This window comes from Variovorax sp. VaC1 (assembly GCF_043658315.1).
In the GTDB taxonomy this organism is placed as follows: Bacteria; Pseudomonadota; Gammaproteobacteria; order Burkholderiales; family Burkholderiaceae_C; genus Variovorax.
The window spans coordinates 391,471-447,191 of the sequence record NZ_JBIGLT010000003.1; the positions used below are offsets into that span (position 1 = coordinate 391,471).

Here is a 55,721-nt window from a genome sequence, read left to right on the forward strand (position 1 = left end):
CCGAGCAGGTGTTGGGAGCCTTTGGCATCAAGCGTCCCTGAATGTCGTCCGGTTGTGCGAGGGTGGCCGCGCCGCAGCCGGGGGAGGGGGATGCTCAATCATTGCCCGGCTGTCACCGATAGCTGGGACAATAGAGGCATATGAGCGAAGTTGCCTCCCCCGAACGTACGACCCAGTCGACCGCCCCCAAGGTCGGCTTTGTGAGCCTGGGCTGCCCCAAGGCCCTGACCGATTCCGAATTGATCCTGACCCAGCTGAGCGCAGAGGGTTATCAGACCGCAAAGACTTTCGAGGGTGCCGATCTGGTGATCGTCAACACCTGCGGCTTCATCGATGATGCGGTGAAAGAAAGCCTGGACACCATTGGCGAAGCACTGGCCGAGAACGGCCGGGTGATCGTCACCGGCTGCCTGGGTGCCAAGACTGGCGACCAGGGCGGCAATCTGGTGCGCCAGATGCACCCCAGTGTGCTGGCCGTCACGGGTCCGCACGCCACGCAAGAGGTGATGGATGCGGTGCACGCCAACCTGCCCAAGCCGCACGATCCATTCATCGACCTGGTGCCGAATACCTTCGGCATTGCCGGCCTCAAGCTGACGCCGCGCCACTATGCGTACCTGAAGATCAGCGAAGGCTGCAACCATCGCTGCACCTTCTGCATCATTCCTTCGATGCGCGGCGATCTCGTGTCGCGGCCGGTCGGCGACGTGCTTGGCGAGGCCAAGGCGCTGTTCGAAGGCGGTGTGAAAGAGCTGCTGGTGATCAGCCAGGACACCTCGGCGTATGGCGTCGACGTGAAGTACCGCACCGGGTTCTGGGACGGCAAGCCGGTCAAGACCCGCATGCTCGAACTGGTGCGCACGCTCGGCGAGATCGCCGAGCCCTATGGCGCCTGGGTCCGTTTGCACTATGTGTACCCGTATCCGAGCGTCGACGAGATCATCCCGTTGATGGCGAGCGGCCAGGTGCTGCCGTACCTCGACGTGCCGTTGCAGCACAGCCATCCCGATGTGCTCAAGCGCATGAAGCGCCCGGCCAGCGGTGAAAAGAACCTGGAGCGGCTGGCGCGTTGGCGCGAGGTGTGCCCTGAGCTTGTGATTCGCAGCACCTTCATTGCCGGCTTCCCTGGCGAGACGGAGCAGGAGTTCGAGCATCTGCTCGACTTCATCCGCGAAGCGCAGATCGATCGCGCGGGCTGCTTTGCCTACAGCCCGGTCGAAGGTGCAACCGCGAACGACATTCCCGGCATGCTGCCCGAGGCCGAGCGCGAGGCGCGCCGTGCCCGCTTCATGGAGGTGGCGGAAGCCGTGTCGATCGCCAAGCTGCAAAAGCGCATCGGCTCGACGATGCAGGTGCTGGTTGATTCAGCGCCGGGCATGGGCCGCAAGGGTGGGGTGGGGCGCACATATGCAGATGCACCGGAGATCGACGGCACGGTTCGCCTGCTGCCACCGGAGAAGATCAGCAAGACGCTGAAGGTCGGCGAGTTCACTCGTGCGCGCATCGTCGGCGCCGAAGGCCATGACCTGATCGCATTGCCCGTTTGATGTTTCTGATTCAAGCGGACAAGAAAAAAGCCACCGGAGGCCGGTGGCTTGAATCGAATGACCTGGTAAGGGTCTGTTTGAATCTGGTGCCCAGAAGAGGACTCGAACCTCCACGATGTTACTCGCTAGTACCTGAAACTAGTGCGTCTACCAATTCCGCCATCTGGGCCCACATAACTGCAGAAGCAGGTATGTTTTGAATTTCAGGAAAGAAGGAGATCATATCAAAAATAATGTCACTTCCAGCGGCTTGCTGGATGAAATCGAAGGCACTGTTCAAGGACATCGCGACGGCCACGGCTTCGTGCAGCGCGATGACGGCGAGGCGGACATCTACCTGCCGCCGAATGAGATGCGGGCAGTGCTGCACAAGGACCGCGTCAAGGCACGCGTCGTGCGGCAGGACCGCCGCGGTCGTCCCGAAGGGCGCGTGGTCGAGATCGTCGAGCGCCCCGAGCAGCCCATCATCGGTCGCCTGTTGCACGAAGGCGGCATCTGGCTTGTTGCACCCGAAGACAAGCGCTACGGCCAGGACGTCCTGATTCCCAAGGGAGCGACCGGTCCCGCGAAGGTGGGGCAGGTTGTCGTTGTGCAGCTGACCGAACCCCCTGCGCTGTTCGGTCAGCCCGTGGGCCGTGTGAAAGAAGTGCTGGGCGAGATCGACGACCCCGGTATGGAAATCGAGATCGCCGTGCGCAAGTACGGCGTGCCGCATGAGTTTTCCGCGGAATGCCTGGCCGAGGCCAAGGCGCTTCCCGAGAAGGTCCGTCCCGCCGACAAGAAGGGGCGCGTCGACCTGACCGATATCCCGCTCGTCACCATCGACGGCGAAGATGCGCGCGACTTCGACGACGCCGTGTACTGCGAGCCCGCGAAGGTGGGCCGCGGCAAGGGCTGGCGCCTGCTGGTGGCCATCGCCGACGTCAGCGCCTACGTGAAGACCGGTTCGGGCATCGACATCGACGCCTACGACCGCGCCACCAGCGTCTACTTTCCGCGCCGCGTCATTCCGATGCTGCCCGAGAAGCTGTCGAACGGTTTGTGCTCGCTCAACCCCGAAGTCGAGCGCCTGTGCATGGTGTGCGACATGCTCGTCGCGGCCGATGGCGAGGTCTACGCCTACCAGTTCTATCCGGCCGTGATGTTCAGCCATGCGCGCTTCACGTACACCGAAGTGGCCGCGATTCTCGGCAACACGCGCGGGCCCGAAGCTGCCAAGCGCAAGGACCGCGTGAAGGACCTGCTGAACCTCGCCGACGTCTACAAGGCCCTGCTCAAGCAGCGCGGCAAGCGCGGTGCGGTCGACTTCGAAACCACCGAGACGCAGATCATCTGCGACGACGCCGGCCGCATCGAAAAGATCGTGCCGCGCACGCGCAACGAGGCGCACCGCCTGATCGAAGAAGCGATGCTCGCGGCCAACGTCTGCAGCGCCGACTTCATCGCTGAAGGCAAGCACCCGGGCCTGTACCGTGTGCACGAAGGTCCGACGCCCGAGAAGAAAGAAATCCTGCGCGGCTACCTCAAGGCCATGGGCGTGGGCCTGAGCATCACCGACGACCCCAAGCCGGGCGAGTTCCAGGCGATTGCCGAAGCCACGAAGGAGCGGCCCGACGCGCAGCAGATCCACACCATGCTGCTGCGCTCGATGCAGCAGGCGATCTACACGCCGATCAACAGCGGCCACTTCGGCCTGGCCTACGAGGCCTACACGCACTTCACCAGCCCGATTCGGCGCTATCCCGACTTGCTGGTGCACCGCGTGATCAAGGCGATCCTTACCAAGACGCGCTATCAGCTGCCGATGCTGCCGACGCCGGGCGAGGCGCATGCCAAGCTGGCCAAGCGGCTGGCCTCGCGCGTGAAGGCGCCCACGACCAAGCCGCAGAAGGCGACGGTCGCGCCCACCAAGGAAGTGCTGGCCTGGGAAGCAGCGGGCCTGCATTGCAGCGCCAACGAGCGCCGCGCCGACGAAGCCAGCCGCGACGTCGAGGCCTGGCTCAAGTGCAAGTACATGCGCGAGCACCTGGGCGAAGAGTACGGCGGTGTGGTCACCGCGGCCACGACCTTCGGCATCTTCGTCACGCTCGATGCGATGTACGTCGAGGGCCTGGTGCACATCACCGAACTCGGCGGTGAGTATTTCAAGTTCGACGAGATGCGCCAGGAGCTGCGCGGCGAGCGCACCGGCATCCGCTACGCCATCGGAACGCGGGTGCGGGTGCAGGTGAGCCGCGTTGACCTGGATGGTCGCAAGATCGACTTCCGGCTGGTCCGCGAAGGCGAAGACCTGACGACCCGGGCCATGAAGGACAAGGGCGCCGTATCGTCCGGCGTGCCGGTGAAGGCGTCGGCCAAGCGCAGTTCGCGCCACAAGGCCGAGGCAAACAGCGAGCAGCGATCGGACCGCGGCGCGGTCACCGCTGCGGCGGGGCCGCAGTCGGCCATGCAGGCCTTCAAATCGGCAGTCAAGAAGGCCGCCAACAAGATGAAGGGGCGCAAGCCCCGCCGCGGATGACCAGCAGGCATCACCTCACAAACGACAGACAAGCGACAGACACGCAAGAAGGAGACATTGAGCATGAGTGCTGAGAGCAACAAGGGCCGCATCGCCATCGTGACGGGCGCAGGTTCGGGCATTGGCCGCGCGGCGGCATTGGCGCTGCTGGGCGATGGCTGGAGCGTGGCCCTGGCGGGCCGCCGCCTGGAGCCGTTGGAGCAGGTGGCCGAAGAATCGGGCGCCGGCGCGCGAGCCTTCGCCGTGCCTACCGACGTGGCGAATGCCGAATCGGTGCAGGCACTGTTCGCGGCCACGGTGGAGCGCTTCGGCCGCGTCGACCTGTTGTTCAACAACGCCGGCGTGGGCAATCCACCCGGCCCGTTCGAAGACTGGACGCCCGAGCAGTGGAAGGGCGTGGTCGACATCAACCTGAGCGGCATGTTCTTCTGCATCCAGCAGGCGTTCCGCACGATGAAGGCGCAAACACCGATGGGCGGCCGCATCATCAACAACGGCTCCATCTCGGCCACCACGCCGCGGCCGAATTCGGCGGCCTACACGTCGACCAAGCATGCGGTCGAGGGCCTGACCAAGACGGCATCGCTCGACGGCCGCAAGTACGACATTGCCGTGGGGCAGGTCGATGTGGGCAATGCCATGACCGAACTGGCCTCGCGCATGGCCAAGGGCGTGCCGCAGGCCAATGGCGAACTGGCGATCGAGCCGCTGATCGACGTCAAGATCGTGGGGCAATCGGTGCTCTACATGGCGAACCTGCCGCTCGAAGCCAACGTGCTGTTCCACACCATCATGGCGACGAAGATGCCCTTCGTCGGGCGCGGCTAAAAGCCTCAGGCGGGCGTGCGGCGGGCCAGTGTGCCGGCCGTCAGCAGGGGCGCGTCGGCGGGCCATGTGTCGGCGATGTGGCCATGCCGCCAGACGGCTTCTTGTGCCGCCTCGAAGGCCGGCTGGTGGGCTGCCAGTGCGGCGCCGATCATGCCGGCCAGCACGTCGCCGGTGCCGGCCGTGGCGAGCCGGGCATTGCCGGTCAGGTTGATGGCGGCGGGCCCATCGCCCGCGTCGGCAATCACGGTGCCCGAGCCTTTGAGCACGGCCACGATGCCGAAGCGCGAGGCAAGCTTGCGGGCTGCGGCCAGCCTGTCTACCTGGACATCTGCGGCGGTGCAGCCCAGCAGCCGGGCGGCTTCCAGCGGATGCGGCGTGATCACCGTGGGGCGCCCGCGCTTCCCGCGCGATGCCAGTTGCGTTTGCAACGCGCTGTCGGTTGCGATGGCATTGAGGGCGTCGGCATCGAGCACCAGGGTTGCTGCCGTTGCCAGCGCACGCGGCAGCAATTCGCGCACTGCGCTTCCTCCGCCGCAGCCGCAGACGGTGGTCGTGCCGGACAGGTCCAGCGTGCGGGCGTCGCGCAGCATCAATTCGGGCTGCGAGGTGTCGACAGGCACAGCGCTCGGGTCGAGCAGCCCGACGAACACGCGGCCCGCGCCGGCGTGCAGCGCCGCCGAGCCTGCGAGCAACGCGGCGCCCGCCATGCCGGGTGCGCCACCGATCACCACCACGTCGCCGTAGCTGCCCTTGTGCGATGCGTGTGCGCGCGGCTGCGCTCTTGGCGGGCCGGCAAGGCGCGCGGTGGGTTGCTCGGTGAAGGCGTTGCAGCCCAGGTCGTCGAACCAGACGGTGCCGGCCGCGTCGCGCCCTTGTGCCGTGAAGAGACCAGGCTTCAGGGTGAGAAAGGTGAGGCAGGCGCGGATCGGCTGCGCTTCTGCGGCAAGCGATTCGTCTGCGGCTGAAAGAACGCCGGTGTCCGCGTTCAATCCCGATGGCACATCGACACTCAGCACCGATTGCGCCGTGGTCCGCATCTGCCGCAGCCATTCGGCCATCGTGCCTTCGGGCGGTCTGGATGCACCGATGCCGAGCAACGCGTCGATGGCCAGTTCGTACGTGGCGGGAGGCGTGGGTGCAAAGAAAGCGCCTGCATCGCGGGCACGCTGCAGCGAGGCCTTGGCATCCGGTGGCAGTTGGCCTTCATCGCCCGCAAAAGTGACGACAGGAAAGAAGCCCCGGTGCCGCAACTGCGCGGCCGCCTCGAACCCGTCGCCGCCGTTGTTGCCCGGCCCGCAGGCGATCCAGATCGTGCGCGCATGCGGCGCGATGGCCATGGCGAGTCGCGCCACCGCCAAGCCCGCGCGCTGCATCAAGGTATGGGCAGGCAGGGCGGCTGCGGTCGCCTGCTCGATGCGCCGCGTGGCTGCGATGTCGAACAGATCGGCGACGGTGGCGGACGTGATGCGTTGCATCGATCCATTGTGCCGCCGGGGCCGGTGCATGGGCGCTGCCACGCCACCTATCATCGCCCGATGAAATTCAAGGGCCTTGGCTGGCTGCTGCTCCTGCTGCTGGCGTGGTTTGTCTTCTTCGCGGTTGCGACCTTGGCGTGGACGGCCGGCGTGGGTTGGGCGCTTGGCGTGCTGGGTGTCGTTTGGGGCACTTTTCTGCTGGCCGACGTGAAGCAGTGGGTGCCCTTGCGGGATCTGGCCTGGGCCGCAGGCGTCGGGTTCGGCCTCAGTGTCGTGCGCTGGCTCGAGGTGCCGATCGACAGTGTGTCCGGCATGGCGCGCTTGTTTGTACTGGGCGGCTACGCGCTGTGCCTGGCATTCTTTGCACTGATCGCGCCCGCGTTGCTGGGGCTGCTGGCCCAAAGGTTCAGGCCGCCAGCGGAGCCCGAGCCGCCGGCCGGTTTGCCAGTCGAAGCGCCGGCCAGTCCTGAAATGCTGCGCCGGTGGGACCCTAAAGACTGAGCCGCTCGACGCCCAGCCCTTCGAGGTCGACGCCCGGGTCCTGCCCGCCGATCAGGTCGCCAATCACGCGGGCACTGCCGCACGACAACGCCCAGCCGCTCGAGCCGTGGCCGAGGTTGAGCCATACGCCCGGGATGCCACTGGGCCCCAGCACGGGCGGCCCGTCGGGCAGCATCGGCCGTGCGCCTTTCCATTGCTGCACGCCCGATTGCAGCGTGGCCGCACCCGGGAACCAGTCGTGCAGCACCTTGTAGAGCGTCTGCACGGCGGCGGGATTCATCGTGTCGAGCGAGCCGCCGATTTCTGCGCTGCCAGCCACGCGCACACGCTGCCCGAGGCGCGAAATGGCGACCTTGTAGCGTTCGTCCATCACAGCGCTGCGCGGCGCGTTGAGCGGTTCGCGAATGGGGGCGCTGACGGAATGGCCGTAGATCGGCGCCATCGGAATGCGCAAACCCAGCGGCCGCAGCAGCGTGGCCGAAGCAAGGCCGGCGCACACGACGATCGCGTCGAAGCGGATGGCGTCCGAGCCGCTCGCCAGCGACAGCGAGGTGGGGGCTGCGCGGCTCAGCGGTGCGATGTCGCAGTTGAAGTGAAACTGCGCGCCGAGCGCCTCGGCCTCCCACTTCAGAAGCAATGCGAACTGGCGGCAGTTCGCGACTTCGTCTTCCGGCAGGTGGATGGCGCCGGCCAGCGGCGTGTCGGGGTTGAGGGCGGGCTCGATCAGCCGGGCTTCGTCGGCGTCGATTTCCTTGAACACGCTGCCCGCGGCGCGCAATACGTCCAGGCCGGGCTGGATCAGTTTTTTCTCGCGCTTGGAGCGCAGCAGCACCAGGTAGCCGTCGCTGCGCTCGTAGCTGAGTTCGCGCGCTTCGGTCACCTCGTGCAGCCGGGTGCGGCTGTAGAAGGCCAGGCGCTGCATGCGGGCGCGGTTGGCCAGGTAGGTTTCGAGCTTGCAGGCCTTCTGCCAGCGCGATATCCAGCCGATGTCGCGCGTATTCAGGGGCCAGCGCAGCTTGATCGCGCCATGCGAGGAGAGCAGCGAGCGCAATACCTTGCCGCGCATGCCGGGCGCGGCCCATGGCGTGACGTATCCGGGTGCGACCACGCCGGCGTTGGCGAAGCTGGCTTCTTCTGCGGCGGCGCCACGGCGCTCGAACACGGTCACTTCATGGCCGTCGGAAACCAGTTCCCAGGCGGTGGTGACGCCGATGATTCCGGCGCCCACGATCGCGATTTTCATTGAATGTTCTAGATAAAAGAGGCAGCTGACGCCCGCGGAATGGGCGTATGCAGCTATTGATTTTGCAGCGTGCGTTCGGCTTGCAGCGCAATCGCGAGCACGGCGTCGTCGTGCAGCGCGGCATGCCACAGCATCAGGCCGACCGGCAGCTCGCCGGCGGCATGGCAGGGCAGCGAGATGGCGCAGCCGTCGAGCATGTTGATGATCGACGGATTGCGCAGCAGCAGTGCGTTGACGCGGAAAAATTCTTCGTCGCGCTCGGCGCCGGGGGCCACGCTTGCGATGGTGGGGGCGGTGATGGGCACGGTGGGCGACAGCACGGCGTCGAAGGGCGCCAGGGCTTTCTCCATGCGGGCGATCCAGTCGCGACGGGCATGGATCAGGTCGATGTACTCGTGCGCCTTCATGCTGGCGCCGCGCAGGATGCGCTGGGCTACCCGTGGGTCGTAGCCGGCGCCGCTGCGCTCGAGCAGCAGCCGGTGCCAGGCGTGCGATTCGGCGGCCGAGAAGCCGCCGGTGGCATTGATGGACTGCAGGTCGGCCAGCTCGGGCAACTCGATTTCTTCGATGCGGGCGCCTGCGGCGGACAGCGCTTTCAGCGAACGCTCGAATGCGGCGGCCACGGTGGGCTCGATGCCGTCGAAGAAAACGTTCTTCACGACGGCCAGCCTGTAGGCGCCGATCGAGGCGGAGCCGGCCGTCACGGTCCGCGCGGCCAGGATTTCGTGCGCGGTGACGGCGTCGCGCACCGATCGCGTCATGGCGCAGACCGTGTCGAGCGTGGTCGACAGCGGCAGCGCGCCGGTGGACGGAACCAGGCGCGCCGTGTTCTTGAAGCCGACGATGCCGTTCAGGGCTGCGGGAATGCGGATCGAGCCGCCCGTGTCGGAGCCAAGGCCGATGAACGCCGCGCCGCTGGCGACCGAGATCGCCGCGCCGGACGACGAGCCGCCCGGAATGCGCGGCGTGGTGGGGTCGCTCACGTTGGCGGGCGTGCCGTAGTGCGGGTTGACGCCAACGCCCGAAAACGCGAATTCGCTCATGTTGGTGCGGCCGGTCAGCGCGCCGCCCGCGGCGCGCAGCCGTGCGACCGCGACCGCGTCGGCCTTGGCCGCCGGCGCGTGGGACAGCACCACCGAGGCGGCGGGTGTCGGCTGGCCCGCCACGTCGAACAGGTCCTTGGAGGTGAAGGCCAGCCCGGCGAGCCTGCTTTCCGGCGCCGCCCCGACGGCCGCCTGGCGGACCTCGTCGAACAGGGTTCGGGTGAAAACGTGGGCGCAGGCCGCGGACCCGGAGATGTCGATGGCGCGCTCTATTTCGGTGCGTGCATCGGAGCCGCCTGCCAGAAGCGCGAGACGGGTGGCGTGAAGGTCGTTCATGGGTGGCTGCTGCTGCCGCGTGGACGGCTCGGGTTCAGGAATGAGGGTGTCGGCCGTGCTATACTCTTTGGGTTTCGCTGGTCGAGCGACGGCTCCCGTTGCATCCAGTCAAACACATCCGCAAACCGGCCCAATCAAGGTGTTGTGACTCTATTCAAAAGAGCGCAAAACGGGCTGGATTTTAGACCCAACCTTTGGAGTAATTTCAATGTCTACCACCATGCGCGAAATGCTGGAAGCCGGTGTCCATTTCGGTCACCAAACCCGCTTCTGGAACCCCAAGATGGCTCCGTACATCTTCGGTCATCGCAACAAGATCCACATCATCAACCTGGAAAAGTCGCTCCCGATGTTCCAGGATGCGATGAAGTACGCCAAGCAACTCACGGCCAACCGCGGCACGATCCTGATGGTCGGTACGAAGCGCCAGGCTCGTGAAATCGTGGCGGCTGAAGCCCGTCGCGCCGGCGTGCCTTTCGTCGACACCCGCTGGCTCGGCGGCATGCTGACCAACTTCAAGACCGTCAAGACCTCGATCAAGCGTCTGAAGGACATGAAGGCCCAGCAAGAAGCCGGCCTCGACAGCCTGAGCAAGAAAGAGCAGCTGACGTTCTCGCGCGAAATCGCGAAGCTCGAAAAGGACATCGGCGGCATCCAGGACATGGCTGCGCTGCCGGACGCCATCTTCGTGATCGACGTGGGCTTCCACAAGATCGCCGTGGCTGAAGCCAAGAAGCTCGGCATTCCGCTGATCGGTGTGGTGGACTCCAACCACTCGCCCGAAGGCATCGACTACGTGATCCCCGGCAACGACGACTCGTCGAAGGCTGTCACGCTGTACGCCCGTGGCATCGCCGACGCCATCATCGAAGGCCGCAACAGCGCCGGTGGTGACGTGGTCAAGGCCATCGCCGAAGGCAGCGACGAATTCGTCGAAGTCGAAGAAGGCGCTTCGGCCTGATTGGCGCGCCCGCGAGCCTGAAGAAGGGGCTTTGGTGCCCCTTTTTTTTAACCTGATTTTTGGATTTACGGAGATACACAAATGGCTGCAATCACCGCAAGCATGGTCGGCGAACTGCGCGCGAAGACCGACGCGCCCATGATGGAATGCAAGAAGGCCCTGACCGAGGCCGACGGCAACATGGAAAAGGCCGAAGAGTTGCTGCGCATCAAGCTCGGCAACAAGGCTGGCAAGGCATCGGGCCGCATCACCGCTGAAGGCGTGGTCACGGCTTTTGTCGACGGCGCTGCCGGCGGCATGATCGAAATCAACTGCGAAACCGACTTCGTCACCAAGAACGACAGCTTCCTGGCCATGGCCAATGCTGCCGCGATGCTGGTTGCCAAGAACAACCCCGCAGACATCGCTGCACTGGGCGCGCTGGCCTACGAGCAAGACGGTTTCGGCCCCACGCTCGAAGACGTGCGCAAGGGCCTGATCGGCAAGATCGGCGAGAACATGAGCTTCCGCCGCTTCAAGCACTTCACGGGCAACGGCAAGCTGGCTTCGTACCTGCACGGCACGCGCATCGGCGTGATGGTCGAGTTCGAAGGCGACGACACGTCGGCCAAGGACGTGGCAATGCACATTGCCGCCATGAAGCCGGTCGCGATCCAGGCATCCGACGTGCCCGCCGACCTGATCGAAAAAGAGCGCGCAGTTGCAGCCGGCAAAGCGGAAGAAGACCGCAAGACGGCCGAAGCCGAAGGCAAGAAGCCGCAGCCGGCCGACATCGTTGCCAAGCGCATCGAAGGCGGCGTGCAGAAGTACCTCAAGGAAGTCTCGCTGCACAACCAGCCGTTCGTGAAGAACGACAAGCAGACCGTCGAGCAGATGCTCAAGGCCGCCAACACCTCGATCAAGGGCTTCACCCTGTACGTGGTCGGCGAGGGCATCGAGAAGAAGGTCGACGACTTCGCTGCCGAAGTGGCTGCGCAAGTCGCTGCCGCCAAGGCTGCTGCCTGATCCAGCAGCCACATAAGCGGCGGTGCGCGAACGCGTGCCGCCGCTTTTTCACCGCTACGTTTTACACTCGCCCCCGCCAACTCAAGGAAATTGCCCATGTCTGATCCCCGCCCAGCCCACAAGCGAATCTTGTTGAAGCTGTCGGGAGAGGCATTGATGGGCGACGACGCCTTCGGCATCAACCGCGCCACCATCGTCCGCATGGTCGAGGAGATCGCGGAAGTGGTGAACATGGGGGTCGAGGTAGCAGTGGTCATCGGCGGCGGCAACATCTTCCGCGGTGTCGCGGGTGGTTCCGTCGGCATGGACCGTGCAACGGCCGACTACATGGGCATGCTGGCCACCGTGATGAATGCGCTGGCACTGGCCGACGCCATGGACAAGCAGGGGCTGGTGGCTCGCGTGATGTCCGCCATCGCCATCGAGCAGGTGGTCGAGCCCTATGTACGCCCCAAGGCCCTGCAGTACCTCGAAGAGGGCAAGGTCGTGGTGTTCGCGGCCGGCACCGGCAACCCGTTCTTCACCACCGACACGGCCGCTGCGCTGCGCGGTGCCGAAATCGGTGCCGAGCTGGTGCTCAAGGCCACCAAGGTCGACGGCGTCTACACCGCCGATCCCAAGACCAGCCCCCAAGCAACGCGCTACGCCACGCTGACTTTCGACGAGGCGATCGCGCAAAATCTCGGCATCATGGACGCCACGGCCTTTGCGCTGTGCCGCGACCAGAAGCTGCCGATCAAGGTGTTCTCGATCTTCAAGAACGGTGCGCTCAAGCGCGTCGTGATGGGCGAGGACGAAGGCACGCTGGTGCATGCCTAGGAGTTTTTGAGATGACCATTGCAGACATCCGCAGTGCGACCGACGCGAAGATGAACCAGTCGCTCGCCGCATTCCAGAACAACCTCACCAAGATCCGTACGGGCCGCGCCAACTCGGCGCTGCTCGACTCGATCCACGTCGACTACTACGGCTCGCAGGTTCCGCTGAGCCAGGTGGCGAACGTGTCGGTGCTCGATTCGCGCACCATCAGCGTCCAGCCCTGGGAAAAGGGCATGGGTGCCAAGATCGAGAAGGCCATTCGCGAAAGCGACCTGGGCCTCAACCCGGCCTCGATGGGCGACCTGATCCGCGTGCCGCTGCCCGCGATGAGCGAAGAGCGCCGCAAGGAAATGACCAAGCTGGTCCGCAACGAAGGCGAAAGCGCCAAGATCGCCACGCGCAACCTGCGCCGCGACGCGAACGAGTCGGTCAAGAAGCTGGTCAAGGAAAAGCTGGCGTCTGAAGACGACCAGAAGCGCGCCGAAGCCGAGATCCAGAAGGTCACCGACCGCCACATCGCGGAGATCGATCGGCTGGTCACGGCCAAGGAAGCGGAGATCATGGCCGTTTGAGGCCTGCCATGGCCTCGTCATCGCCGCGCATTCCTCACCACGTTGCCATCGTCATGGACGGCAACGGCCGTTGGGCGACGCGGCGATTTCTGCCTCGCGTGGCGGGGCACAAGCAGGGTGTCGAATCGCTGCGGCGCTGCGTCAAGGCCTGCGCCGATCGCGGCGTGGGTGTGCTCACGGTCTTTGCGTTCTCGTCCGAGAACTGGAACCGCCCAGTCGAAGAGGTTTCGGGCCTGATGGAGCTCATGGTCGGCGCGCTCGGCCGCGAGGTGCCCCGGCTCAGCAGCGATGGCGTGCGGCTGCATTTCGTCGGCGAGCGTGCCGGCCTGTCGCCCAAGATGGTGAAGGGCCTGGTCGATGCCGAGGCGGCCACCGCGCACAACACGCGCATGGTGCTCAACGTCTGCTTCAACTACGGCGGCCGATGGGACATCGCGCAGGCCGCAGCCAAGCTGGCGGCCCAGGGTGAGGCGATCACCGAAGTCAGCCTCGACCGCGCCATGGCCCTGGCCCACGTGCCCGACCCCGATCTGTTCATCCGCACCGGCGGCGAACAGCGGCTGTCCAATTTCCTGCTCTGGCAGAGCGCCTATGCCGAGCTTTTCTTCAGTGACAAGTTGTGGCCTGAATTCGACGAGGCCGCGTTGGACGAGGCCATCGCCGCATTCCTGGCCCGCGAACGCCGCTTTGGCCAAACCTCGGCACAGGTCGCGGCCGTGACGGCCTGACCGATGGCCTGACAACCTCCCGCATGCTCAAACAACGCATCCTCACGGCGATCGTGCTGCTCGCGATCCTGTTGCCAGCGCTGTTCTATCGAAACCACATCCCCTTCGCCTGCGTGATGCTCGTGCTGATCGGCGCGGCGGCGTGGGAATGGGGGCGCCTGAACGGCTATGGCCAGGGTGTGTCGCTGTTTCTGGGCGCCGAAACGGTGCTGCTGTGCGGGCTCTCTTGGTGGCTGGGCCTTCTCGAGCAACCCTTGGTTTTGATGTGGACGCTGGCCAGCGCCGCCTGGGTGTTGGGCGGTGCGGCGCTTCTGCGCGTGGCGGCGCCGGGTTGGCCGCGCATTCCTCGCGGACTGCGGCTGGTCGGCGGCCTGCTGGCGTTGTGGGTCGCATGGCTTGCTGCCGTGCAGGCGCGCATGGTCGGCATCAATTTCCTGCTGTCGATCCTGGTGCTGGTGTGGGTGGCCGACGTGTTCGCCTATTTCGCCGGCCGTGCGTTCGGCCTCAAGTTCACGCGCGCCAAGCTGGCGCCCGCGATCAGCCCGGGCAAGAGCTGGGAAGGCGTGTGGGGCGGCATGATCGGCGTGGTGGTGCTGGCGTTTGCCTGGGTCTGGGCCGACAAGGCCGCCGGTGCGACGGTTGCCAGCCTCTACACCCGCCTGAACGAACGCGGCTGGTGGCTGCTGCTGCTCGGTGCCATTTTTCTCGCTGCGATGAGTGTCGTAGGCGACCTCGTCGAATCCCTGATCAAGCGCAGCGCTGGCGCAAAGGACAGCAGTCGCCTGTTGCCCGGCCACGGCGGCGTGCTCGACCGGGTGGATGCTCTCTTGCCGGCGCTCCCCATTGCCATGATGCTGGCCTTCCTGTGAATACTCCCAAACAACGCGTGACGGTGCTCGGTTCGACCGGTTCGGTCGGTGTCAGCACGCTCGACGTCATTGCGCGGCACCCCGAGCGTTTCGAGGTGTTTGCGCTGTCCGCCGCCACGAAGGTAGACGAACTGCTGGCCCAGTGCGCGCAGTTCTCGCCGCGCTTTGCCGTGATGGCGAGCGCGCCGCATGCCGCGCTTCTGGCCGAAAAAATCAAGCAAAACGGGCTGAAGACGCGCGTTTTGACTGACGTTGATGCTATTGAAAAGATAGCTTCCCATGAGGAGGTCGATGCCGTCATGGCCGCCATCGTCGGTGCGGCAGGGCTGGGCCCTTGTCTGGCAGCGGCGCGGGCAGGCAAGCGGCTGCTGCTGGCGAACAAGGAGGCCCTGGTTGTCGGTGGCGAACTTTTCATGCGCACGGTCCGCGAGGGCGGTGCCACGCTGCTGCCCATCGACAGCGAGCATTCGGCCATCTTCCAGTCGTTGCCTGAAGACTCTTCCACATGGTCGCGACGCATCGACAAGATCATCCTGACTGCCTCGGGTGGGCCGTTTCGCACGCGTGCACCCGAAACCTTGGGAACGGTCACGCCCGAGCAGGCCTGCGCGCATCCGAACTGGGTCATGGGGCGCAAGATCTCGGTCGACTCGGCCACGATGATGAACAAGGCGCTCGAAGTGATCGAGGCGCGACACCTGTTTGGCGTCGCCCCTGAACAGATCGAAGTCGTCATTCATCCGCAGAGCGTGGTGCATTCGATGGTGCAGTTCACCGACGCCTCGGTCATTGCCCAGCTCGGCACCCCCGACATGCGGGTGCCGATCGCGGTGGGCCTGGCCTGGCCCGAGCGCATCGAGAGCGGTGCGGCACGTCTCGATTTCCGCCAGATGGCGTCCCTGAGCTTCGATGCGCCCGACGCTGCACTCTTTCCCGGGCTGGGCTTGGCATGGCATGCGTTGCGTGCCGCACCGGGCACGACTGCCGTCCTGAACGCCGCCAACGAGGTCGCTGTCGAGGCTTTCCTGGACCGGCGCCTGCGTTTCGATCGCATTCATGCGGTGAACATGGAAACTTTGGAGACGGTCTCCCCCTCCAAGCTGGCATCGCTGGCCGACCTGCTGGCGCTCGATGCCAGCGCCCGCGCCGCGGCCAATGCCGCGGCACTGCGTTTCGCAGCCTGACTGACCTCCTACCAGCTCTCGAAGGTTCCTGATGCTCACTGTCATAGCCTTTGTGGTCGCGCTCGGTGTGCTGATCGCCGTGCACGAATACGGCCACTACCGTGTCGCGGTGGCATGCGGCGTCAAGGTCGAGCGTTTCTCTGTCGGCTTCGGTAAAACGCTGTTTCGCTGGCAGCCCAAGCGTCAGCATCCGGGGCAGCAGACCGAGTTCGTCATCGGTGCATTTCCCCTGGGTGGCTATGTCAAGATGCTCGACGAGCGCGAAGGTCCGGTTGCGCCGGAAGAGCGCCATCGGGCTTTCAATACCCAGCCGTTGCGCTCGCGCGCGGCCATCGTCGCCGCCGGGCCGATTGCCAACCTGCTGCTCGCCGTGGTGCTTTACACGGCGGTCAACTGGATCGGCGTGCAGGAGCCTGTTGCCAAGCTGGCGCGGCCAGTGGCGGCTTCGCTCGCTGAAGTGGCGGGTTTGCGTGGCGGCGAGCAGATTACCCGGGCGGGCTTCGACGGCGATCTGTCGCCCGTCCAGTCTTTCGAAGACCTGCGCTGGCGCATGACGCGCGGCGCGCTCGACGGTCGTGACCTGACGCTCGAAGTGGCAGGCGAGGGCGGTCGCCCTGCGCACCAGTTGGTGCTGCCGTTGAGCCGCATCGAGACCCGGGATGCCGATCCGCAGATGTTCCGCAAGATCGGCGTGCTTGCGCCGTTGACTCGGCCGGAGATCGGCGAGGTCATGGTGGACAGTGCGGCCGCGCGTGCGGGTCTTCGCAATGGCGACCTGGTGCGCGCCATTGGCAGCACCGCCATCATCGATGGCCAGCAGTTGCGTGAGGTGATTCGTGCGTCGATCGAGGGTGCTCAACCGCGGACGCAAGCTTGGCAGATCGAGCGCGGCGGTAGGCCGCTTACCCTGGACGTGACGCCCGAAGTGCGGGAAGAGAACGGCGTCAAGGTCGGCCGGGTCGGTGCCTATGTGGGTGCTCCGCCTGAAATGGTGACGGTGCGGCAGGGCCTCGTCGACGGCGTCTGGCGCGGCGTGGTTCGTACCTGGGAGGTGTCTGCCCTCACGGTGCGGATGATGGCCAAGATGGTTATCGGCGAGGCTTCGATCAAGAATCTGAGCGGTCCGCTCACGATCGCGGACTATGCCGGCAAGTCGGCCAGCCTTGGTTTCACCCAGTATCTTGTCTTTCTTGCGCTCATCAGCGTGAGTCTGGGCGTGCTCAATCTCATGCCGCTGCCGGTCCTCGATGGGGGACACCTGATGTATTATCTTTGGGAGGGCCTGACTGGCAAAAGCGTCTCCGACGCCTGGATGGAACGGCTTCAGCGCGGCGGTGTCGCCTTGCTGCTGGTCATGATGTCGGTCGCACTCTTCAACGACGTCACGCGGCTCTTTGGTTAACTTTCTGCCGGCCCTTTCCGTGCCGGCTCAATTCACAGATGAACAAAAACTTCAGTCGCTTTCGCCTGCGTAGCGTTGCCGCGGTGGTTGCCAGCGCATTGGCAGCCACGGCAGCCTGGGCCGTCGAGCCCTTCACGGTACGCGACATTCGCGTTGAAGGCTTGCAGCGCGTCGAGGCCGGCACGATCTTCGCGTCGCTGCCCTTGCGCGTCGGCGATACCTACAGCGACGAGCGCGGTTCCGCCGCCATCCGCGCGCTGTTCGATCTGGGGTTGTTCAAGGATGTGCGCATCGACGTGAACGGCAACGTGCTGGTGGTGATCGTCGAAGAGCGACCCACCATCGCTGACGTCGATTTCGTGGGCACCAAGGAATTCGACAAGGCCGCGCTGCAAAAGGCGCTGCGCGAGATCGGTCTGACTGACGGGCGTCCATTCGACAAGGCGCTGGCCGACCGCGCCGAGCAGGAGCTCAAGCGCCAGTACGTGAGCCGCAGCCTCTACAACGCGCAGGTCGTGACCACCGTGACGCCCATCGAGCGCAACCGTGTCAACCTGACCTTCACCGTCACCGAAGGCGACTCGGCGCGCATCCGCGAAGTCCACGTGGTCGGCAACAAGGCCTTCAGCGAATCGACGCTGCTCAACCTGTTCGACCAGGACAGCGGCGGCTACCTGAGCTGGTACACCAAGTCCAACCAGTATTCGCGCGCCAAGCTCAACGCCGACCTTGAGACGCTGCGCTCGTACTACATCACGCGTGGCTACCTCGAGTTCCGCATCGATTCGACCCAGGTGGCCATTTCGCCGGACCGCAAGGACCTGACGGTGACGGTCAACATCACCGAAGGCGAGAAGTTCGTGGTGGCCGGCGTCAAGCTCGACGGCAACTACCTCGGCCGCGACGACGAATTCAAGTCGCTGATCACGATCAAGCCGGGTGAGCCCTACAACGGCGAACAGGTTACAGACACCACCAAGGCCTTCAACGACTATTTCAGCTCTTTCGGTTATGCGTTTGCCAAGGTGCAGGCGCGTCCCGAGATCGACCGCGTCAACAATCGCGTCACGCTGACGCTGCAGGCCGAGCCCTCGCGTCGCGTCTATGTGCGCCGCGTTTCCGTTGGTGGCAACAACAAGACGCGCGACGAAGTGATTCGCCGTGAGTTCCGGCAGTTTGAAGCGTCGTGGTACGACGGCGACAAGATCAAGCTGTCGCGCGACCGCGTGGACCGCCTTGGTTTCTTCACCGAAGTGAACGTCGAGACGCAGGAAGTGCCGGGCACGCCCGACCAGGTGGATCTGGTCATCAACGTGACCGAAAAGCCGACCGGCAGCCTTCAGTTGGGTGCGGGTTACTCGAGCTCTGACAAGGTCGCCCTGACCTTCGGCATCTCGCAGGAGAACGTGTTCGGCTCTGGCAATTCCTTGGGCGTGCAGGTCAACACCAGCAAGTACAACCGGACGCTGTCGCTGAGCACGACCGATCCTTATTTCACCAAGGACGGTATCTCGCGCACGATCAGCGTCTATCACACGACGACCCGCCCGTACTCGACCAACATCGATGGCGACTACAAGCTGGTCAACCAGGGCGCGTCTATCCGCTTTGGTGTGCCGTTCAGCGAAGTCGATACGATCTTCTTTGGCGTCGGGCTTGAGCGGTATGCATTTAATCCCAACAAGTCAACGGCATTCGCCGGGCTCACAACGCCGCGGTCTTACCTCAATTACTTTGGATGCCAGCTCAACACGGCCCCAATTCCCAACGGATTTCTTCCTTCAACGCCTGCCGGCTGGGCTGTGACCGGTTGCACGACTGACAGCGTCTGGGGTTTGCCGTTGACTGTGGGTTGGGGGCGCGACAGCCGCGACAGCGCGCTGATCCCGACCAGTGGGGTGTTGCAGCGTGCCAATCTGGAGTTGGGGATTGGTGGCGACATGAAGTACATCAAGACCAACTACCAGTATCAGCAGTTCTTCCCAATCAACAAGCAGTACACCGTTGCAATCAATGGTGAGGTCGGTTACGCCAAGGCCCTTGGAGGCAAGGTTTTCCCGATCTTCAAGAACTTCTATGCCGGTGGTTTGGGGTCGGTTCGCGGCTTTGAACAGAACTCGCTGGGCCCACGCGATGTGCCGCTTTTTGGTCAAACCGAAGGGGCATCTTTGGGCGGTACCAAGAAAGCCATCTTCAGTGCCCAGCTCAGTACGCCGTTCCCGGGCGCTGGCAACGATCGTACGCTGCGCTTGTACAGTTTCTTTGACGTCGGCAATGTGTTTGGTTCGCGCGCCTCAGGCCTCACGGATGAACAGTGGAAGGCGCAGAAGAAGTTGCGAGCCTCGGTGGGTGTCGGTATCAGCTGGATTTCGCCTCTCGGCCCACTGAGCCTGGCTTACGCCTTCCCTGTCATGTATCAAAAGGAAGTGACGGACCCTGCCACGGGCTTCGTCTTGATCCCGAAGGATAGAATTCAGCGCCTCCAATTCCAGATCGGAACGTCTTTCTAAATGAAGCATTTGATTCGCGCCGCAGCAGGCGCGTTGTTGGTTCCCGCTTTCCTGCTCGCTGCTGTGCCTGCCCAGGCACAGACGCAGGAGACTTTCCGCATCGGCTTCGTGAATCCGGACCGCGTGCTGCGTGAAGCCCAGCCGGCCAAGGCCGCCCAGGCCAAGCTTGAAGCCGAATTCCTCAAGCGCGAGAAGGATCTGACGGCGCAGGGCGACGCACTGAAAACCGCTTCGGAGAAATTCGAGCGCGAGGCTTCGGCCCTGACTGAAAGTCAGCGTGTTTCGCGTCAGCGTGCACTCGTCGACCAGGACCGCGACTTCCAGCGCAAGCGCCGTGAGTTCCAGGAAGACCTCAACGCCCGCAAGAACGAGGAACTGCAGCAGGTCTACGAGCGTGCCAACCGTGTGGTGAAGCAAGTGGCCGAAGCTGAAAAGTACGACGCCATCCTGCAAGAAGCGATCTACATCAACCCGAAGCACGACATCACCGACAAGGTGATCAAGGCGCTGAACGCGTCGGTCGGCTCTCCTGCGCCTGCGGCCGGCAAGTAACGCCGCGAACCGGCGTGTCGCTGCAGCTAGGAGCCATCGTTGACGCCCTCGGGGGCGAGCTTCATGGAGATGCCACGCTGTCCATCGAGCGACTTTCGCCGCTCCAGAATGCACAGCCCGATGCGCTCAGTTTTCTGAGCCATCCCAAGTACCAGCAGGAACTGGCGGCCTCGAAGGCCGCCTGCGTGATCGTCTCGCCCGCCATGCGTGAGGCGGCCGCTGCGCGTGGTGCGTTCATCGTCACGCCGGATCCCTATTTTTACTTCGCACGCCTGACGCAGCTCTGGAAGGCGCACCACGCGCGTCCAGATGCCGATCGCATTCATCCCTCTGCCGTGATTCATGCCGAGGCACAGGTGGACCCGACGGCGCGCATCGGTGCGCTGTGCGTGGTGGAGCGGGGCGCGCGCATCGGCGCGGGGACCGTGCTCAAGTCGCGCGTGACGATCAGTGAAGACTGCTCGCTTGGCGAGCGTTGCCTGCTGCACCCGGGGGTAGTCATCGGGGCCGATGGTTTCGGCCTCGCGCTGCATGAAGGTCGGTGGGTCAAGATCGAGCAACTGGGTGCGGTGCGCATCGGCAACGACGTCGAGATCGGTGCCAACACCTGCATCGACCGCGGCGCGCTCGACGACACGGTGATCGAAGACGGCGTGAAGCTCGACAACCTGATCCAGATCGGCCACAACGTGCGCATCGGCAAGAACACCGCCATGGCCGGCTGCGTGGGCGTGGCCGGCAGCGCGACCATCGGTGCCAACTGCACCTTCGGCGGTGGCGCCATCGTGCTGGGCCATCTGACGGTGGCCGATGGCGTGCACGTGTCCGCCGCCACCACGGTAACCCGTTCGATTCACAAGGCCGGCCAGTACACCGGTATGTTTCCCATCGATGACAATGCGAGCTGGGAAAAGAATGCGGCAACGCTCAAGCAGTTGCACAGCCTGCGCGAACGACTGAAGGCGCTGGAGAAAGCTCCCCCGAAAAAATGACGACGATGCAGGAACAGAACATCATGACGACGACGCTCGATATCCATCAAATTCTCAAGTTGCTGCCGCATCGCTACCCGTTCCTTCTGGTGGATCGGGTGCTCGACATGGAAAAGGGCAAGCGCATCACGGCACTGAAGAACGTGACGATGAACGAGCCTTTCTTCAATGGCCACTTCCCGCACCGCCCGGTGATGCCGGGTGTGCTGATGCTGGAAGCCATGGCGCAGGCAGCTGCACTGCTGTCGTTTCATTCGCTGGACATCGTGCCCGACGACAACACCGTCTACTACTTTGCGGCCATCGATGGTGCGCGTTTCAAGCGGCCGGTGGAGCCGGGCGACCAGCTCACGCTCGAGGTCGAGATCGAGCGCATGAAGGCCGGCATCTCGAAGTTCAAGGGCTGGGCCCGGGTCGGCAGCGAGCTCGCCTGCGAGGCCACGCTGATGTGCGCCATGCGCCAGATCAACTGATCCGGCCGCAGTCAGTCACTTGCAAGGCATGACCCAGGTTCATTCGACAGCACTCGTCGACCCCAAGGCCGAACTCGACGCCTCGGTGTCGGTCGGGCCCTATACCGTGATCGGTCCGCATGTGCGGATCGGCGCGGGCACCACCATCGGCGCGCATTGCGTGATCGAAGGGCGGACCACCATCGGCCGCGACAACCGGATTTTTCAGTTCTCGTCGCTCGGCGCCGTGCCGCAGGACAAGAAGTACGCGGGCGAGCCGACCGAGCTGGTCATCGGCGACCGCAATGTCATTCGCGAGTTCTGCACTTTCAATCTCGGCGTGCCGGGGGCGGGTGGCGTGACGCGCGTGGGCCATGACAACTGGATCATGGCCTACACCCACATCGCGCACGATTGCCGCGTCGACAACCACACCACGCTGGCCAACCAGACGACGCTGGCCGGCCATGTGCACCTGGCCGACTGGGTCACGATCGGCGGGCTGACGGGCATTCACCAGTTCGTCTCGATCGGGGCCCACGCCATGGTCGGCTTCGCCAGCGCGGTGTCGCAAGACGTTCCGCCGTTCATGCTGGTCGACGGCAATCCGCTGGCGGTTCGCGGCTTCAACATCGTGGGGCTGCGCCGGCGCGACTTCTCGGCCCAGCGGCTCGCAGCGGTAAAGCAGATGCACCGCTTGCTGTATCGCCAAGGCAAGACGCTCGAAGAGGCGCGCGCGGGCATCGCCGCACTGGCCACCGAAATGCCGGAAGCCGCAGGCGATGTCGCGTTGATGGAATCCTTCATCGCCAGCTCGACGCGCGGCATTGCGCGCTGACGTGACCGCGATGCAGAAGGACGCTCAGCGACGCTTCGCGCTGGTCGCGGGCGAAGCCTCTGGCGACCTGCTCGCGGGCCTGCTGCTCGATGGCCTCCAGGCGCGATGGCCCGATCTCCAGACCGCCGGCATTGGTGGTCCTCGCATGCTGGCGCATGGCTTCCAGAGTTGGTGGCCGCAGGAAAAGCTCGCGGTTCGCGGCTACATCGAGGTGCTGCGCCACTACGCCGAGATCGCCGGCATCCGGCGTCAGCTCAAGGCCCGGCTGCTGCTGGAGCGCCCCGAGCTGTTCATCGGCGTCGATGCGCCCGATTTCAACCTCGATCTTGAGGCCGGGCTGCGCAGCCAAGGCATCAAGACCGTGCATTTCATCTGCCCGTCGATCTGGGCCTGGCGCCCCAAGCGCATTGAAAAGGTCAGGGCGGCGGCCGACCATGTGCTGTGCATCTTCCCGTTCGAGCCCGAGCTGCTCGAAAAGCAGGGCGTTGCCGCAAGCTATGTGGGCCACCCGATTGCCAACGTGATCCCGATGGTTCCCGACCGTGCCGCCGCCCGTGCCGCCATCGGCCTGGCACCCGACGCGCAGGTCGTCGCCTTGCTGCCCGGCAGCCGCCGCTCCGAGATCCGCTACCTGGCCGACCGCTTCTTCGCCGCCGCCGCGCTGATGCAGAAGGAGCGGTCCGAACTCCAGTTCGTGGCGCCCATCATTCCGAGCCTGCGCACCGAGGTCGAGGCCTTGCTCCAAGCCAGTGGCATGGCAGGACGGGTGAAGCTGCTCGATGGTCAGTCGCATGTCGCACTGGCTGCCTGCGACGTCACGTTGATCGCCAGTGGCACGGCCACGCTCGAAGCCGCGCTGTTCAAGCGGCCGATGGTCATCGCGTACAACATGAATGCGCTCTCGTGGCGCCTCATGCAGCGCAAGCAGTTGCAACCCTGGGTCGGCCTGCCCAACATCCTGTGCCGCGAATTCGTGGTGCCCGAGTTGCTGCAGGAAGCCGCCACGCCGGAGGCGCTGGCCCAGTCCACGCTGGCCTGGCTTGACGCGCCGGAGAAGACGCGGGCACTGCAACAAAGATTTTCCGAGCTGCACTCGCAATTGCAGCGCGATACGCCGACACTTTGCGCCGATGCGATCCAGAAAGTTCTTGAAGGCTGAGCAGGCCCCGCTGGTGTGGGATGCGCCAGGCCTGCTTGCGGGCGTCGACGAAGCTGGGCGCGGCCCGCTGGCCGGCCCGGTGGTGGCTGCGGCCGTGATCCTCGACGACCTGCGGCCGATTCGCGGCCTCGCCGACTCCAAGACCCTCACGGCCCTTCAGCGCGAGCGCTTGTACGACCAGATCCTGGCCAAGGCCCTGTGCTGCTCGATCGCGCAGGCGAGCGTCGAGGAAATCGACACGCACAACATCCTGCAGGCCACGATGCTCGCGATGCGCCGTGCGGTCGAAGGGCTGCGCCTGAAGCCGGCGAAGGTGCTGGTTGACGGCAACCGCCTGCCGACGCTCGATGTGCTGGCCGAGGCCATCGTCAAGGGTGACTCGCTGGTCAAGGCGATTTCCGCGGCGTCGATCCTGGCCAAGGTGCACCGCGACCGGCTGTGCGAGCAATTGCATGCCGAATATCCGGACTACGGTTTTGCCGGCCACAAGGGCTACGGCACGCGGGAGCACCTGGAGGCACTGCAGCGCCACGGGGCCTGCGTGCATCATCGCAAGTCGTTCAGCCCGGTGGCTGCGGCATTGGCTCGAACGGCCGCCGCTGCGAGCGTTGCAGTGCCAGCCGGAGCCGGATCGCAAGCGATGGTCATCAGTGTCGCCGAGCCCGTGCGGCTCGACCTGCGCGCCGCACCCTGAATCAGCCATGACATCCGACACTGGCGCGAGCCACATCAGCTCGCGCGACAACCCGCTCCTCAAGGACTTGCGCAAGCTGGCCCAGGACCCGGGCGCGTACCGCAAGCTGGGCCGCATCTGGCTGGAGGGCGATCACCTGTGCCGAGCGGCGCTTGCCCGCGGCGTGAGGCCCGTAATCGCGGTGTTTTCAGAATCCTTCTGGCCGCAAGCGCCCGCCGAATGGTCGAGTGGCGCTATCAAAACGGTAGTGGTCAGCGACGATCTGCTGCGGGGCGTCAGCGGGCTGGAGTCGCCAGCGCCGATGGGTTTCGTGCTCGATCTGTTGGCGCGGCCCGAGTTGCTGCCGGATGCGCCGAGCGTGGTGCTCGACCGCCTGCAGGACGCTGGCAACGCCGGCTCCATCCTGCGCAGCGCGGCCGCCTTCGGCTTTACCCAGGTGATCGCGCTCAAGGGCACGGCTGCACTGTGGGCGCCGAAGGTGCTGCGCGCCGGCATGGGGGCCCACTTCGGCCTGCGGCTGATCGAAGGCGTGGAGGCGGACCTGCTCGACAGCCTGAAGGTGCCGCTCGTCGCGACCAGCTCCCATCGTGGCGAATGGCTGCACAAGGCCCGCCTGCCGCACCCTTGCGCCTGGCTGATGGGCCACGAGGGGCAGGGCGTTTCGCCCGCGCTCGAAGCCCGCGCGACGCATCACATCCGCATCGCCCAGCCCGGTGGCGAGGAGTCGCTGAACGTGGCCGCGGCCGCTGCCATCTGTCTTCACGCGAGCGGAGCAGCCCTCCAGGCCGGATAGGGCTTCAGTCCGGGCTACAATCGGGGGCTTACTCGCAAATAGCGTCGCCCGGCCGCCTTTAACGCCAAAATCCCCTTAAGCAGCAGTCCGCAGGCAACGCGCCTGGGGCTCCGGGCGACCGTAACCATCCGGAGAACCCAGTGCTTTTGTCTCTCAAGGGAAGTTTCCCGCCCGCCATCCTGGCGCTCGCAGACGGCACGGTCTTTCAAGGCAATTCGATCGGGGCCGCCGGCTCCACGACCGGTGAAGTGGTGTTCAACACCGCCATGACCGGTTACCAGGAAATCCTCACCGACCCGAGCTACTGCCAGCAGATCGTGACCCTCACGTATCCGCACATCGGCAACTACGGCGTCAACGGTGAAGACATCGAAGCCGACAAGATCCATGCCGCGGGCCTGATCATCAAGGACCTGCCTCTCGTCGCCTCCAACTTCCGCAAGACCGCCACGCTGAGCGAATACCTCGTGGCCGGCAAGACGGTGGCCATCGCGAACATCGACACCCGAAAGCTCACGCGCCACCTGCGAACCCACGGCGCGCAAAACGGCTGCATCCTGGGCCTGGCCGAAGGCGAAGCCGTCACGCAGGCGCTGATCGACAAGGCCATCGCCGCAGCCAAGGCCGCGCCGAGCATGGCCGGCCTCGACCTCGCCAAGGTGGTGTCGGTCACGCAGACCTACGAATGGACCGAGACCGAGTGGAAGCTCGGCGCGGGCTACGGCGTGCAGATCACACCGCGCTTTCACGTCGTGGCCTTCGACTACGGCGTCAAGAAGAACATCCTGCGCATGATCGCGCAGCGCGGCGCGCGCATCACCGTGGTGCCGGCGCAGACGCCCGCGGCCGACGTGCTCAAGCTCAAACCCGATGGCATCTTCCTGGCCAACGGCCCCGGCGACCCGGAGCCCTGCGACTACGCCATCAGCGCAGTCAAGGAGCTGATCGAGACCGGCATTCCCACCTTCGGCATCTGCCTGGGCCACCAGATCATGGCGCTGGCCTCCGGCGCCAAGACCTTCAAGATGAAGTTCGGCCATCACGGCGCGAACCATCCGGTGAAGGACCTGGACAACGGCCGCGTGAGCATCACCAGCCAGAACCACGGCTTCGCGGTCGACGAGAAGTCGCTGCCGGCCAACCTGCGCCCCACGCACATCAGCCTGTTCGACAACACGTTGCAGGGCCTGGCGCGCACCGACAAGCCCGCGTTCTGCTTCCAGGGCCACCCGGAAGCCTCGCCGGGCCCGCACGACATCGGCTACCTGTTCGACCGTTTCACGGCACTCATGGAAAAGAACAAGACGGAAAAGACGGAGAGCAAGAATGCCTAAGCGCACAGACCTCAAATCGATCCTCATCATCGGCGCCGGCCCGATCATCATCGGCCAGGCCTGCGAGTTCGACTACTCCGGCGTGCAAGCCTGCAAGGCGCTGCGCGAAGAGGGCTACAAGGTCATCCTGATCAACAGCAACCCCGCGACGATCATGACCGACCCGGCCACGGCCGACGTCACCTACATCGAGCCCATCACGTGGCAGACAGTCGAGAAGATCATCGCCAAGGAACGCCCCGATGCGATCCTGCCGACCATGGGCGGCCAGACCGCGCTGAACTGCGCGCTCGATCTCTGGCGCAACGGCGTGCTCGACAAGTACACGGGCGCTTCCACCAACAAGCCGGTCGAGCTGATCGGTGCCACGCCCGAAGCCATCGACAAGGCCGAAGACCGCCTGAAGTTCAAGGACGCGATGACCAAGATCGGCCTTGGCTCGGCGCGCTCCGGCATTGCCCACTCGATGGACGAAGCCTGGGCCGTGCAGCGCTCGGTCGGCTTCCCCACGGTGATCCGCCCCAGCTTCACGCTTGGCGGCACTGGCGGCGGCATCGCCTACAACCCCGAAGAGTTCGAGACCATCTGCAAGCGCGGCATCGAAGCCTCGCCCACCAACGAGCTGTTGATCGAAGAATCGCTGCTCGGCTGGAAAGAGTACGAGATGGAAGTCGTGCGCGACAAGGCCGACAACTGCATCATCGTCTGCTCGATCGAAAACCTCGACCCGATGGGCGTGCACACCGGCGACTCGATCACCGTGGCGCCGGCTCAGACGCTGAGCGACAAGGAATACCAGATCCTGCGCAACGCCTCGCTGGCCGTGCTGCGCGAGATCGGCGTGGACACCGGCGGCTCGAACGTTCAGTTCTCCATCAACCCGAAGGACGGCCGCATGGTCGTCATCGAGATGAACCCGCGCGTGTCGCGTTCGTCGGCGCTGGCCTCCAAGGCCACCGGCTTCCCGATCGCCAAGGTCGCGGCCAAGCTGGCCGTGGGCTACACGCTCGACGAACTGCGCAACGAAATCACCGGCGGCGCCACGCCGGCGTCGTTTGAACCGTCGATCGACTACGTGGTCACCAAGATCCCGCGTTTCGCCTTCGAGAAATTCCCGCAGGCCGACTCGCGTCTCACGACGCAGATGAAGTCGGTGGGCGAGGTGATGGCCATGGGCCGCACCTTCCAGGAGTCGTTCCAGAAGGCCCTGCGCGGCCTCGAGGTGGGTGTCGATGGCCTGAACGAGAAGACGCAAGACCGCGAAGTGCTCGAAAAGGAACTGGGCGAGCCCGGTCCCGAGCGCATCTGGTACGTGGGCGATGCATTCGCCATGGGCCTGAGCGTCGATGAAGTGTTCGCGCTGACCAAGATCGACCCGTGGTTCCTGGTGCAGATCGAAGAGATCGTGAAGATCGAGCTCGAGCTGGAAACCAAGTCGCTGGACGACATCGACAAGGACACACTGCTCGCGCTGAAGAAGAAGGGCTTCTCCGACCGCCGCCTGGCGCGCCAGCTGAAGACCACCGACACCGCGATCCGCGAAAAGCGCCGCGCCCTCGGCGTGCGCCCTGTCTACAAGCGCGTGGACACCTGCGCGGCCGAGTTCGCGACCAACACCGCCTACATGTACTCGACCTACGAGGACGAGTGCGAAGCCGACCCGACGGACAAGAAGAAGATCATGGTGCTCGGCGGCGGTCCCAACCGCATCGGCCAAGGCATCGAGTTCGACTACTGCTGCGTGCACGCTGCGCTCGCGATGCGCGAAGACGGCTATGAGACCATCATGGTCAACTGCAACCCCGAGACCGTGTCGACCGACTACGACACGTCCGATCGCCTGTACTTCGAGCCGCTGACGCTTGAAGACGTGCTGGAGATCGTCGACAAGGAAAAGCCGCTCGGCGTGATCGTGCAGTACGGCGGCCAGACGCCGCTGAAGCTTGCGCTCGACCTCGAAGCCAATGGCGTGCCGATCATCGGCACCACGCCCGACATGATCGATGCGGCCGAAGACCGCGAGCGCTTCCAGAAGCTGCTGCATGAGCTGGGCCTGCGCCAGCCGCCGAACGCCACCGCGCGCACCGAGCCCGAAGCGCTCGAAAAGGCCGCTGCCCTTGGCTATCCGCTGGTGGTGCGCCCGAGCTACGTGCTCGGCGGCCGCGCGATGGAAATCGTGCACGAACAACGCGACCTCGAGCGCTACATGCGCGAAGCGGTCAAGGTGAGCAACGACTCGCCCGTGCTGCTCGACCGCTTCCTGAACGACGCTGTCGAGTGCGACGTCGACTGCATCCGCGACGGCGAAGGCACCACGCTGATCGGTGGCGTGATGGAGCACATCGAACAGGCCGGCGTGCACTCGGGCGACTCCGCCTGCTCGCTGCCGCCTTACAGCCTGAGTGCGGAAACCATCACCGAGCTGAAGCGCCAGAGCGCCGCCATGGCCAAGGCCCTGAACGTGGTCGGCCTGATGAACGTGCAGTTCGCCATCCAGCAGAAAGATGGCAAGGACGTCATCTACGTGCTCGAAGTGAACCCGCGTGCATCGCGCACCGTGCCTTACGTGAGCAAGGCCACCGGCATCCAGCTCGCCAAGGTGGCGGCTCGTTGCATGGCCGGCCAGTCGCTGGCGTCGCAGGGCGTCACGAAGGAAGTCACGCCGCCGTACTTCAGCGTGAAGGAAGCCGTGTTCCCGTTCGTCAAGTTCCCGGGCGTGGACACCATCCTCGGCCCCGAGATGAAGTCGACCGGCGAAGTGATGGGCGTGGGCAAGACCTTCGGCGAAGCCTTCGTGAAGTCGCAACTGGGTGCCGGTACGCACCTGCCGAAGTCGGGCAAGGTCTTCATCTCGGTGAAGAACAACGACAAGGCACGCGCGGTCGAAGTGGCGCGTGGCCTCGTCAAGCTGGGCTTCGAAGTGATCGCGACCAAGGGCACTGCTGCCGCCATCAGCGCGGCAGGCATCGAGTGCGCGACGGTGAACAAGGTGACCGAAGGCCGCCCGCACATCGTGGACATGATCAAGAACAACGAGATTGCGCTGGTCATCAACACGGTGGAAGAGCGCCGCAACGCGATCACCGATTCGCGCCAGATCCGTACCTCGGCGCTGCTGGCCCGCGTGACCACCTTCACCACGATCTTCGGCGCCGAAGCCGCGGTCGAAGGCATGGGCTTCATGGACGAACTGGGCGTGATCTCGGTGCAGGAGATGCACGCGCAACTGGCAGCCGCCTGAGCGCCATCATGGAAACCCAGCTCGTCGAACTGGACCTGCGCGACTGGAACGCGGCCACGCCCAACGAGGCGTGGATCGCGGAACTGGAAGCGGGCAAGGTGTTGTACTTTCCACGGCTGGGCTTCGAGCTGCTGCCCGAAGAGCGCAGCCTGCTGACGCCCAGCCTGCTGTCGCCCGACGTGCGCAACATCAGCCTCGATGCCAACGGCAAGCTCAAGGGCGCCGTGGGCGACGAGGCGGTGCAGCGCACGGCGGCCGCGATGGTGGGGCGGTTTCGCACCCAGGCGCAGCAGCTGATCCATGGCCTGCTGCCGCACTACACGCCGGCCTTGCGCCTCGCGCCCACGAGCTACCGGCCCGCGCAGGTCGAGACGCGCGTGCAGTCGTGGCGCGCGGACGATCGGCGTCTGCACGTCGATGCGTTTCCGTCGCGGCCGAACTATGGCGAGCGCATTCTGCGCGTGTTCACCAACGTCAATCCCGAAGGCGCGCCGCGCGTGTGGCGCGTGGGCGAGCCCTTCGAGGACATCGCCAAGCGCTTCCTGCCGCGGGCCAAGCCCTACGCGCGCTGGCAGGCGAAGCTGCTGCAGGCGCTGCATGTGACCAAGTCGTTCCGCAGCGAGTACGACCACCTGATGCTGCAGCTGCACGACGGCATGAAGTCGGACATGGCGTACCAGGAAAGCTCACCGCAAGAGACGGCGAAATTCCCGCCCGGATCGGTGTGGGTGTGCTTCTCGGACCAGACCTCGCACGCCGTGATGGCGGGGCAATACATGCTCGAGCAGACCCTTCATCTGGCGGCGTCGAAGCAATACAATCCCGACTCGAGCCCGCTCGCCATCCTGAGCCGGCTGACCGGACGCACTCTCGTCTGATCCTGTCCCTCATCGACCGCCGAACGGCAGCGTTCGGCGGTTTCGCTTTATGGAGAACCAACAACATGGCCACCATTCCCATCACCAAGCGCGGCGCTGAAAAACTGCGTGCGGAATTGCACCAGCTCAAGACGGTGGAGCGTCCCTGGGTCATCAACGCCATCTCGGAAGCGCGTGCCCAGGGCGACCTGAGCGAGAACGCCGAGTACGAAGTCGCGAAAGACCGCCAGGGCTTCATCGAAGGCCGCATCCAGGAGGTCGAAGGCAAGCTGTCGGCTGCGCAGATCATCGATCCGAGCGAACTCGATGCGGGCGGCAAGGTCGTCTTCGGCTCGACCGTCGAGCTTGAAGAAGAAGAGAGCGGCGAAGCAGTGAAGTACCAGATCGTCGGCGAAGACGAAGCCGACCTGAAGCTGGGCCTCATCAACATCTCCAGCCCGATCGCGCGTGCGCTCATCGGCAAGGAAGAGGGCGACACGGCCGAGGTGCAGGCGCCAGGCGGCCTGAAGCGCTACGAGATCGTGGCCGTCCGCTACCTCTGAGCGGGCATTCGATGAAAGACCGCATTGCGTTGATGCTGGCCGCCTTCTGGTGGGGCAGCCTCACCACTGTCGGCTTTCTGGTGGTGCCGATGCTGTTCGCCAGGCTTGGCAACCCTTCGGTGGCCGGCAACTTCGCCGGGCAGTTGTTCGAAGCGCAAAGCTGGGTCGCGATTGCCTGCGGGCTGATCCTGCTGATTCATTTCCGCAGCAAGGCCGACGAGCGCATGGATGGCCCTGCGCTGACGGCCATTTTCCTGATCCTGGGCGCGCTGCTGATGGCGCTGCTTCAGCAATACGCCGTGGCGCCGCGCATCATGGCGCGGGAAAACCTCAAGCTGTGGCACCCCGTGGGCACGGGCATGTACTTCGTGCAGTGGGTGTGCGCCGGGGTGCTGCTCTGGCGCATGGGCGCTCGCGCACCGCGCTGAGCAGCCGCGGCGGCGGCCTTGGAGGCCGCCAGCCAGGTCATTCTTTCCAGAACTTCGCGACCCAGCGCGCCGGCCGGATGTAGCGGAAGGCGCGATTGCGTCGGCCTGCCAGGGCATCGGGCGGATTGCACTCGCCATGGAACACCATGATGCGTGCGTCTTCGGGCACGAAGGGCTCTTCCCAGTAGTTGGTCGGCCAGGTCGGGATGCCGTGGTACTTGAAGCTCGGGCACCAGGCTTCGGGCCAGTAGGCCAGCTTGCCCTGGTTATGGAGCACGTCCGAGAGGTAGGCCTGCTCGTTGCGGTATTCGGCCTGGACCTTGTCCATGTTGGCGCGAAAGTACGCCAGCACGTCGGCATGGGCGCCCAGCTCGAAGCGGTAGACCGACGAGTTGCCCGTGATCCGGCCGCGCCGCCAGGGGCGGGCGTAGTCGTGAATGATCAGGAACTCGCCAGGTTGCTCGAAGAAGGCGTCCAGGCTGCCCACGATGACCACGTCGACGTCCAGGAACAGGGCGGTGCCGCGCAGGCCGTGGAGGTCTTGCTCGAAGGTCGTGAGCTTTTTCCAGGCCCCGTCGCGCTGGCCGGGGGCCAACTGGAGGTTCAGCGGCGGAATCGGCAGGCACGTCACCTCGGGGCGAATGCCGTTGCTGTCGTCCGTCAGACACACGAACTTGAAGTCGCCGCTGAGGTTGCGGCGCACCATCGCGTAGAGGCGGTTGACGTATTCGGGGCCGTACTTCGTGCCCCATTTCATGCAGAGGATATGGCGCTGCGCGCCTTGCGCTGCCGCCAAGTTCAGTCTGCCTGGTTGCGTTTCTTGGCCGAGAGCGGCCGCTTGGCCTTGGCGCGCTTGATGGTGCCGCCCGGCGTGAGGCGCTGGTTGCCGAGCACGCGCAAGGTCTTGATTTCGGGGCGCTGGCCGCCGCGCTTGCTGTACTTCAGGACCTTGACGTCGCGCGGGCCGGGCATGCGGTCTTCATCGACCACACGTTCCTTCTCGGGTTTGGGGCGCCAGAGCACCAGCAGTTTGCCGATGTGCTGGATCGGGGCGGCGTCGAGTTCGTCTGCCAACGTTTGCAGCATGGCGTCGCGGGCGAGGCGATCATCGGAGAACACGCGCACCTTGATCAGGCCGTGGGCCTTGAGGGCGGCGTCCGCTTCTTTTTTCACGGCAGGGGTGAGCCCGTCTCCACCGACCATGACGATCGGATCCAGGTGGTGAGCTTCGGCGCGGTGCACCTTGCGCTCGGCAGGGGTAAGTTGAATGGCGGGCATCCCCGTATTATCGAGGGTAGATAAGCACCCCATGAGCACTAAAGCAAAAAGCAAAAAAGTCAACAAAGCCTGGCTTCACGATCACATCAATGATCCGTACGTGAAATTGGCCACGCGAGAGGGGTATCGCGCACGCGCCGCCTACAAGCTCAAGGAGATCGACGAGTCGCTCGGATTGATCAAACCGGGCCAACTCGTGGTCGACCTGGGCTCCACGCCCGGGGCCTGGAGCCAGTACCTGCGGCGGCGCATGTCGCCCGACGGCGCCGCGGCCGGCGCCCTGAACGGCACGATCATCGCGCTGGACATCCTGCCGATGGAGCCCATCGAGGGGGTGACCTTCCTGCAGGGGGATTTCCGCGAGGCGGAGCTGCTGGAGCAGGTCCTGGGCGTGCTGGCCGGCCGCAAGGCCGATCTTGTGGTGTCGGACATGGCACCCAACCTGTCTGGCATCCATTCGGCCGATGCAGCCCGCGTGGCGCACCTGATCGAGCTTGCCATCGACTTTGCCCAGCATCACCTGAAGCCTGATGGCGCCCTGGTCGCCAAGCTCTTCCATGGCGGCGGCTACGACGAGCTGGTCAAGCTGTTCAAGGCGAATTTCCGCACCGTGAAGCCTTTCAAACCCAAGGCGTCGCGGGACAAATCGTCCGAGACCTTCCTCGTCGGCATGGGCCTGAAGGCAGCGGATACGCCTTGATACCTTGCCGTGGGGCGTGCGCCCAGGGCGCAAACCCCTGTCAGCCTATGGCTGCTTTAGGGAAATGCCCGCTTTTCGCAGCTTGAAAAGCCTAAAATGGGGCGCAATTGCGTACCCACAGCGCGTATTTCACATTCCCGTCACGCGCTTTCGACTGGAGCTTCGTTTGAACAATCAGTGGTTTTCCAAAGTTGCCGTATGGCTCGTCATTGCCATGGTGTTGTTCACTGTGTTCAAGCAGTTCGACACCCGCGGTGGCGTCGGCTCGGGAGCAGTCAGCTACTCCGAGTTCCTTGACCAGGTCCGGAACAACCAGATCAAGAGCGCCGTCATTCCCGAGGGCGCCGGCGGCGGCGAGATCATCGCCGTCACCAACGACGATCGCAAGATCCGCACGACCGCCACGGTCCTCGACCGCGGCCTCGTGGGCGACCTGATCGACCACAACGTCAAGTTCGACGTCAAGCCGCGCGAAGAGGGCTCGCTCCTCATGACACTGCTTGTGAGCTGGGGCCCGATGCTGCTGCTGATCGGCGTCTGGATCTACTTCATGCGACAGATGCAGGGCGGCGGCAAGGGCGGAGCGTTCAGCTTCGGCAAGAGCAAGGCCCGCATGATGGACGAGAACAACAACACGGTGACCTTCGCCGACGTCGCAGGCTGCGACGAGGCGAAAGAAGAAGTCCGTGAGGTCGTCGACTTCCTGAAAGACCCGCAGCGCTTCCAGAAGCTCGGTGGCCGCATTCCGCGCGGTCTGCTGCTGGTCGGCCCTCCCGGCACCGGCAAGACGTTGCTGGCCAAGTCGATCGCCGGCGAAGCCAAGGTGCCTTTCTTCTCGATCTCCGGTTCCGACTTCGTTGAAATGTTCGTCGGCGTGGGCGCTGCCCGTGTCCGCGACATGTTCGAGAACGCCAAGAAGAACGCTCCCTGCATCATCTTCATCGACGAAATCGATGCGGTGGGTCGCCAGCGTGGTGCCGGCCTCGGCGGCGGCAACGACGAACGCGAGCAAACGCTCAACCAGATGCTGGTCGAGATGGACGGTTTCGAAACCAACCTCGGCGTGATTGTGGTGGCTGCCACCAACCGCCCGGACATCCTGGACGCCGCTCTGCTGCGCCCTGGCCGTTTCGACCGTCAGGTGTACGTCACGCTGCCCGACATCCGCGGCCGCGAACAGATCCTCGGTGTGCACATGCGCAAGGTCCCGCTGGGCCAGGATGTGAATCCGAGCGTGATCGCCCGCGGCACGCCCGGCATGTCCGGTGCCGACCTGGCCAACCTCTGCAATGAAGCTGCCCTGATGGCCGCACGCCGCAATGCACGCGTGGTCGAGATGCAAGACTTCGAGAAGGCCAAGGACAAGATCTTCATGGGCCCCGAGCGCAAGAGCATGGTCATGCCCGAGGAAGAGCGTCGCAACACGGCCTACCACGAGTCGGGCCACGCCCTCATCGGCAAGCTGCTGCCCAAGTGCGACCCGGTCCACAAGGTCACGATCATCCCGCGTGGCCGTGCTCTCGGCGTGACCATGAGCCTGCCGGCGCAAGACCGCTACAGCTACGACCGCGAATACATGCTGAACCAGATCAGCATGCTGTTCGGTGGCCGTATCGCCGAGGAAGTGTTCATGCACCAGATGACCACCGGCGCCAGCAACGACTTCGAGCGTGCGACCTCCATCGCTCGCGACATGGTCACGCGCTACGGCATGACCGACGCGCTAGGCCCGATGGTCTATGCCGAGAACGAAGGCGAAGTGTTCCTGGGCCGCTCGGTCACCAAGACCACGAACATGAGCGAGCAGACCATGGAAAAGGTCGACGGCGAAGTGCGCCGCATCATCGACGAGCAGTACGCCCTGGCGCGCCGCCTGATCGAAGAGAACAGCGACAAGATGCACGCGATGGCGAAGGCTCTGCTCGAGTGGGAAACCATCGACAGCGAACAGCTCGACGACATCATGGCCGGCCGCGCACCGCGTCCGCCCAAGGACTGGACGCCGCGCATTCCGCCTTCGGGCAGCGGCGGCAGCGGTGGCACGCCGGCAGTCAATCCCGACCCGGCGCCCACTGCGGCCTGAGGTGGGCTTGGCATCAAGCAGCAACGGGGCCTCTGGCCCCGTTTTCCATGGCGCAACACCGAAGAAGGGTGCGGTCTGGCAGACCTCGCGCTTCGCAATCGATCTCGCGCAGCCGCGCGTGATGGGCATCGTCAACGTCACACCCGACTCCTTTTCCGATGGTGGCGCGCATGCGTCTACCAACACCGCGCTGAAGCATTGCGAGCAGCTGCTGAAAGAGGGCGCGGACATCCTCGACATCGGCGGTGAATCGACTCGCCCCGGCAGTCCGGCTGTGCCGCTCGATGCCGAGCTGGCGCGCGTGCTGCCCGTGGTGCGCGAGGCCGTGAAACTGAACGTGCCGCTCTCCATCGACACCTACAAGCCCGAGGTCATGCGCGCGGTGCTCGACCTGGGCGCGGACATCGTCAACGACATCTGGGCCCTGCGCCAGCCGGGTGCGCTGGAAGCCGTTGCTGCGCATCCTTCATGCGGCATCTGCCTGATGCACATGCACCGCGATCCGCAGACCATGCAGGCCGCGCCCATGGATGGCGACGTGATCCCCGCAGTGCTGTCGTTCTGGGCCGAGCAGGTGGCGCGGCTTCGTGCATTGCGCATCGACCCCTCGCGCGTCACGCTCGATCCGGGCGTTGGCTTCGGCAAGACCGTGGCGCAGAATTTCGCGTTGCTGGCACGGCAGGGCGAGCTGCTCGAAGGTGGCTATCCGTTGCTGTTGGGCTGGTCACGCAAGTCGTCCATCGGTGCCGTCACCGGGATCGGCGTGGCGCATGAGCGGATCGTGCCCAGCGTGGCTGCGGCGCTGCTGGCCGTCGAGCGTGGCGCGGCCGTCGTGCGTGTGCACGATGTGCGCGACACGGTCGCAGCCATCGCGGTATGGCATGCCATGAGAGCGCAGGAATCACAACAACCACAAGAACACACCCGATCACCATGACCCGTAAATATTTCGGCACCGACGGCATCCGCGGCACTGTCGGCCAAGCGCCCATCACCCCCGACTTCGTGCTGCGCCTGGCGCACGCCGTCGGCCGCGTGCTCAAGAAGACCCAGCCTCGCCCCACGGTGCTGATCGGCAAGGACACCCGCATCTCCGGCTACATGCTCGAATCGGCGCTCGAATCGGGCTTCAATTCGGCGGGTGTCGACGTGGTGCTGCTGGGTCCGCTGCCCACGCCTGGCGTGGCCTACCTCACGCGCGCCCAGCGCGCGAGCCTCGGCGTGGTGATCAGCGCGAGCCACAACGCCTTCCCGGACAACGGTATCAAGTTCTTCAGTGCGCAGGGCACCAAGCTCGACGACGCATGGGAGCTGGCCGTCGAGGCCGCGCTCGAAGAAGCGCCGGTGTGGGCTGCCTCCGCCGATCTCGGCAAGGCCCGCCGCCTCAACGACGCGCCCGGCCGCTACATCGAGTTCTGCAAGAGCACCTTCGCCAACGACCTGACGCTGCGGGACATGAAGCTCGTCGTCGATGCAGCGCACGGCGCGGCCTACCAGGTGGCGCCCAACGTGTTTCACGAACTGGGGGGCGAGGTCACCAGCATCGGCTGCGCGCCCGACGGGCTCAACATCAACAAGGGCTTCGGCGCCACGCATCCTGAGGCGCTGGTCGCCGCCGTGACCGCGCAAAAGGCCGACTACGGCATCGCGCTCGACGGCGACGCCGACCGCCTGCAACTGGTCGATGCCAGTGGGCGCCTGTTCAACGGCGATGAGCTGCTCTACCTGATGGTGGCCGAGCGCATCGCGCGTGGCGAAAAGCCCGTGGGCGTGGTTGGCACGCTGATGACCAACAAGGCCGTTGAAGTGGCGTTGCGCGGGCAGGGCATCGAGTTCGTGCGCGCCAAGGTCGGCGACCGCTATGTGCTCGAAGAGCTCGACAAGCGCGGCTGGCTGCTCGGTGGCGAAGGCTCGGGGCATTTGCTCGCGCTCGACCGCCACACCACGGGCGACGGCATCGTGAGCGCGCTGCAGGTGCTGCAGGCTTGCGTGCGCAGCGGCAAGACGGTGGCGCAGTTGCTCGAAGGCGTCACGCTGTTCCCGCAGACGCTGATCAACGTGCGCCTCGCGCCGGACCAGGACTGGAAGAACAACAAGGCGCTCGCCAGCGAAACGCAGCGCATCGAGGCCGAGCTCGGCGACGCGGGCCGCGTGCTGATCCGTGCGAGCGGCACCGAGCCGCTGGTGCGCGTGATGGTCGAGGCGCGCGACGCGGAGCAGTCCAGGTCGTGCGCGAAGCGCCTGGCGGCCACGCTGGAGGTGGCGCAGTGAGCATCGAAACCCTGGTCGCGAACTACCGCGACGCTGCGCAAGCTGCGGCCGTGGTCGACCTGCTCGACAGCTATGCGAGCGACCCCGCAGGCGGTGGCACACCGCTCGACGCGACCGTGCGCGAGCAATTGCCCGCCGCGCTGGCGGCGCGCCCGCAAGCCTTCAGCGTGCTGGCCTTCGACGGCGATACGCCCGTGGGCCTCATCAACTGCATCGAAGGCTTTTCGACCTTCGCCTGCCGGCCGTTGGTGAATGTGCACGATGTGGTCGTGCTGCCCAGCCATCGCGGGCAGCGCGTGGCGCAGAAGATGTTTGCCGAAGTGGAGCGGGAAGCGCGCAGGCGCGGCGCCTGCAAGCTCACGCTCGAAGTGCTTTCGGGCAATGCGCCGGCGCTGCGCACTTACGAGCGCGAAGGCTTCACCAGCTACCAGCTCGACCCGGCCTTCGGACACGCGGTTTTCCTTCAGAAGAAGCTCTGAAAGCAAAAAGGGCCGAGGCGAGTTCATCGCCATCGGCCCTTGCCTTAACCCTCTCCGCGAGAGAGAGGGTAAGACAGATCAGAAGCGGGTGACAGGCATGTCGGCTTCGGTCTTGTCGGCCGAGTAGCGGCCCAGTTCCCACTTTGCGATGGCATTGCGGTGCACTTCGTCCGGGCCGTCCGCAAAGCGCAGCGTGCGCGCGTGGGCGTAGGCGTTGGCCAGCGGGAAGTCGTCGCACATGCCGCCGCCGCCGTGCACTTGCATGGCCCAGTCGATCACCTGGCAGGCCATGCTCGGTGCCACCACCTTGATCATCGCGATTTCGTTCTTGGCGACCTTGTTGCCGGCCACGTCCATCAGCCATGCGGCCTTGAGCGTGAGCAGGCGGGCCATGTCGATCTTGCAGCGGGCTTCGGCAATGCGCTCCTGCGTCACGGTCTGCGACGCGACGGTCTTGCCGAAGGCCACGCGCGAAGAGGCGCGCTTGCACATCAGTTCCAACGCGCGCTCGGCCAGGCCGATCAGGCGCATGCAATGGTGGATGCGTCCCGGGCCAAGGCGGCCCTGGGCGATCTCGAAGCCGCGGCCTTCGCCGAGCAGGATGTTGCCCACCGGCACGCGCACGTTCTCGAAGTACATCTCGACGTGGCCGTGCGGCGCGTCGTCGTAGCCCATCACGTTCAGCGGACGCACGATGCGGATGCCCTTGGCGTCCGCCGGCACGATGATCATGCTCTGCTGCGAATGGCGGGGTGCATCGGGGTCGGACTTGCCCATCGTGATGTACACCGCGCAGCGCGGGTCGGCCGCACCGGAGATCCACCACTTGTGGCCGTTGATCACGTACTCGTCGCCCTGGCGTTCGATGCGCGTCGAGATGTTGGTGGCGTCGCTGGAGGCCACTTCGGGTTCGGTCATCGCGAAGGCCGAGCGGATCTGGCCTTCGAGCAGTGGCTTGAGCCAGCGTGCCTTGATCTCTTCCGAGCCGTAGCGCGCGATGGTTTCCATGTTGCCGGTGTCGGGCGCCGAGCAGTTGAAGGCTTCGCTCGCCCACGGCACCGCACCCATGATCTCGGCCAGCGGCGCGTATTCCTGGTTGGTCAGGCCCGCACCGGCGTAGCCGGAGGCCGAGGCGCTGTCGACCGGCAGGAACAGGTTCCACAGGCCCTGGGCCTTGGCCTTTTCCTTGACCTTCTCGACCGTCTTCAGTGCGGTCCAGCGCTTGCCGGCAGCCGTGTTGGCAGCCAGCTCGGCGCTGTACTCGGCTTCGGCCGGGTAGATGTTTTCATCCATGAACGCCTTGACGCGTTTCTGCAGATCTTTGGTTTTGGCCGAGTATTCGAAATCCATCTTCGTCTCCTGGTGGGTGTAGGGGCTGGTTACGCCTTTTGGGCAAACTGCCAGGCCATTTCGGCCATCGGACGCGCGCCGCGGGCAGAAGCCACGGCTTGTTCGCTCGATGCGGTACCGGCTTCGACCCGCTTGGCAATGCCTTGCAGGATCGCGGCCATGCGGAACAGGTTGTAGGCCTGGTAGAAATTCCAGTCGGGCGCCAGCGCCTCGGGTGTGCTGATGCGGGTGCGTTCGCAATAGCGGCGGATGTATTCGCTCTCGGTGGGGATGCCCAGCGAGGCGACGTCCACGCCCCCGATGCCGCGTCCCGTGGTGGGCGGCATGTGCCACGACATGCAGTGGTAGCTGAAGTCGGCCAGCGGATGGCCCAGCGTGGAAAGCTCCCAGTCGAGCACCGCGATGATGCGCGGCTCGGTGGCGTGGAACATCACGTTGTCCAGGCGGTAGTCGCCATGGACGATCGACACCTTGGTTTCGTCGCGTGCGCTGGCCGGCATGTGAGCAGGCAGCCAGTCGATCAGCCGCTCCATGGCCTCGATGGGCTGCGACAGCTCGCCGGCACCATCGGCCGAGGCCTTGTACTGCTTGCTCCAGCGACCGATCTGGCGCTCGAAGTAGTTGCCGGGCTTGCCGTAGTCGGCCAGGCCGCGGGCAGCGAAGTCGACCGTGTGCAGCGCCGCGATCACGCGGTTCATTTCGTCGTAATGGGCGGCGCGCTCGGCGTTGCTCATGCCGGGCAGCGACTGGTCCCACAGCACGCGGCCCTGCATGAACTCCATCACGTAGAAGGCGCGGCCGATGATGCTCTCGTCTTCGCACAGGCAGTGCATGCGTGGCACTGGCACGTCGGTGCCGGCCAGGCCGCTCATGACCTTGAATTCGCGTTCGACCGCATGGGCCGAAGGCAGCAGCTTGGCGACCGGGCCCGGCTTGGCTCGCATCACATAGCTCTGCGAGGGCGTCACGAGCTTGTAGGTCGGGTTCGATTGCCCGCCCTTGAACATCTCGACCGTGAGCGGCCCCTTGAACCCGTCGAGGTTCTTTTCGAGCCAGGCTGCGAGCGCATCGACGTCGAAAGCGTGCTGTTGCGAAACGGCGCGGGTGCCGATGAAGTTGGAGAAGTCCTGGCTCATTTCAGCTTTCTAGCTTTCTGCTTCCGACACGCGCATCAAAGCCGCGCGATCCAAAACGACGAGGCCGCCCGGCTCGATCCGGATCGTTCCCTCGCGCTCCATGGTCTTGAGTTCCTGGTTGACCCGCTGGCGCGAAGCGCCCAGCAGCTGCGCGAGCTCTTCCTGCGCCAGTTGCAGGCCGATGCGCATCTGGCTGCCGTCTTCCAGGTTGGGCACGCCGTAGCTGCGCACCAGGTGAATGAGCTGCTTGGCCAGCCGCGCCCGCAGGGGCAGGGTGTTGAGGTCTTCCACCAGCCCGAACAATGTGCGGATGCGGCGTGCCTGCAGCCGCATCAGTGCTTCGTACAGCTCCACGTGCGAGGCGAGGATCTTCTGGAAGTCGGCCCGCGCCACGCAAAGAATCGTGCTGTCGCCGTGCGAGTAGGTGTCGTGCGTACGCCGGTCCCCGTCGAACATCGCCACGTCGCCGAACCAGATGCCCGGCTCCACATAGGTCAGCGTCACCTGCTTGCCCGAGACGGCCGTCGAGCTGACGCGCACCGCGCCCTTGGCGCAGGCAATCCAGTGTTCGGGCGGGTCGCCGCGGGCAGCGATCAGGTCGCCGTCCTTGTAGCGTTTGACGAAAGCACATCGGAGGATGTCGTGCCGTAGCGATGGAGATAGGGAAGAAAACCAGCGACCACTGTTGATCGCTTCACGTTCTTCGATGGTAAGAATGGGGTCGTCCATTGGTCTGTCCTCTCGGCGACTGAAAAGCTGATGGGTGTCACGGGAGCGACGCCGTTTGGCGTTACTCGTACTGCGGCGGTTTCTTGTCGAGGAACGCGGCGATGCCGATGCCCGCGTTCGCATGGTGCAGGTTGCGCACGAAATGGTCGCGTTCCTGCGAAAGCTGCGAGGCCAGCGTGGCGCCCCGTGCCTCGCTCAGCAACTCCTTGATGCTGGCCAGCGAGTTCGGCGCGCGTGCGTTGAGCCTGGCAGCCAGCGCCAGTGCGCCCGCCAATGCCTGGCCGTTTTCCGTCAGCTCGTTCACCAGCCCGAGCGCGTGCAGGCGCGGTGCGCCGATGCGCTCGCCGTTCATCAGCCATTCGCTGGCCAGCTGGCGCGGCAGTTGCTGCCCCAGGTGCCAGCTGAGGCCGCCGTCGGGCGACAGCGCCACGTTGCTGTACGAGGCTGCAAAGACCGCGTCGCGCGCGGCCACCACGAAGTCGCAGGCCAGCGCGAGCGAGAAGCCCGCGCCCGCCGCCGCGCCTTCGACCGCCGCAATGATCGGCTTGGGAAAGGTGCGGATCGAGTCGATCCAGTTGTGCAGGCCCTCGATGCTCTCGGCCTGCACCGAGCGGTCGAGCTCGCGGTTGGCCAGCAGCCGCTGCAGCGAGCCGCCGGCGCAGAACCATGCGCCTTCGCCCACGATGACGACACTGCGGATCTCGGCGCTGCCCTCGGCGCCGTTCAGCGCCTCGATGCCCGCGGCGTAAATCTCGGGGCCCAGCGCATTGCGCTGGGTCGGGTTGGCGATGGTCAGCACCATGGTGCTGCCTTCGCTGGTGCTCTTGAGTTCGGCGGTCATCGCTGTGTCGCGTTTCCTGTCGGTCGGTCAGTTGTTTGTCTGTTTATTCTTCTTCGTGCAGCAGGCTCAGGCCCAGCGCGCCGCGGCGGCGCAGCCACGGGCTCGGGCGATAGCGCGGATCACCATAGACCGTCTGCAGGTTGAACAGCACTTCGAGCATGTTGGTCGGGCCGTAGAGGTTGCCCATGGCGAGCGGGCCGCGTGGATAGCCCAGGCCCAGCTGCACAGCCGTTTCAAGATCAGCCGGAGAGCACACGCGCTGCTGGCACATGTCGGTGGCGATGTTGACGATGGTGCCGATCACGCGCTGCGTGACGAAGCCGCCGCTGTCGCGGATCACGCTCACCGCCTTGCCGTCGCGCGCGAAGAGGGCGTGCGCGGCATCGCGGATGTCGCGGCGCGTGGCCGGGTTGGTGGCGAGCACGCGGCGCTTGGTGGCGACGTCGTCGATCAGCATGTCGATGCCGATGGTGCGCGTGGCGTCCAGGCGTTCGACGGCGGCGACGGTGGTCACGTCGAAGCCCAGCGGCGCAACCAGGATCAGCGAATGCGGCGCGGCCGTGGCACCGCTGTCGATCTGCGCGCCCAGCGTGTTCACGAGGCGCAGCAGTTCGGCGCGGCGCGCTGCACGCGGCGACACCCAGACCGACGCCGCGCCCTCCACCGCGGGCGCCGGCGCCTCGGGCGTCTGCTGCATCACGCCGTCGTTGTAGCGATAGAAGCCTTCGTTGGTCTTGCGGCCCAGTGCGCCGGCCGCCAGGCGCTGCGCGGTGATCACGCTCGGGCGGAAGCGGGGCTCCTCGAAGTACTGGTGGTAGATCGACTCCATCACCGGATGCGAAACGTCGAGCGCCGTCAGGTCCATCAGCTCGAACGGGCCGAGGCGAAAGCCCGCCTGGTCTTTCAGGATGCGGTCGATGGTCGCGAAGTCGGCCACGCCCTCGCCAACGATGCGCAGGGCTTCGGTGCCGTAGCCGCGGCCGGCATGGTTGACGATGAAGCCGGGCGTGTCTTGCGCCTGCACGGCGCTGTGGCCCATCTGGGCGGCGTAGCCGGCGAGCTGCTTGCAGACCTCGGGCGCAGTCTTGAAGCCCGCGACCACCTCGACCACCTTCATGAGCGGCACAGGGTTGAAGAAGTGGAAGCCCGCGATGCGTTCGGGGTGCGCCAGCCCGGCCGCGATGGCCGTGACCGAAAGCGAGGAGGTGTTGGTGACCAGCGTGACCGTCGGGCCCACCACGGTTTCGAGTTCGCGGAACAGCTTGCGCTTGACCTCGAGGTCTTCGACCACGGCTTCGATCACCAGATCGCAGCCGGCCAGGGCCTGGATGGAATCGACCGCCTTGACGCGGGCGATCTGGGCATCGCGCGCGGCGGCGTCGATCTTGCCCTTCTCGTGCAGCTTGTTCCATTGGGCGACGAGGGCTTCGCAGCCGCGCTCGGCGGCGCCTGCAAAGCTGTCGAGCAGCAGCACCTCGCTGCCCGCCTGGGCGGCGATCTGGGTGATGCCGCGACCCATGGCGCCGGCGCCGATCACGCCGATTCGGGTGTAGTTCACTGTCATTGGATGAAGATTTTCGCTGGTTGGGTGGTATCCGTGGCTGCCGCGCGGGCGGGGAGCGAAGCGCGGCTGCAGGCTCCGATTTTGCAATTTCGCGCGGTCAGGGCGTGACGGGTCTTACGCGGGGGCGCGATTCGTGGCCGGCCGGTGGCTGCGGTCGATGGCCGTGCTCAGGGCAATGGCGATCAGCATCATTGCAAAGCCGACCCAGCTCATCCAGGTCGCCGCGTCGTTGGCCAGCAGCCAGCCGCCGAGCGCCGCGCCCACTGCCTGGCCGGTATAGATGCCCGAGCTGTTCAGCGCGACGGAGCCCGGCGCAAGGGCGGGCGCCAAGCCCACGAGGCGCGCCTGCTGGGCTGAATTGGTGGCAAAGCAGCCCAGGCCCCAGGGCACGAGCACCACGGCCAGCCAGGCCAGCGTGGAGGCCATCGGCCACAGCAGCAGGCTCAGCGCGATCAGCACGGTCGTGACCAGCACCATGCGCCCGGCACCGATCCGGTCGATGAAACGGCTGACCACCATGTTGCCGACCAGCCCGCAGGCGCCGAACAACGCCCACATCACGCTCAGCGTGGTGGCGTCGGCACCGAAGCCCTGCTTGAGGATCGGGCCGAAATAGCTGAAGAGCACGAACTGGCCGGCCCCTTGCAGCGCCGTGACCGAGACGATGCCCATCAACACCGGGCTGCGAAGCACGCGCGACCATGCGGCGGCGGTCAGCGCGGCCGGGCGGATGCCCTGGGGAAGGGTGAGCCAGACCGAGGCCGCGCTCACGACGCTCAGCGCCGAAATCGCCAGGAAGGCCATCCGCCAGCCCAGGTGGCCACCGATGAGCGCTCCGATGGGCAGGCCCAGCACCGAGGCCATCGACCAGCCCAGAAAGACAAAAGTCACGGCGCGTCCGCGCTGCTCGGGCGGCACGAGCATGCCGGCGCAGGCAGCGGCCTGGGGCGTGAAGATCGCGGGCGCGATCACGGTGAGCATGCGTACCGGCAGCAGGGCGGCAAAGCTCGGCATCAGCGCTGAGAGGACGTGCCCGGCGGCATACCAGAGCAGGGTGAGGGCCAGCAGCTGGCGGCGGTCCCAGCCCGCGACGGCCGCGGCCAGCAGCGGAGCGCCGATGCACATCACCGCGGCGGCGGCTGTGATCAGTTGGCCCGCAGTCGCGACGTTGACGGCAAGCGATGTGCTGATTTCATTGAGCGTGCCGGGCACGACCATCACACCCGTGCCGATCACGAAATTGCCGGCCAGCAGCGCCCAGAGGGCGCCCCGCGGCGCAGGCCGGGTCACTGAGTGACCTCAGCCTTTGGCTGCGGTATTCGCCTTGGGGCGGCCCGGCGGCTCATGAGCTCACCGGCGAACCTGCAGCGCGCCTGGATTCACGATGTTCGTGGGGTTGCCGTTGATGTAGCTCACGACGTTGTCGAAAGCCTGGCCGAAATAGCTCTCGTAGCTTTCCTGCTCGACGTAGCCGATGTGCGGCGTGCAGATGCAGTTTTCGAGGCGCAGAAGGGCGTGGCCCTGCAGCGGTGGTTCGCTTTCGAACACGTCGATGGCCGCCAGCCCAGGGCGTCCACGGTTGAGCGCGGCCAGCAGGGCGTCGGCCTCGACCAGTTCGGCACGCGAGGTGTTGACGAACAGTGCCGTCGGCTTCATGCGCGAGAGGTCTTCCAGCGTGACGAGGCCGTGGGTTTCTTCGTTGAGCCGCAGGTGCACCGAGAGCACGTCGGCCTGGGCAAAGAACTCGTGGCGGTTCTGTGCCACCTGGAAGCCGTCGGATCGCGCCTTGGCGCAGCTCGCTTCGCGACCCCAGATCACGACCTGCATGCCAAAAGCCTGGCCGTAGCGCGCGACCAGTTGGCCGATGCGGCCATAGCCCCAGATGCAGAGCGTCTTGCCCTTGAGCACCGAGCCGAGCCCGAAGTTGGGAGGCATCGAGGCCGACTTGAGCCCCGATTGCTGCCACGCACCGTGCTTGAGGTTGCTGATGTACTGCGGCAGCCGGCGCATGGCGGCCATGATCAGCGCCCATGTGAGCTCGGCAGGTGCCTGCGGAGAGCCGGTGCCTTCGGCCACCGCCACGCCACGCTCGGTACAGGCCGTGACGTCGATGTGGCCACCGACCCGTCCCGTCTGCGAAATGAGCTTGAGCTTGGGCAGCTTCTCGATGAGCTGGCGCGAGATCTGCGTGCGCTCGCGGATCAGCACGATCACATCGGCGTCCTTGAGGCGAACCGACAGTTGCCCGATGCCCTTCACCGTGTTGGTATAGACCTTGGCCGCGTACGCGTCCAGCTTGGCGGCGCAGCGCAATTTGCGCACGGCGTCCTGGTAATCGTCGAGGATCACAATGTTCATGGCGTGCCATTGTGCCTCGCAGCATTGGGATGTCTCCGCCGTGAACGTTTGGATACCCACCCCTGAAGGCGTTCTCAGGGGCGTCGAGGCTCAGTGCAGGTGTGCGGAACGAGGTGCCGGGACCATGCTTTCCGCAGCCTCGAGCGCCGCAAGGCGGTCGAGTTCAGCGCACACATCGGCCATCCGGCCCGAGATCACGACACGGTTGTTGGCGCGTTGCTGGCCGTGCCCATCGATCAGGCGAACCACACGCAGCGGTCGTGCCGGTGCGCTTGCTTGCGTCGTGGACGCAGAGGCATTGCCCGAGCGGGTGGTGCAGGCGGGACGGACCGCAACGTAACGCAGCCCGGCGGAAGTCTCGGCGTGGTCGAGCTTGTCGAGCCGGTGAGGGCGGCGGGCCGGGATCAGCCGGCTGGCGAGCGATTGCAGCGGCATCCAGAAATCAGCGATAGCGAGGAGGGCGATTCCCATGTGAACTCCAAAAAAGTATGAGGTTGAACACAGGCAGGATTTCTTGAATCGGCCGCGACAGGGTGATGGCGACTCTGCGCCATACGCCCGCCACCTGTTGCGGCCGGATGGGGTGCTGCTACAAGCAGGCCGTGGGGCCTACATCAGCATGGTGTTGCGGATGAGGCCGACCGCCAGGCCCTCGATTTCGAAGGGCTCGCCGGGCTGGACGATGATGGTCGGGTAGTCGGGGTTTTCGGCGTGCAGCTCGATCACCTGCTTGTTGCGCTTCAGGCGCTTGACCGTGACTTCGTCACCCAGGCGAGCGACCACGATTTGGCCGTTGCGTGCTTCCTTGGTGGCTTGCACGGCGAGCAGGTCGCCGTCCATGATGCCGGCGTCGCGCATCGACATGCCGCGCACTTTCAGCAGGTAGTCGGGCTGGCGCTGGAACAGCGTGTTCTCGACGTAGTAGGTTTGGTCGACGTGTTCTTGCGCCAGGATGGGCGAGCCGGCTGCGACGCGACCGATGAGCGGCAGCGCCAGTTGCGCCATGCCGGGCAGCGAGAGCGAGAACTGGCCGCCTTCGCGGTGGCGCGTTTCGTTGAGCGAACGCAGCGCATCACCCTTGAGGCGGATGCCGCGCGAGGTGCCGCTGACGAGTTCGATGACGCCCTTGCGGGCCAGCGCCTGCAGGTGCTCTTCGGCGGCGTTGGCCGACTTGAACCCCAGCTCATTGGCGATTTCGGCGCGCGTTGGCGGCGCTCCGGTGCGAGCGATGGCGCTCTGGATCAAGTCCAGGATCTGCTGCTGGCGGGCTGTAAGCTTCACGGCGAACTGCATATGTGGTTCCTTGCGGCACTGGCTATTTATCCAGTGCCTGTATTTTTAACCAGTTTTTAGAAGTTGACAAGCCATGGCCAATGCCCCTTTGCCCGAGTTGCGTCGCGTGGTGGTCCTGGGCACCGGCGGAACCATTGCCGGACGGGCTGCCAGCAGTGAAGACAACATCGGCTACACCGCCGGGCAGGTGGGTGTGTCCGACCTGTTGGGAGGCATCGAAGCGCCGGAAGGCGTGACGCTGGTGGCGGAGCAGGTGGCACAGGTTGACAGCAAGGACATGTCGTTCGACATCTGGCAGAAGCTCGCGCAACGCTGTGTGCATTGGCTGGCACAGCCCGATGTGGTGGGCTTGGTGATCACGCATGGCACCGACACGCTGGAGGAGACAGCGTTCTTCCTGCATTCGGTGCTCGCACCGACCAAGCCTGTGGTGTTGACCTGCGCGATGCGTCCCGCCACTGCGCTGGCCCCCGACGGGCCGCAGAACCTGCGCGACGCGATGGCGGTGGCGGCCGCGGACGGTGCCTACGGCGTGACGGTGGTTTGCGCGGGCACGATCCACAGTGGCGTGGACATTCAGAAGGTGCACACCTACCGGCTGGATGCCTTTGCATCGGGCGATGCGGGGCCGATCGGCTATGTGGAAGAGGGAGCGGTGCGCCGCGTCAGGGCATGGCCGGAGCGAGCGGCGAAGGCCTCGAAAGCCCTGGAGGTGCTCACGGCCCAATGGCCGCGTGTCGAGATTGTCATGAGCCATGCCGGCGCAAGCGGCGCGATCGTCGACGCACTGCTGCTGGCGGGGGGCGCAGAGCCTGTACGTGGATTGATTCTGGCCGCGACCGGCAACGGCACGCTGCACCATGCGCTGGAGACGGCGGCACTCAAGGCGCAAGACGAAGGGGTTGCCGTGCTGCGCGCCACGCGCTGCGCCAACGGGCGCATCCTGCCAAGGCCGGACGACCGGCTGCGCGATGCGGGCGCGCTCACCCCAGTCAAGGCGCGCGTCGCGCTGATGCTGGAATTGCTCGGCGTGTGAAGTAGCCGCCCCGGTGAAGGGCGGCTGCGTGAATCAGTTGCTCAACGCCGCGAGTGCGCGTTGCGTGATTTCGTCGACCGTGCCCACGCCCTTGATGGCGCGGTACTTCGGCGCGGCGGCCGGATCGGTTTTAGCCCAGGCCGAGTAGTAGTCGACCAGGGGACGCGTTTGCTGGCTGTAGACGTCGAGCCGCTTGCGTACGGTTTCTTCCTTGTCGTCCTCGCGCTGGATCAGCTCTTCGCCGGTCACGTCGTCCTTGCCCTCGACCTTGGGCGGATTGAACTTGACGTGGTAGGTGCGGCCCGAAGCAGGGTGCGAGCGGCGACCGCTCATGCGCTCGATGATGTCGCCGAAGGGCACGTCGATTTCAAGCACGTAGTCGAGCTTGACGCCTGCTGCCTTCATGGCATCGGCCTGGGGAATGGTGCGCGGGAAACCGTCGAACAGGAAGCCGCCGGCACAGTCTGCCTGCGCGATGCGTTCCTTCACGAGATTGATGATCAGGTCGTCGCTGACCAGGGCGCCGGCGTCCATGACGGCCTTGGCTTGAAGCCCCAGCGGCGTGCCGGCCTTGACGGCGGCGCGCAGCATGTCGCCGGTCGAGATTTGAGGGATGCTGTATTTCTGGCAGATGAAGGCCGCTTGCGTGCCTTTGCCCGCTCCGGGCGCGCCCAGCAAAATTAGTCTCATGGTGTCCTCGGACGGTTCTTAGATTTTGTGTCGCGCCAAGCGTCGGCCCCATGGCTGGGCAAGGCGGAGTTGCGTCGAGGATAGCACGCGTCCCGATGGGGATTTTCCCGCGTCTTCACTCGGGCGACACCCTGCCTCAGGGCTTGGGTTGCGCCGCAAAGACCGCGCGCACGCGTGCCAGGTCTCCGGGGGTATCGATGCCGGGTCCGGGCGCGACGTCGCTCACATGCACGGCGATGCGATGCCCGTGCCACAGCGCACGCAGCTGTTCGAGTGCTTCTGTCGCCTCGACGGGCGACGGCGGCAAGGACGGAAATTTGCGCACGAAGCCCGCGCGATAGCCGTAAATCCCGATGTGGCGCAGGGGCGCCGGCGAAGGCAGCACGGTTGGTGCCGCACCCTGGCTGGAGCCGTCGCGCCACCATGGGATCGGTGCACGACTGAAGTAGAGGGCGTGGCCCTGCGCATCGAGAACGGCCTTCACCACGTTCGGGTTCATGAAGTCGTCGACCGAATCGATCTCGTGGGCCGCGGTGCTCATGGCGGCCTGCGGATGCGCCGCCAGTTCCGACGCCACGGCGTCGATCAGCGCAGGGTCGATCAGCGGTTCGTCGCCTTGCACGTTGACGACGATGTCGTCGCCGTCAAGGCCCAGTTGTTCGCAGGCTTCGGCCAGCCGGTCGGTGCCGCTGGGGTGGTCCTGGCGCGTCAGGATGGCTTCGACGCCATGTGCCTTGCACGCTGAGATGATGGATGGGTCGTCTCCGGCGACGACCACGCGCACCGCACCCGATTCGCTGGCGCGCTGGGCAACGCGCACCACCATGGGCACGCCGGCGATGTCGGCAAGGGGTTTGTTGGGCAGCCGTGTCGACGCCAGGCGCGCCGGCACGAGAACGGTGAAGCTCACAGCCCCAGCTCGTCGTCGGACAGCGTGCGGGCTTCGTTCTCGAGCAGCACCGGGATGCCGTCGCGCACTGGATAGGCCAGGCGCGCGCTGCGCGAGCAGAGCTCCTGCTTCTCCGGGTTCCAGGTCAGCGGGCCCTTGGTGACGGGGCAGACGAGCAGTTCAAGCAGCTTGGTATCCATCGAGCGATGATAGCTTTGCGTCGAGCGCGGTGAAGAATTCGGAAGAGGGTGCGAAGTGCAGCGGAACGGCCAATGCGTCGGGTGCCTGCCGCCACAGCTTGACCGCATCTTTTTCCGTGCAGACGAGGGTGTACGCGGTGCCGGAGGGGCGCTGCCAGCCATCGAAATTGTCGTGGTCGGGCAGGGCGATGGTCTCCGCGAGCGTGAGGCCGCGCGCTCGCAGCATCTCGAAGAACGCCTCGGGCTGCGCAATGGCTGCTAGCGCGATCACTGGCTTGCTCGCCAGGGCCTCCAGGGGAATGCGCTTTCCATCACGGGTCACGGCCTCGGCCGCAAGGCTGCGGCTGGCGGTGTAGCCGTCGGCGAAGGCGGGGCGTTCGCCACTGTGCAGGATCAGGTCGCAGCGGCGCGGCCAGGCTTCGCGCAACGGGCCGGCGGGCAGTCGCCAGCCATTGCCGATGCCGCGATCGTCGAACACGCAGATCTCGATGTCGCGCCCCAGGGCGAGATGCTGAAGGCCGTCGTCGCTGACGATGACCTGCGTCGCCGGATACTGGGCCAGCAGCGCGCGTGCAGCTTCGACGCGTCGCCGGGCAACGAACACGGGTGCATTGGTTGCATGGCGGATCAGCGCGGGTTCGTCGCCGACATCGCGCGGATCGCTGTCATCGCGTACCTCGCGGCAGTCGTCGGTCTGGCGCCCGTAGCCGCGCGACACCACACCCACGCGTACACCCCGAGCCTGAAGGTGCCGCACGACCGCCATCACGACCGGTGTCTTGCCCGCGCCGCCCGCGATCACGTTGCCCACGACGATCACGGGCACCAAGACCCGTTCGGTCCGAAGCAATCCCAGGCGATAGAGCCACCCCCGCAGCGCAAAGAGTGCGGCATAGAGCAGCGACAACGGCCACAACAGGCAGGCAAGCAGACCGCGATGCAGCCAGGCGTCTTGCAGCCGCGAGGCCGAAGGGCCGGTGTTGCTGTTGCGGTCTTCCGAAGGCACTCAGTGCCCGGCTTGCGCCGTCGACTGGGCAGCGAAGGTGATCTGCATCAGGCCGGCACGCCGGGCCGCTTCCATCACCGTGACGACGGCCTGGTGCGGGCTGCTTGCGTCGGCGCTGATGATGACCACGCTGTCCTTGCCGCCGGTGGCTGCGGCGGCGAGCGCAGCGGCCACGGTTTCCACGTTGCGGTCGGCCACCGCGGCTTTGTTGACCGAGTAGCGGCCATCGGCCGAGACCGTCACGATGACTTCCTTCGGATAGTCGCGCTGCGCGTCGACGTCCGCGGTCGGCAGCCGCAGCTGCATCTCGGTGAACTTGCTGTAGGTGGTCGACAGCATCAGGAAGATCAGGATGACCAGCAGCACGTCGATGAACGGGATCAGGTTGATCTCCGGCTCGTCGCGCGCACCGTGGCGAAACTGCATGCGGGCGCGGGTCATTTGCGCAGTGCGTTCAGATGGCGCGCGAAGCGTTCACCCGACAGTTCGAGGTTCAGCAGGTATTCGTCGACGCGGCTGCGAAAGTAGCGCCAGAAGATCAGCGTGGGAATCGCCACGATCAGTCCGAAGGCCGTGTTGTAGAGCGCGATCGAGATGCCGTGCGCCAGTTGCGCCGGGTTGCCCGAGCCGACGGCACCGCTGCCGGGCGATTGCGAACCGAAGATTTCGATCATGCCGATCACGGTGCCCAGCAGGCCGAGCAGCGGCGCGGCGGATGCAATGGTGGCCAGTGCTGGCAGATAGCGCTCGAGCCTGTGCGCGACCGTGCGGCCCGAGGCTTCCATGGCGGCGCGCAGGTCGTCTTCGGTGCAGCGGGGGTTGGCGTTGAGCGCCCGCAGGCCGGCGGCCAGCACCTGGCCCAGCATCGAGTTGCTTTCCAGCTTTGTCACGACATCGGGGCCGGGAATGGCGCCTCGCGACACAGTGATGGTTTCGTCCAGCAGCTTCGGTGGCAGTACCCTCACGGTCTTGAGACTTGTGAAACGTTCTATAACCAGTGCGAGCGCGATGACTGAACAGGCGAGCAATGGCCAGATGGGCCAACCCGCGGCAACAATGATGGAAAACAAGAAAATCCTCCGGCCCATAGACTGCAAATGCGCGGCGATTATCCACTGAGCCCACCATCGCCACGCGGCTTGTTTTGGTGTCGGCAAGGACGCACAGATTCTGTGGATAACTTTGTGATTAACCTGCTGCACAACGCGTCCGAACCCGCATGGGACGGGCTTTTTGCTAGATCGACTGAATTTTGAGCAGCACTTTTTTCAATGAAATCAATGGCTTGCACGAGAAACCGTGCACCTGTCCCGCTCCAGGGGCCGGAAACGGGCAAATTGCCGCCCGTTGTGGAAGAGTGGCATTGCGCCGAGCGTGCATTTCGTGAACTTGCGTGATGCGAATTCCGCGCCCGGGCCGCGCATCTGGGCCGTCGGCGCGTTGTGCCGCGCGGTTGCCGATGCGCTCGACGCGCGCTTCAATCCGGTCGCCGTGCGCGGCGAGATCTCCGGTTTCTCGCGGGCGTCAAGTGGACATTGTTACTTCTCGCTCAAGGACGAGTCCGGCCAATTGCGATGCGCGATGTTCCGTCGTGCCGCCGGGCTGCTCGACTTTTCGCCGCGCGATGGCGATCAGGTCGAGGTGCGCGGACGCCTTGCCGTCTACGAGCCGCGCGGCGATCTGCAGCTCGTGGTCGAGAGCTTGCGGCGTGCGGGGCAGGGCGCCCTGTTCGAGCAGTTCGTGCAACGCAAGGCGCGGCTGGAGGCCGAGGGGCTGTTCGATCCGGCGCGCAAGCGGGCGTTGCCGACCATGCCACGTGCCGTGGGCGTCGTCACCTCGTTGGGCGCAGCGGCGCTGCATGACGTGGTCACGGCGCTGCGGCGGCGCGTGCCGCACATTCCGGTGGTGCTGGCCCCGGCGGCTGTGCAGGGCGCCAATGCGCCGGCCGAACTGGTGCGCGCTTTGCAATCCCTCTATGCGCTCGAGCCCGCGGTCGATGTGATCCTGCTGGTGCGCGGTGGCGGTTCCATCGAAGACCTCTGGGCCTTCAATGACGAGGCGCTGGCGCGCACCATCGTGCAGAGCCCGGTGCCGCTGATCAGCGGCGTGGGGCACGAAACCGATTTCACCATCGCCGACTTCTGCGCCGACCTGCGTGCACCGACGCCGACCGCTGCGGCGGAGCTTGTCAGCGCACCGCGCGATGTGTGGCTCGGCGCGCTCGACCTGCTCGACGAACGGCTGGGCGATGCCCTGGGTGGTCGTCTCGATGCGTTGGGGCAGCGCCTCGATCAGGCAGCGGGGCGCCTCGGCCGGCCCTCGAACCTCGTCGCGCGGCAACAGCTTCGGCTGGCACACCACGCGCAGCGGCTTCAGTACGCCGTGCTGTCGAGGCGGGAGCGACTGGCACAAACACCGCGTTCGATCGCGGCAGACTTTCCTTTGAAGTTCGAGCGAGCGCTGGTGCAACGACGCGAACGGCTGGAGCGCGTGGCCCTGCGTCTGCGCCTGCTCGACCCATCCCTGGTCTTGCAGCGGGGGTACGCGTGGCTGACCGATACAGAGGGTCACGCGATCGTCAGCGCAGGGCAACTGTCGGCGGGTGATGCCGTCGTCGCACGGCTTGCGGATGGCGAAGTCGACCTGACTGTCACGCCCGGCGAAGCAACGGGAACGCGTCCGACGCGCCCTCAATAATTACTTCCTAGAATCCCTCCTTCCCCACAACCAACCCACGAGAAAAAACCATGGAACATGTGCTCCCACCCCTGCCGTACGCCCTCGACGCGCTGGCGCCCGAGTATTCGAAGGAAACCCTCGAATACCACTACGGCAAGCACCACAACGCCTATGTCGTGAACCTGAACAACCTGCAGAAGGGCACCGAGTTCGAAGCCCTGACGCTGGAAGAGATCATCAAGAAGTCCAGCGGCGGCATCTACAACAACGCCGCCCAAATCTGGAACCACACCTTCTTCTGGAACTGCATGAAGCCTCAAGGCGGCGGCGCCCCCACCGGCGCACTGGCCAAGGCCATCGATGCCAAGTGGGGCACCTTTGACGCCTTCAAGGAAGCCTTCGTGAAGTCGGCCGTGGGCAACTTCGGTTCGGGCTGGACCTGGCTGGTGAAGAAGCCCGACGGCTCGGTGGACATCGTGAACACCGGCGCCGCCGGCACGCCGCTGACCACTGCCGACACCGCACTGCTGACCGTCGACGTCTGGGAACACGCCTACTACATCGACTACCGCAACCTGCGCCCGAAGTTCGTCGAGACCTTCCTGGCCAAGCTGGTCAACTGGGACTTCGTCGCCAAGAACTTCGGCTGAAGCCGCGCTTCTCCATAGAAAAAGCTGACCCTCGGGTCGGCTTTTTTGTGGGCTTCAGCCAGCAGGACTTCAGCGTTTGGTGGCTGAGAACAACTCACCGCCGAGCTTGGCGCCCTTCTTGATGTTCTTCTTGGCGAACCAGCCCTGGTTCATTTCGAGCACGTAGCGCACGGGCTCGAGCGAGCAATGCGAGTTCTCGGTCATGGGCTGCATGTCGACGAGGTTGACGATGCGGCCATCGTCGGCCACGAATGCGGCAGTCAACGGCAGGATCGTGTTGCGCATCCAGAAGCATTGCGTTGCTGGTTGCTCGAACACGAAGATCATGCCTTCGGCCTGCGGCATCTCCTTGCGAAACATCAGGCCGATTTCTCGTTGCTGGGGTGTTTGCGCAATCTGCACGTCGATCTTGTACAGGCCGGCCGACAACTGCGTGCGTGCCAGATCGGTTTGGGGTTGCTGTTGGGCATGCGCCGGCATCACGAAGGACGCGGACAGCAGGAGCAGGGCGGCGAGACGCTGAAACATCGGATAACTCTTTCAGGGCGGGGTCAGGGCCCGGCCCGTAACCAATAAAAATGCCCGCTGAAGCGGGCATTGCCGGTGAGCTGGAAAGCTTACACCTTCTTGGCAGCGGCCGTGTGGGCCTTGGCGACGTGGCGAACCTTGTGCTTCTTGGCTGCGTGCTTCTTCGAAGCATGCTTGGCAACCTTGGGAGCGGCAGCAGGAGCAGCCGTGGTCGGTTCTGCTTGTTGAGCGAAGGCACCGGCAGCGAAGAGACCGGCGATCAGGGCTGCGAGCAGCTTGTTCATGAAAAATCCTTTGATGTCGTTGATTTGGATGGCCCTCCCCAGCGGAAGGTAGACATTCAACGGAGGTCGCTTCTGGCGGTTGACAACAAAGCAGCGACTGCCGACGAAAAAAAAGAGCGCTCCGTGGAGCGCTCTTTTTTGAGGGGAGAGGCCGACTTACTTGGCGGTCGGCATGTCGGGCGTGCCGCCTTGGGTCGACTTGCGCTTCACGCTGCCGTCCTTGTTGCGACGAC

Annotated in this window: 57 protein-coding genes and 1 tRNA gene (2 of these 58 only partly in view); 34 read left to right on the forward strand and 24 right to left on the reverse strand. The window is 65.2% G+C overall.

Annotation, left to right across the window (positions count from 1 at the left end; all coding sequences use genetic code 11):
* Both phaR and rimO read left to right on the forward strand, forming a co-directional pair.
* Positions 1–41, forward strand: the end of a protein-coding gene (phaR, locus tag ACGLHS_RS13945; RefSeq protein WP_093241199.1) for a polyhydroxyalkanoate synthesis repressor PhaR. It extends 520 nt beyond the left edge of the window; only the last 41 of its 561 coding nucleotides appear in the window; its start codon lies beyond the left edge, outside the window; it ends in the stop codon at positions 39–41.
* A gap of 99 nt (positions 42–140) precedes the next feature.
* The gene (rimO, locus tag ACGLHS_RS13950; RefSeq protein WP_093241196.1) at positions 141–1,547 is read left to right on the forward strand and encodes a 30S ribosomal protein S12 methylthiotransferase RimO; all 1,407 of its coding nucleotides are present in this window, start codon (positions 141–143) and stop codon (positions 1,545–1,547) included.
* Between the two features lie 84 nt (positions 1,548–1,631).
* Here rimO and ACGLHS_RS13955 read toward each other — a convergent pair.
* Positions 1,632–1,716 (reverse strand) — tRNA-Leu (locus tag ACGLHS_RS13955).
* Between the two features lie 81 nt (positions 1,717–1,797).
* On the opposite strand from ACGLHS_RS13955, the gene rnr reads away from it, so the two are divergent.
* Together rnr and ACGLHS_RS13965 are read left to right on the forward strand one after the other, a co-directional pair.
* Entirely contained in the window at positions 1,798–4,065 is a 2,268-nt protein-coding gene (rnr, locus tag ACGLHS_RS13960; protein ID WP_371126672.1) for a ribonuclease R, read from the forward strand.
* A 63-nt stretch (positions 4,066–4,128) separates the two neighbouring features.
* Positions 4,129–4,893, forward strand: coding sequence for an SDR family oxidoreductase (locus tag ACGLHS_RS13965; RefSeq protein ID WP_093241193.1), 765 nt, complete (start codon positions 4,129–4,131; stop codon positions 4,891–4,893).
* 5 nt (positions 4,894–4,898) lie between these two features.
* On the opposite strand, the gene ACGLHS_RS13970 is transcribed toward ACGLHS_RS13965, so the two are convergent.
* Positions 4,899–6,368 carry an NAD(P)H-hydrate dehydratase gene (locus ACGLHS_RS13970; protein ID WP_394480496.1) on the reverse strand — a complete coding sequence of 490 codons (1,470 nt, stop codon included), beginning with the start codon at positions 6,366–6,368 and terminating at the stop codon, positions 4,899–4,901.
* 60 nt (positions 6,369–6,428) lie between these two features.
* Here ACGLHS_RS13970 and ACGLHS_RS13975 point away from each other — a divergent pair, with 60 nt between their 5' ends.
* The gene (locus tag ACGLHS_RS13975; RefSeq protein ID WP_394480498.1) at positions 6,429–6,869 is read left to right on the forward strand and encodes a hypothetical protein; all 441 of its coding nucleotides are present in this window, start codon (positions 6,429–6,431) and stop codon (positions 6,867–6,869) included.
* Here ACGLHS_RS13975 and ACGLHS_RS13980 read toward each other — a convergent pair.
* Together ACGLHS_RS13980 and ACGLHS_RS13985 are read right to left on the reverse strand one after the other, a co-directional pair.
* Positions 6,859–8,112 (reverse strand): D-amino acid dehydrogenase, encoded by a 1,254-nt coding sequence (locus ACGLHS_RS13980; RefSeq protein ID WP_394480500.1) that lies wholly within the window; start codon positions 8,110–8,112, stop codon positions 6,859–6,861. The genes ACGLHS_RS13975 and ACGLHS_RS13980 overlap by 11 nt on opposite strands.
* 53 nt (positions 8,113–8,165) lie before the next feature.
* Positions 8,166–9,491, reverse strand: coding sequence for an amidase (locus tag ACGLHS_RS13985; protein WP_394480502.1), 1,326 nt, complete (start codon positions 9,489–9,491; stop codon positions 8,166–8,168).
* Between the two features lie 208 nt (positions 9,492–9,699).
* Between ACGLHS_RS13985 and rpsB the strand changes: the two genes are divergently transcribed.
* The 21 genes from rpsB to ACGLHS_RS14090 all read left to right on the forward strand — a co-directional run bounded on the left by rpsB (position 9,700) and on the right by ACGLHS_RS14090 (position 31,444).
* Positions 9,700–10,452 (forward strand): 30S ribosomal protein S2, encoded by a 753-nt coding sequence (rpsB, locus tag ACGLHS_RS13990; RefSeq protein ID WP_093241177.1) that lies wholly within the window; start codon positions 9,700–9,702, stop codon positions 10,450–10,452.
* 81 nt (positions 10,453–10,533) lie between these two features.
* A complete protein-coding gene (gene tsf / locus ACGLHS_RS13995) occupies positions 10,534–11,457 on the forward strand; it encodes a translation elongation factor Ts (RefSeq protein WP_093241175.1) in 924 nt (307 codons plus the stop codon).
* 96 nt (positions 11,458–11,553) lie between these two features.
* On the forward strand, positions 11,554–12,276 hold the full coding sequence (gene pyrH, locus ACGLHS_RS14000; RefSeq protein ID WP_394480505.1) for a UMP kinase: 723 nt from the start codon (positions 11,554–11,556) through the stop codon (positions 12,274–12,276).
* Positions 12,277–12,287: 11 nt separating this feature from the next.
* The gene (gene frr, locus ACGLHS_RS14005) at positions 12,288–12,848 is read left to right on the forward strand and encodes a ribosome recycling factor (protein ID WP_093241170.1); all 561 of its coding nucleotides are present in this window, start codon (positions 12,288–12,290) and stop codon (positions 12,846–12,848) included.
* 8 nt (positions 12,849–12,856) lie between these two features.
* Positions 12,857–13,576, forward strand: coding sequence for a polyprenyl diphosphate synthase (uppS, locus tag ACGLHS_RS14010; protein ID WP_394480508.1), 720 nt, complete (start codon positions 12,857–12,859; stop codon positions 13,574–13,576).
* 23 nt (positions 13,577–13,599) lie between these two features.
* Entirely contained in the window at positions 13,600–14,445 is an 846-nt protein-coding gene (locus ACGLHS_RS14015; RefSeq protein WP_093241166.1) for a phosphatidate cytidylyltransferase, read from the forward strand.
* On the forward strand, positions 14,442–15,629 hold the full coding sequence (gene ispC / locus ACGLHS_RS14020) for a 1-deoxy-D-xylulose-5-phosphate reductoisomerase (RefSeq protein ID WP_394480511.1): 1,188 nt from the start codon (positions 14,442–14,444) through the stop codon (positions 15,627–15,629). Before ACGLHS_RS14015 ends, ispC begins: the two co-directional genes overlap by 4 nt.
* 28 nt (positions 15,630–15,657) lie before the next feature.
* Entirely contained in the window at positions 15,658–17,031 is a 1,374-nt protein-coding gene (gene rseP / locus ACGLHS_RS14025) for an RIP metalloprotease RseP (protein WP_394481454.1), read from the forward strand.
* A 38-nt stretch (positions 17,032–17,069) separates the two neighbouring features.
* Positions 17,070–19,541 (forward strand): outer membrane protein assembly factor BamA, encoded by a 2,472-nt coding sequence (gene bamA, locus ACGLHS_RS14030; protein ID WP_394480513.1) that lies wholly within the window; start codon positions 17,070–17,072, stop codon positions 19,539–19,541.
* Entirely contained in the window at positions 19,542–20,093 is a 552-nt protein-coding gene (locus ACGLHS_RS14035) for an OmpH family outer membrane protein (protein ID WP_394480515.1), read from the forward strand.
* 14 nt (positions 20,094–20,107) lie between these two features.
* Positions 20,108–21,085: a UDP-3-O-(3-hydroxymyristoyl)glucosamine N-acyltransferase gene (lpxD, locus tag ACGLHS_RS14040; protein WP_394480517.1), complete on the forward strand. Its 978-nt coding sequence runs from the start codon at positions 20,108–20,110 to the stop codon at positions 21,083–21,085.
* The gene (fabZ, locus tag ACGLHS_RS14045) at positions 21,082–21,558 is read left to right on the forward strand and encodes a 3-hydroxyacyl-ACP dehydratase FabZ (protein WP_176801131.1); all 477 of its coding nucleotides are present in this window, start codon (positions 21,082–21,084) and stop codon (positions 21,556–21,558) included. The genes lpxD and fabZ overlap by 4 nt, the downstream gene beginning before the upstream one ends.
* 28 nt (positions 21,559–21,586) lie before the next feature.
* Complete coding sequence (gene lpxA / locus ACGLHS_RS14050; protein ID WP_093241153.1) at positions 21,587–22,375, forward strand: acyl-ACP--UDP-N-acetylglucosamine O-acyltransferase; 789 nt, start codon at positions 21,587–21,589, stop codon at positions 22,373–22,375.
* 10 nt (positions 22,376–22,385) lie between these two features.
* The gene (gene lpxB, locus ACGLHS_RS14055) at positions 22,386–23,534 is read left to right on the forward strand and encodes a lipid-A-disaccharide synthase (RefSeq protein WP_394480520.1); all 1,149 of its coding nucleotides are present in this window, start codon (positions 22,386–22,388) and stop codon (positions 23,532–23,534) included.
* Complete coding sequence (gene rnhB, locus ACGLHS_RS14060; protein ID WP_394480522.1) at positions 23,506–24,228, forward strand: ribonuclease HII; 723 nt, start codon at positions 23,506–23,508, stop codon at positions 24,226–24,228. Before lpxB ends, rnhB begins: the two co-directional genes overlap by 29 nt.
* A gap of 7 nt (positions 24,229–24,235) precedes the next feature.
* Complete coding sequence (locus tag ACGLHS_RS14065; RefSeq protein WP_394480524.1) at positions 24,236–25,021, forward strand: TrmH family RNA methyltransferase; 786 nt, start codon at positions 24,236–24,238, stop codon at positions 25,019–25,021.
* Positions 25,022–25,161: 140 nt separating this feature from the next.
* A complete protein-coding gene (gene carA, locus ACGLHS_RS14070; protein WP_093241144.1) occupies positions 25,162–26,355 on the forward strand; it encodes a glutamine-hydrolyzing carbamoyl-phosphate synthase small subunit in 1,194 nt (397 codons plus the stop codon).
* On the forward strand, positions 26,348–29,596 hold the full coding sequence (gene carB / locus ACGLHS_RS14075) for a carbamoyl-phosphate synthase large subunit (RefSeq protein WP_394480527.1): 3,249 nt from the start codon (positions 26,348–26,350) through the stop codon (positions 29,594–29,596). Before carA ends, carB begins: the two co-directional genes overlap by 8 nt.
* A gap of 8 nt (positions 29,597–29,604) precedes the next feature.
* Positions 29,605–30,474: a Kdo hydroxylase family protein gene (locus ACGLHS_RS14080; RefSeq protein ID WP_394480529.1), complete on the forward strand. Its 870-nt coding sequence runs from the start codon at positions 29,605–29,607 to the stop codon at positions 30,472–30,474.
* 65 nt (positions 30,475–30,539) lie between these two features.
* Positions 30,540–31,016, forward strand: coding sequence for a transcription elongation factor GreA (gene greA / locus ACGLHS_RS14085; protein ID WP_013541721.1), 477 nt, complete (start codon positions 30,540–30,542; stop codon positions 31,014–31,016).
* Positions 31,017–31,027: 11 nt separating this feature from the next.
* On the forward strand, positions 31,028–31,444 hold the full coding sequence (locus tag ACGLHS_RS14090; protein WP_394480532.1) for a DUF4149 domain-containing protein: 417 nt from the start codon (positions 31,028–31,030) through the stop codon (positions 31,442–31,444).
* A gap of 37 nt (positions 31,445–31,481) precedes the next feature.
* On the opposite strand, the gene ACGLHS_RS14095 is transcribed toward ACGLHS_RS14090, so the two are convergent.
* Positions 31,482–32,201, reverse strand: coding sequence for a glycosyltransferase (locus ACGLHS_RS14095; protein WP_256327322.1), 720 nt, complete (start codon positions 32,199–32,201; stop codon positions 31,482–31,484).
* A gap of 41 nt (positions 32,202–32,242) precedes the next feature.
* Positions 32,243–32,722 (reverse strand): YhbY family RNA-binding protein, encoded by a 480-nt coding sequence (locus ACGLHS_RS14100; RefSeq protein ID WP_093241129.1) that lies wholly within the window; start codon positions 32,720–32,722, stop codon positions 32,243–32,245.
* A gap of 31 nt (positions 32,723–32,753) precedes the next feature.
* Here ACGLHS_RS14100 and ACGLHS_RS14105 point away from each other — a divergent pair, with 31 nt between their 5' ends.
* The 5 genes from ACGLHS_RS14105 (at position 32,754) to ACGLHS_RS14125 (ending at position 38,255) form a co-directional block, all read left to right on the forward strand.
* Positions 32,754–33,422 (forward strand): RlmE family RNA methyltransferase, encoded by a 669-nt coding sequence (locus ACGLHS_RS14105; RefSeq protein WP_394481457.1) that lies wholly within the window; start codon positions 32,754–32,756, stop codon positions 33,420–33,422.
* A gap of 166 nt (positions 33,423–33,588) precedes the next feature.
* Positions 33,589–35,505, forward strand: coding sequence for an ATP-dependent zinc metalloprotease FtsH (ftsH, locus tag ACGLHS_RS14110; protein WP_093241123.1), 1,917 nt, complete (start codon positions 33,589–33,591; stop codon positions 35,503–35,505).
* Between the two features lie 121 nt (positions 35,506–35,626).
* A complete protein-coding gene (gene folP, locus ACGLHS_RS14115) occupies positions 35,627–36,442 on the forward strand; it encodes a dihydropteroate synthase (protein WP_394481459.1) in 816 nt (271 codons plus the stop codon).
* The gene (glmM, locus tag ACGLHS_RS14120; protein ID WP_394480535.1) at positions 36,439–37,776 is read left to right on the forward strand and encodes a phosphoglucosamine mutase; all 1,338 of its coding nucleotides are present in this window, start codon (positions 36,439–36,441) and stop codon (positions 37,774–37,776) included. Before folP ends, glmM begins: the two co-directional genes overlap by 4 nt.
* Positions 37,773–38,255, forward strand: coding sequence for a GNAT family N-acetyltransferase (locus ACGLHS_RS14125; protein ID WP_394480537.1), 483 nt, complete (start codon positions 37,773–37,775; stop codon positions 38,253–38,255). The genes glmM and ACGLHS_RS14125 overlap by 4 nt, the downstream gene beginning before the upstream one ends.
* A 78-nt stretch (positions 38,256–38,333) precedes the next feature.
* Here ACGLHS_RS14125 and ACGLHS_RS14130 read toward each other — a convergent pair whose 3' ends face one another.
* The 9 genes from ACGLHS_RS14130 to lexA form a co-directional block, all read right to left on the reverse strand.
* Positions 38,334–39,605: an acyl-CoA dehydrogenase family protein gene (locus ACGLHS_RS14130; RefSeq protein WP_093241111.1), complete on the reverse strand. Its 1,272-nt coding sequence runs from the start codon at positions 39,603–39,605 to the stop codon at positions 38,334–38,336.
* A 29-nt stretch (positions 39,606–39,634) separates the two neighbouring features.
* Complete coding sequence (locus tag ACGLHS_RS14135) at positions 39,635–40,741, reverse strand: phosphotransferase (protein ID WP_093241108.1); 1,107 nt, start codon at positions 40,739–40,741, stop codon at positions 39,635–39,637.
* A 9-nt stretch (positions 40,742–40,750) separates the two neighbouring features.
* Positions 40,751–41,470, reverse strand: a complete 720-nt coding sequence (locus ACGLHS_RS14140) for a Crp/Fnr family transcriptional regulator (RefSeq protein WP_093241105.1) — start codon at positions 41,468–41,470, stop codon at positions 40,751–40,753.
* A 61-nt stretch (positions 41,471–41,531) separates the two neighbouring features.
* Positions 41,532–42,311 (reverse strand): oxepin-CoA hydrolase, alternative type, encoded by a 780-nt coding sequence (locus ACGLHS_RS14145; protein ID WP_093241102.1) that lies wholly within the window; start codon positions 42,309–42,311, stop codon positions 41,532–41,534.
* 43 nt (positions 42,312–42,354) lie between these two features.
* Positions 42,355–43,875 carry a 3-hydroxyacyl-CoA dehydrogenase gene (locus ACGLHS_RS14150; RefSeq protein WP_394480541.1) on the reverse strand — a complete coding sequence of 507 codons (1,521 nt, stop codon included), beginning with the start codon at positions 43,873–43,875 and terminating at the stop codon, positions 42,355–42,357.
* Between the two features lie 114 nt (positions 43,876–43,989).
* Positions 43,990–45,165, reverse strand: coding sequence for an MFS transporter (locus ACGLHS_RS14155; RefSeq protein ID WP_394480543.1), 1,176 nt, complete (start codon positions 45,163–45,165; stop codon positions 43,990–43,992).
* A 60-nt stretch (positions 45,166–45,225) separates the two neighbouring features.
* Positions 45,226–46,233, reverse strand: coding sequence for a D-2-hydroxyacid dehydrogenase family protein (locus tag ACGLHS_RS14160; protein ID WP_093241093.1), 1,008 nt, complete (start codon positions 46,231–46,233; stop codon positions 45,226–45,228).
* Positions 46,234–46,323: 90 nt separating this feature from the next.
* Entirely contained in the window at positions 46,324–46,704 is a 381-nt protein-coding gene (locus tag ACGLHS_RS14165) for a hypothetical protein (protein WP_394480545.1), read from the reverse strand.
* 138 nt (positions 46,705–46,842) lie between these two features.
* A complete protein-coding gene (gene lexA / locus ACGLHS_RS14170) occupies positions 46,843–47,526 on the reverse strand; it encodes a transcriptional repressor LexA (protein ID WP_013541704.1) in 684 nt (227 codons plus the stop codon).
* A 73-nt stretch (positions 47,527–47,599) separates the two neighbouring features.
* Between lexA and ACGLHS_RS14175 the strand changes: the two genes are divergently transcribed.
* Positions 47,600–48,562, forward strand: a complete 963-nt coding sequence (locus tag ACGLHS_RS14175) for an asparaginase (RefSeq protein ID WP_394480548.1) — start codon at positions 47,600–47,602, stop codon at positions 48,560–48,562.
* Between the two features lie 33 nt (positions 48,563–48,595).
* Here the strand turns inward: ACGLHS_RS14175 and adk are convergent, their stop codons facing one another.
* The 6 genes from adk to ACGLHS_RS14205 form a co-directional block, all read right to left on the reverse strand.
* Positions 48,596–49,252, reverse strand: a complete 657-nt coding sequence (gene adk / locus ACGLHS_RS14180) for an adenylate kinase (RefSeq protein ID WP_394480550.1) — start codon at positions 49,250–49,252, stop codon at positions 48,596–48,598.
* Between the two features lie 136 nt (positions 49,253–49,388).
* Positions 49,389–50,162 (reverse strand): 3-deoxy-manno-octulosonate cytidylyltransferase, encoded by a 774-nt coding sequence (kdsB, locus tag ACGLHS_RS14185; RefSeq protein WP_394480552.1) that lies wholly within the window; start codon positions 50,160–50,162, stop codon positions 49,389–49,391.
* Positions 50,159–50,341 (reverse strand): Trm112 family protein, encoded by a 183-nt coding sequence (locus ACGLHS_RS14190; RefSeq protein WP_057596378.1) that lies wholly within the window; start codon positions 50,339–50,341, stop codon positions 50,159–50,161. The genes kdsB and ACGLHS_RS14190 overlap by 4 nt, the downstream gene beginning before the upstream one ends.
* Complete coding sequence (gene lpxK / locus ACGLHS_RS14195) at positions 50,322–51,347, reverse strand: tetraacyldisaccharide 4'-kinase (RefSeq protein ID WP_394480555.1); 1,026 nt, start codon at positions 51,345–51,347, stop codon at positions 50,322–50,324. The genes ACGLHS_RS14190 and lpxK overlap by 20 nt, the downstream gene beginning before the upstream one ends.
* Positions 51,348–51,773 carry an ExbD/TolR family protein gene (locus ACGLHS_RS14200; protein WP_371126682.1) on the reverse strand — a complete coding sequence of 142 codons (426 nt, stop codon included), beginning with the start codon at positions 51,771–51,773 and terminating at the stop codon, positions 51,348–51,350. It abuts the gene before it with no gap.
* An 11-nt stretch (positions 51,774–51,784) separates the two neighbouring features.
* Positions 51,785–52,417, reverse strand: a complete 633-nt coding sequence (locus tag ACGLHS_RS14205) for a MotA/TolQ/ExbB proton channel family protein (protein ID WP_093241076.1) — start codon at positions 52,415–52,417, stop codon at positions 51,785–51,787.
* Between the two features lie 313 nt (positions 52,418–52,730).
* Here ACGLHS_RS14205 and xseA point away from each other — a divergent pair, with 313 nt between their 5' ends.
* On the forward strand, positions 52,731–54,044 hold the full coding sequence (xseA, locus tag ACGLHS_RS14210) for an exodeoxyribonuclease VII large subunit (protein WP_394481461.1): 1,314 nt from the start codon (positions 52,731–52,733) through the stop codon (positions 54,042–54,044).
* A 50-nt stretch (positions 54,045–54,094) separates the two neighbouring features.
* Complete coding sequence (locus ACGLHS_RS14215; RefSeq protein WP_394480557.1) at positions 54,095–54,676, forward strand: superoxide dismutase; 582 nt, start codon at positions 54,095–54,097, stop codon at positions 54,674–54,676.
* A gap of 69 nt (positions 54,677–54,745) precedes the next feature.
* Here the strand turns inward: ACGLHS_RS14215 and ACGLHS_RS14220 are convergent, their stop codons facing one another.
* From ACGLHS_RS14220 to ACGLHS_RS14230, 3 genes are all read right to left on the reverse strand, one after another.
* Complete coding sequence (locus ACGLHS_RS14220) at positions 54,746–55,204, reverse strand: DUF192 domain-containing protein (RefSeq protein ID WP_394480559.1); 459 nt, start codon at positions 55,202–55,204, stop codon at positions 54,746–54,748.
* Between the two features lie 89 nt (positions 55,205–55,293).
* Positions 55,294–55,488: a hypothetical protein gene (locus ACGLHS_RS14225; RefSeq protein WP_093241743.1), complete on the reverse strand. Its 195-nt coding sequence runs from the start codon at positions 55,486–55,488 to the stop codon at positions 55,294–55,296.
* A gap of 156 nt (positions 55,489–55,644) precedes the next feature.
* Positions 55,645–55,721: the 3' portion of a cell envelope biogenesis protein TolA gene (locus tag ACGLHS_RS14230; RefSeq protein WP_093241067.1), read on the reverse strand. 262 nt of this gene lie beyond the right edge of the window; only the last 77 of its 339 coding nucleotides appear in the window; the start codon falls outside the window, past its right edge; the stop codon is at positions 55,645–55,647.

What these genes read in the sequence shown, in the direction of transcription:
- rimO (WP_093241196.1), top strand. Translation starts at nt 141, where the DNA reads ATGAGCGAAGTTGCCTCCCCCGAACGTACGACCCAGTCGACCGCCCCC.
- ACGLHS_RS13965 (WP_093241193.1), top strand. Translation starts at nt 4,129, where the DNA reads ATGAGTGCTGAGAGCAACAAGGGCCGCATCGCCATCGTGACGGGCGCA.
- ACGLHS_RS13970 (WP_394480496.1), bottom strand. Translation starts at nt 6,368, where the DNA reads ATGCAACGCATCACGTCCGCCACCGTCGCCGATCTGTTCGACATCGCA.
- ACGLHS_RS13975 (WP_394480498.1), top strand. Translation starts at nt 6,429, where the DNA reads ATGAAATTCAAGGGCCTTGGCTGGCTGCTGCTCCTGCTGCTGGCGTGG.
- ACGLHS_RS13980 (WP_394480500.1), bottom strand. Translation starts at nt 8,112, where the DNA reads ATGAAAATCGCGATCGTGGGCGCCGGAATCATCGGCGTCACCACCGCC.
- ACGLHS_RS13985 (WP_394480502.1), bottom strand. Translation starts at nt 9,491, where the DNA reads ATGAACGACCTTCACGCCACCCGTCTCGCGCTTCTGGCAGGCGGCTCC.
- rpsB (WP_093241177.1), top strand. Translation starts at nt 9,700, where the DNA reads ATGTCTACCACCATGCGCGAAATGCTGGAAGCCGGTGTCCATTTCGGT.
- tsf (WP_093241175.1), top strand. Translation starts at nt 10,534, where the DNA reads ATGGCTGCAATCACCGCAAGCATGGTCGGCGAACTGCGCGCGAAGACC.
- pyrH (WP_394480505.1), top strand. Translation starts at nt 11,554, where the DNA reads ATGTCTGATCCCCGCCCAGCCCACAAGCGAATCTTGTTGAAGCTGTCG.
- frr (WP_093241170.1), top strand. Translation starts at nt 12,288, where the DNA reads ATGACCATTGCAGACATCCGCAGTGCGACCGACGCGAAGATGAACCAG.
- uppS (WP_394480508.1), top strand. Translation starts at nt 12,857, where the DNA reads ATGGCCTCGTCATCGCCGCGCATTCCTCACCACGTTGCCATCGTCATG.
- ACGLHS_RS14015 (WP_093241166.1), top strand. Translation starts at nt 13,600, where the DNA reads ATGCTCAAACAACGCATCCTCACGGCGATCGTGCTGCTCGCGATCCTG.
- bamA (WP_394480513.1), top strand. Translation starts at nt 17,070, where the DNA reads ATGAACAAAAACTTCAGTCGCTTTCGCCTGCGTAGCGTTGCCGCGGTG.
- ACGLHS_RS14035 (WP_394480515.1), top strand. Translation starts at nt 19,542, where the DNA reads ATGAAGCATTTGATTCGCGCCGCAGCAGGCGCGTTGTTGGTTCCCGCT.
- fabZ (WP_176801131.1), top strand. Translation starts at nt 21,082, where the DNA reads ATGACGACGATGCAGGAACAGAACATCATGACGACGACGCTCGATATC.
- lpxA (WP_093241153.1), top strand. Translation starts at nt 21,587, where the DNA reads ATGACCCAGGTTCATTCGACAGCACTCGTCGACCCCAAGGCCGAACTC.
- lpxB (WP_394480520.1), top strand. Translation starts at nt 22,386, where the DNA reads ATGCAGAAGGACGCTCAGCGACGCTTCGCGCTGGTCGCGGGCGAAGCC.
- rnhB (WP_394480522.1), top strand. Translation starts at nt 23,506, where the DNA reads ATGCGATCCAGAAAGTTCTTGAAGGCTGAGCAGGCCCCGCTGGTGTGG.
- ACGLHS_RS14065 (WP_394480524.1), top strand. Translation starts at nt 24,236, where the DNA reads ATGACATCCGACACTGGCGCGAGCCACATCAGCTCGCGCGACAACCCG.
- carB (WP_394480527.1), top strand. Translation starts at nt 26,348, where the DNA reads ATGCCTAAGCGCACAGACCTCAAATCGATCCTCATCATCGGCGCCGGC.
- ACGLHS_RS14080 (WP_394480529.1), top strand. Translation starts at nt 29,605, where the DNA reads ATGGAAACCCAGCTCGTCGAACTGGACCTGCGCGACTGGAACGCGGCC.
- greA (WP_013541721.1), top strand. Translation starts at nt 30,540, where the DNA reads ATGGCCACCATTCCCATCACCAAGCGCGGCGCTGAAAAACTGCGTGCG.
- ACGLHS_RS14090 (WP_394480532.1), top strand. Translation starts at nt 31,028, where the DNA reads ATGAAAGACCGCATTGCGTTGATGCTGGCCGCCTTCTGGTGGGGCAGC.
- ACGLHS_RS14095 (WP_256327322.1), bottom strand. Translation starts at nt 32,201, where the DNA reads ATGAAATGGGGCACGAAGTACGGCCCCGAATACGTCAACCGCCTCTAC.
- ACGLHS_RS14100 (WP_093241129.1), bottom strand. Translation starts at nt 32,722, where the DNA reads ATGCCCGCCATTCAACTTACCCCTGCCGAGCGCAAGGTGCACCGCGCC.
- ACGLHS_RS14105 (WP_394481457.1), top strand. Translation starts at nt 32,754, where the DNA reads ATGAGCACTAAAGCAAAAAGCAAAAAAGTCAACAAAGCCTGGCTTCAC.
- folP (WP_394481459.1), top strand. Translation starts at nt 35,627, where the DNA reads ATGGGCATCGTCAACGTCACACCCGACTCCTTTTCCGATGGTGGCGCG.
- glmM (WP_394480535.1), top strand. Translation starts at nt 36,439, where the DNA reads ATGACCCGTAAATATTTCGGCACCGACGGCATCCGCGGCACTGTCGGC.
- ACGLHS_RS14130 (WP_093241111.1), bottom strand. Translation starts at nt 39,605, where the DNA reads ATGGATTTCGAATACTCGGCCAAAACCAAAGATCTGCAGAAACGCGTC.
- ACGLHS_RS14135 (WP_093241108.1), bottom strand. Translation starts at nt 40,741, where the DNA reads ATGAGCCAGGACTTCTCCAACTTCATCGGCACCCGCGCCGTTTCGCAA.
- ACGLHS_RS14140 (WP_093241105.1), bottom strand. Translation starts at nt 41,470, where the DNA reads ATGGACGACCCCATTCTTACCATCGAAGAACGTGAAGCGATCAACAGT.
- ACGLHS_RS14145 (WP_093241102.1), bottom strand. Translation starts at nt 42,311, where the DNA reads ATGACCGCCGAACTCAAGAGCACCAGCGAAGGCAGCACCATGGTGCTG.
- ACGLHS_RS14150 (WP_394480541.1), bottom strand. Translation starts at nt 43,875, where the DNA reads ATGACAGTGAACTACACCCGAATCGGCGTGATCGGCGCCGGCGCCATG.
- ACGLHS_RS14160 (WP_093241093.1), bottom strand. Translation starts at nt 46,233, where the DNA reads ATGAACATTGTGATCCTCGACGATTACCAGGACGCCGTGCGCAAATTG.
- ACGLHS_RS14165 (WP_394480545.1), bottom strand. Translation starts at nt 46,704, where the DNA reads ATGGGAATCGCCCTCCTCGCTATCGCTGATTTCTGGATGCCGCTGCAA.
- lexA (WP_013541704.1), bottom strand. Translation starts at nt 47,526, where the DNA reads ATGCAGTTCGCCGTGAAGCTTACAGCCCGCCAGCAGCAGATCCTGGAC.
- ACGLHS_RS14175 (WP_394480548.1), top strand. Translation starts at nt 47,600, where the DNA reads ATGGCCAATGCCCCTTTGCCCGAGTTGCGTCGCGTGGTGGTCCTGGGC.
- adk (WP_394480550.1), bottom strand. Translation starts at nt 49,252, where the DNA reads ATGAGACTAATTTTGCTGGGCGCGCCCGGAGCGGGCAAAGGCACGCAA.
- ACGLHS_RS14190 (WP_057596378.1), bottom strand. Translation starts at nt 50,341, where the DNA reads ATGGATACCAAGCTGCTTGAACTGCTCGTCTGCCCCGTCACCAAGGGC.
- ACGLHS_RS14200 (WP_371126682.1), bottom strand. Translation starts at nt 51,773, where the DNA reads ATGCAGTTTCGCCACGGTGCGCGCGACGAGCCGGAGATCAACCTGATC.
- ACGLHS_RS14215 (WP_394480557.1), top strand. Translation starts at nt 54,095, where the DNA reads ATGGAACATGTGCTCCCACCCCTGCCGTACGCCCTCGACGCGCTGGCG.
- ACGLHS_RS14220 (WP_394480559.1), bottom strand. Translation starts at nt 55,204, where the DNA reads ATGTTTCAGCGTCTCGCCGCCCTGCTCCTGCTGTCCGCGTCCTTCGTG.
- ACGLHS_RS14225 (WP_093241743.1), bottom strand. Translation starts at nt 55,488, where the DNA reads ATGAACAAGCTGCTCGCAGCCCTGATCGCCGGTCTCTTCGCTGCCGGT.